Origin of the sequence: Arenibacter antarcticus (assembly GCF_041320605.1) — a bacterium.
Lineage (GTDB): Bacteria > Bacteroidota > Bacteroidia > Flavobacteriales > Flavobacteriaceae > Arenibacter > Arenibacter antarcticus.
This window is the reverse complement of the sequence record NZ_CP166679.1, coordinates 1,903,158-1,960,828: the sequence shown is the minus strand read 5'-3', so window position 1 is coordinate 1,960,828 and position 57,671 is coordinate 1,903,158. Positions and strand designations below refer to the sequence as shown.

46 protein-coding genes and 1 pseudogene (2 of these 47 cut by a window edge) are annotated in these 57,671 nt (G+C 38.3%); 9 read left to right on the top strand and 38 right to left on the bottom strand.

The annotated features are described in order from the left end of the window. On the top strand, positions 1 to 648 hold the 3' end of the coding sequence (locus KCTC52924_RS08010; RefSeq protein WP_251806203.1) for an ATP-binding protein. The gene continues 1,824 nt to the left of window position 1, outside the view; 648 of the gene's 2,472 nt are visible here — the last part of the coding sequence; its start codon lies beyond the left edge, outside the window; the stop codon is at positions 646 to 648. Here KCTC52924_RS08010 and KCTC52924_RS08005 read toward each other — a convergent pair. From KCTC52924_RS08005 to KCTC52924_RS07950, 12 genes are all read right to left on the bottom strand, one after another. After that, positions 623 to 1,981, bottom strand: a complete 1,359-nt coding sequence (locus KCTC52924_RS08005; RefSeq protein ID WP_251806202.1) for a sigma-54 dependent transcriptional regulator — start codon at positions 1,979 to 1,981, stop codon at positions 623 to 625. The genes KCTC52924_RS08010 and KCTC52924_RS08005 overlap by 26 nt on opposite strands. A gap of 156 nt (positions 1,982 to 2,137) precedes the next feature. Next, the gene (locus KCTC52924_RS08000) at positions 2,138 to 2,440 is read right to left on the bottom strand and encodes a hypothetical protein (RefSeq protein WP_251806201.1); all 303 of its coding nucleotides are present in this window, start codon (positions 2,438 to 2,440) and stop codon (positions 2,138 to 2,140) included. Between the two features lie 478 nt (positions 2,441 to 2,918). Next, complete coding sequence (locus KCTC52924_RS07995) at positions 2,919 to 3,221, bottom strand: hypothetical protein (protein WP_251806200.1); 303 nt, start codon at positions 3,219 to 3,221, stop codon at positions 2,919 to 2,921. Between the two features lie 450 nt (positions 3,222 to 3,671). Continuing rightward, positions 3,672 to 3,974, bottom strand: a complete 303-nt coding sequence (locus KCTC52924_RS07990; protein ID WP_370671530.1) for a hypothetical protein — start codon at positions 3,972 to 3,974, stop codon at positions 3,672 to 3,674. Between the two features lie 450 nt (positions 3,975 to 4,424). Continuing rightward, positions 4,425 to 4,727 (bottom strand): hypothetical protein, encoded by a 303-nt coding sequence (locus KCTC52924_RS07985; protein WP_251806199.1) that lies wholly within the window; start codon positions 4,725 to 4,727, stop codon positions 4,425 to 4,427. Positions 4,728 to 5,083: 356 nt separating this feature from the next. Then, positions 5,084 to 5,398 carry a hypothetical protein gene (locus KCTC52924_RS07980; RefSeq protein ID WP_251806198.1) on the bottom strand — a complete coding sequence of 105 codons (315 nt, stop codon included), beginning with the start codon at positions 5,396 to 5,398 and terminating at the stop codon, positions 5,084 to 5,086. A 197-nt stretch (positions 5,399 to 5,595) separates the two neighbouring features. Then, positions 5,596 to 5,808 carry a hypothetical protein gene (locus KCTC52924_RS07975; RefSeq protein WP_251806197.1) on the bottom strand — a complete coding sequence of 71 codons (213 nt, stop codon included), beginning with the start codon at positions 5,806 to 5,808 and terminating at the stop codon, positions 5,596 to 5,598. A 364-nt stretch (positions 5,809 to 6,172) separates the two neighbouring features. Beyond that, entirely contained in the window at positions 6,173 to 6,484 is a 312-nt protein-coding gene (locus KCTC52924_RS07970) for a hypothetical protein (RefSeq protein WP_251806196.1), read from the bottom strand. A gap of 215 nt (positions 6,485 to 6,699) precedes the next feature. Next, on the bottom strand, positions 6,700 to 8,238 hold the full coding sequence (locus tag KCTC52924_RS07965; RefSeq protein WP_251806195.1) for a DUF4301 family protein: 1,539 nt from the start codon (positions 8,236 to 8,238) through the stop codon (positions 6,700 to 6,702). Next, positions 8,238 to 8,801, bottom strand: a complete 564-nt coding sequence (locus KCTC52924_RS07960; protein ID WP_251806194.1) for an AAA family ATPase — start codon at positions 8,799 to 8,801, stop codon at positions 8,238 to 8,240. Before KCTC52924_RS07960 ends, KCTC52924_RS07965 begins: the two co-directional genes overlap by 1 nt. Further along, entirely contained in the window at positions 8,756 to 9,394 is a 639-nt protein-coding gene (gene pnuC / locus KCTC52924_RS07955; RefSeq protein WP_251806193.1) for a nicotinamide riboside transporter PnuC, read from the bottom strand. The genes KCTC52924_RS07960 and pnuC overlap by 46 nt, the downstream gene beginning before the upstream one ends. A 284-nt stretch (positions 9,395 to 9,678) precedes the next feature. Further along, positions 9,679 to 10,311, bottom strand: coding sequence for a 4'-phosphopantetheinyl transferase superfamily protein (locus KCTC52924_RS07950; RefSeq protein WP_251806192.1), 633 nt, complete (start codon positions 10,309 to 10,311; stop codon positions 9,679 to 9,681). A gap of 186 nt (positions 10,312 to 10,497) precedes the next feature. On the opposite strand from KCTC52924_RS07950, the gene ahcY reads away from it, so the two are divergent. Beyond that, complete coding sequence (gene ahcY, locus KCTC52924_RS07945) at positions 10,498 to 11,814, top strand: adenosylhomocysteinase (protein ID WP_251806191.1); 1,317 nt, start codon at positions 10,498 to 10,500, stop codon at positions 11,812 to 11,814. A gap of 653 nt (positions 11,815 to 12,467) precedes the next feature. Here ahcY and rpmA read toward each other — a convergent pair. The 3 genes from rpmA to KCTC52924_RS07930 form a co-directional block, all read right to left on the bottom strand. After that, positions 12,468 to 12,728: a 50S ribosomal protein L27 gene (gene rpmA / locus KCTC52924_RS07940; RefSeq protein WP_251806190.1), complete on the bottom strand. Its 261-nt coding sequence runs from the start codon at positions 12,726 to 12,728 to the stop codon at positions 12,468 to 12,470. Between the two features lie 24 nt (positions 12,729 to 12,752). After that, a complete protein-coding gene (gene rplU / locus KCTC52924_RS07935) occupies positions 12,753 to 13,271 on the bottom strand; it encodes a 50S ribosomal protein L21 (RefSeq protein ID WP_251806189.1) in 519 nt (172 codons plus the stop codon). Between the two features lie 102 nt (positions 13,272 to 13,373). After that, the gene (locus KCTC52924_RS07930; protein WP_251806188.1) at positions 13,374 to 13,829 is read right to left on the bottom strand and encodes a DUF4199 domain-containing protein; all 456 of its coding nucleotides are present in this window, start codon (positions 13,827 to 13,829) and stop codon (positions 13,374 to 13,376) included. A gap of 384 nt (positions 13,830 to 14,213) precedes the next feature. Here KCTC52924_RS07930 and KCTC52924_RS07925 point away from each other — a divergent pair, with 384 nt between their 5' ends. Next, positions 14,214 to 14,633 (top strand): hypothetical protein, encoded by a 420-nt coding sequence (locus tag KCTC52924_RS07925; protein ID WP_251806187.1) that lies wholly within the window; start codon positions 14,214 to 14,216, stop codon positions 14,631 to 14,633. A 133-nt stretch (positions 14,634 to 14,766) separates the two neighbouring features. Here KCTC52924_RS07925 and gldD read toward each other — a convergent pair whose 3' ends face one another. The 4 genes from gldD to mutY are packed head-to-tail and all read right to left on the bottom strand — an operon-like array spanning position 14,767 to position 18,190. Beyond that, positions 14,767 to 15,321 carry a gliding motility lipoprotein GldD gene (gene gldD / locus KCTC52924_RS07920; RefSeq protein ID WP_251806186.1) on the bottom strand — a complete coding sequence of 185 codons (555 nt, stop codon included), beginning with the start codon at positions 15,319 to 15,321 and terminating at the stop codon, positions 14,767 to 14,769. Then, on the bottom strand, positions 15,311 to 16,639 hold the full coding sequence (locus tag KCTC52924_RS07915) for a gliding motility-associated protein GldE (protein WP_370671529.1): 1,329 nt from the start codon (positions 16,637 to 16,639) through the stop codon (positions 15,311 to 15,313). Before KCTC52924_RS07915 ends, gldD begins: the two co-directional genes overlap by 11 nt. Before the next feature lie 24 nt (positions 16,640 to 16,663). Further along, complete coding sequence (locus KCTC52924_RS07910) at positions 16,664 to 17,128, bottom strand: single-stranded DNA-binding protein (protein WP_251806184.1); 465 nt, start codon at positions 17,126 to 17,128, stop codon at positions 16,664 to 16,666. A 24-nt stretch (positions 17,129 to 17,152) separates the two neighbouring features. Next, positions 17,153 to 18,190 (bottom strand): A/G-specific adenine glycosylase, encoded by a 1,038-nt coding sequence (gene mutY, locus KCTC52924_RS07905; protein WP_251806183.1) that lies wholly within the window; start codon positions 18,188 to 18,190, stop codon positions 17,153 to 17,155. A gap of 128 nt (positions 18,191 to 18,318) precedes the next feature. Here mutY and KCTC52924_RS07900 point away from each other — a divergent pair, with 128 nt between their 5' ends. Both KCTC52924_RS07900 and KCTC52924_RS07895 read left to right on the top strand, forming a co-directional pair. Next, positions 18,319 to 18,609 (top strand): HU family DNA-binding protein, encoded by a 291-nt coding sequence (locus tag KCTC52924_RS07900; protein WP_251806182.1) that lies wholly within the window; start codon positions 18,319 to 18,321, stop codon positions 18,607 to 18,609. Between the two features lie 274 nt (positions 18,610 to 18,883). Further along, complete coding sequence (locus tag KCTC52924_RS07895) at positions 18,884 to 20,431, top strand: ribonuclease E/G (protein ID WP_251806459.1); 1,548 nt, start codon at positions 18,884 to 18,886, stop codon at positions 20,429 to 20,431. 79 nt (positions 20,432 to 20,510) lie between these two features. Here the strand turns inward: KCTC52924_RS07895 and KCTC52924_RS07890 are convergent, their stop codons facing one another. After that, positions 20,511 to 21,449: a DUF1080 domain-containing protein gene (locus KCTC52924_RS07890; RefSeq protein WP_251806181.1), complete on the bottom strand. Its 939-nt coding sequence runs from the start codon at positions 21,447 to 21,449 to the stop codon at positions 20,511 to 20,513. Positions 21,450 to 21,727: 278 nt separating this feature from the next. Here KCTC52924_RS07890 and KCTC52924_RS07885 point away from each other — a divergent pair, with 278 nt between their 5' ends. After that, entirely contained in the window at positions 21,728 to 22,210 is a 483-nt protein-coding gene (locus tag KCTC52924_RS07885; protein ID WP_251806180.1) for a regulatory protein RecX, read from the top strand. 50 nt (positions 22,211 to 22,260) lie between these two features. Here KCTC52924_RS07885 and KCTC52924_RS07880 read toward each other — a convergent pair whose 3' ends face one another. The 6 genes and pseudogenes from KCTC52924_RS07880 to KCTC52924_RS07855 form a co-directional block, all read right to left on the bottom strand. Next, complete coding sequence (locus KCTC52924_RS07880; RefSeq protein WP_251806179.1) at positions 22,261 to 22,758, bottom strand: porin family protein; 498 nt, start codon at positions 22,756 to 22,758, stop codon at positions 22,261 to 22,263. 57 nt (positions 22,759 to 22,815) lie between these two features. After that, the gene (locus KCTC52924_RS07875) at positions 22,816 to 23,673 is read right to left on the bottom strand and encodes a cupin-like domain-containing protein (RefSeq protein WP_251806178.1); all 858 of its coding nucleotides are present in this window, start codon (positions 23,671 to 23,673) and stop codon (positions 22,816 to 22,818) included. Between the two features lie 75 nt (positions 23,674 to 23,748). Continuing rightward, a pseudogene (gene bioB, locus KCTC52924_RS07870) lies at positions 23,749 to 24,840 on the bottom strand (biotin synthase BioB); the annotation flags it as partial. 423 nt (positions 24,841 to 25,263) lie between these two features. Continuing rightward, a complete protein-coding gene (gene bioD / locus KCTC52924_RS07865) occupies positions 25,264 to 25,875 on the bottom strand; it encodes a dethiobiotin synthase (RefSeq protein ID WP_251806176.1) in 612 nt (203 codons plus the stop codon). Between the two features lies 1 nt (position 25,876). Beyond that, the gene (locus KCTC52924_RS07860) at positions 25,877 to 26,263 is read right to left on the bottom strand and encodes a DUF2007 domain-containing protein (protein WP_251806175.1); all 387 of its coding nucleotides are present in this window, start codon (positions 26,261 to 26,263) and stop codon (positions 25,877 to 25,879) included. A gap of 68 nt (positions 26,264 to 26,331) precedes the next feature. Next, a complete protein-coding gene (locus KCTC52924_RS07855) occupies positions 26,332 to 26,814 on the bottom strand; it encodes an aminotransferase class I/II-fold pyridoxal phosphate-dependent enzyme (RefSeq protein WP_251806174.1) in 483 nt (160 codons plus the stop codon). Between the two features lie 120 nt (positions 26,815 to 26,934). On the opposite strand from KCTC52924_RS07855, the gene KCTC52924_RS07850 reads away from it, so the two are divergent. From KCTC52924_RS07850 to KCTC52924_RS07840, 3 genes are all read left to right on the top strand, one after another. Continuing rightward, complete coding sequence (locus KCTC52924_RS07850) at positions 26,935 to 28,743, top strand: M61 family metallopeptidase (RefSeq protein ID WP_251806173.1); 1,809 nt, start codon at positions 26,935 to 26,937, stop codon at positions 28,741 to 28,743. 189 nt (positions 28,744 to 28,932) lie between these two features. Next, positions 28,933 to 30,432: a S10 family peptidase gene (locus KCTC52924_RS07845; protein WP_251806172.1), complete on the top strand. Its 1,500-nt coding sequence runs from the start codon at positions 28,933 to 28,935 to the stop codon at positions 30,430 to 30,432. 634 nt (positions 30,433 to 31,066) lie between these two features. Next, the gene (locus KCTC52924_RS07840) at positions 31,067 to 33,499 is read left to right on the top strand and encodes a hypothetical protein (RefSeq protein WP_370671528.1); all 2,433 of its coding nucleotides are present in this window, start codon (positions 31,067 to 31,069) and stop codon (positions 33,497 to 33,499) included. A 377-nt stretch (positions 33,500 to 33,876) separates the two neighbouring features. On the opposite strand, the gene KCTC52924_RS07835 is transcribed toward KCTC52924_RS07840, so the two are convergent. From KCTC52924_RS07835 to KCTC52924_RS07780, 12 genes are all read right to left on the bottom strand, one after another. Further along, positions 33,877 to 35,382, bottom strand: a complete 1,506-nt coding sequence (locus tag KCTC52924_RS07835; protein ID WP_251806170.1) for a calcineurin-like phosphoesterase family protein — start codon at positions 35,380 to 35,382, stop codon at positions 33,877 to 33,879. Between the two features lie 68 nt (positions 35,383 to 35,450). Next, complete coding sequence (locus tag KCTC52924_RS07830; protein WP_251806169.1) at positions 35,451 to 36,914, bottom strand: hypothetical protein; 1,464 nt, start codon at positions 36,912 to 36,914, stop codon at positions 35,451 to 35,453. 30 nt (positions 36,915 to 36,944) lie between these two features. Continuing rightward, positions 36,945 to 39,734, bottom strand: coding sequence for a pitrilysin family protein (locus KCTC52924_RS07825; protein WP_251806168.1), 2,790 nt, complete (start codon positions 39,732 to 39,734; stop codon positions 36,945 to 36,947). 4 nt (positions 39,735 to 39,738) lie between these two features. Further along, a complete protein-coding gene (locus KCTC52924_RS07820; RefSeq protein WP_251806167.1) occupies positions 39,739 to 40,200 on the bottom strand; it encodes a hypothetical protein in 462 nt (153 codons plus the stop codon). Positions 40,201 to 40,221: 21 nt separating this feature from the next. Further along, positions 40,222 to 41,655 (bottom strand): RagB/SusD family nutrient uptake outer membrane protein, encoded by a 1,434-nt coding sequence (locus KCTC52924_RS07815; protein WP_251806166.1) that lies wholly within the window; start codon positions 41,653 to 41,655, stop codon positions 40,222 to 40,224. An 11-nt stretch (positions 41,656 to 41,666) separates the two neighbouring features. Then, on the bottom strand, positions 41,667 to 44,996 hold the full coding sequence (locus tag KCTC52924_RS07810; RefSeq protein WP_370671527.1) for a SusC/RagA family TonB-linked outer membrane protein: 3,330 nt from the start codon (positions 44,994 to 44,996) through the stop codon (positions 41,667 to 41,669). Between the two features lie 70 nt (positions 44,997 to 45,066). Beyond that, on the bottom strand, positions 45,067 to 46,191 hold the full coding sequence (locus tag KCTC52924_RS07805) for a FecR family protein (protein ID WP_251806164.1): 1,125 nt from the start codon (positions 46,189 to 46,191) through the stop codon (positions 45,067 to 45,069). A 109-nt stretch (positions 46,192 to 46,300) separates the two neighbouring features. Beyond that, entirely contained in the window at positions 46,301 to 46,834 is a 534-nt protein-coding gene (locus KCTC52924_RS07800; protein ID WP_251806163.1) for an RNA polymerase sigma factor, read from the bottom strand. Positions 46,835 to 47,591: 757 nt separating this feature from the next. Beyond that, positions 47,592 to 48,809: a hypothetical protein gene (locus KCTC52924_RS07795; protein ID WP_251806162.1), complete on the bottom strand. Its 1,218-nt coding sequence runs from the start codon at positions 48,807 to 48,809 to the stop codon at positions 47,592 to 47,594. Positions 48,810 to 48,864: 55 nt separating this feature from the next. After that, positions 48,865 to 52,230, bottom strand: coding sequence for a fibronectin type III domain-containing protein (locus KCTC52924_RS07790; RefSeq protein ID WP_251806161.1), 3,366 nt, complete (start codon positions 52,228 to 52,230; stop codon positions 48,865 to 48,867). A gap of 107 nt (positions 52,231 to 52,337) precedes the next feature. After that, positions 52,338 to 57,362, bottom strand: coding sequence for a T9SS type A sorting domain-containing protein (locus KCTC52924_RS07785; protein ID WP_251806160.1), 5,025 nt, complete (start codon positions 57,360 to 57,362; stop codon positions 52,338 to 52,340). A 4-nt stretch (positions 57,363 to 57,366) separates the two neighbouring features. Then, positions 57,367 to 57,671: the 3' end of a hypothetical protein gene (locus KCTC52924_RS07780; RefSeq protein ID WP_251806159.1), read on the bottom strand. Its footprint extends 1,756 nt past the window's final position; 305 of the gene's 2,061 nt are visible here — the last part of the coding sequence; the start codon falls outside the window, past its right edge; it ends in the stop codon at positions 57,367 to 57,369.

The window sequence follows — 57,671 nt, the reverse complement described above, 5'->3', positions numbered from 1 at the left end:
TTGGACTATGATATGGTGCTGACAGATATCCAAATGCCAAATATTAGCGGGTTTGAGGTTTTAAAGAAACTGCAAAGCGAGAATTACCTTCACTACCACGAACAGCCCATAGTAGCAATGACGGGAAGGAAGGATTTGAAAAGACAAGAATACCTACAGTCCGGTTTTGCAGATATTTTACAAAAACCCTTCTCCAAAGATCGATTTACAGCAATGCTTGGCGGACTATTTCCTGCTAGGATTCCTAAAGTTCAAGAAATGAATTCGGAAGGAAAAATCTGTTCAGATTCTAACTTGTTCAGTTTAGAGGTTATCTCTTCATTTTTGGGCGATGACAGGGGTGGAATTGCAGAGGTTCTCCAGACCTTTATTTCAGACACCGGTACAAGTCTGGAAAAATTAAAAAATGCTATGGAAACTTCTGAAAATGGCGAAATAAATACCATTGCCCACCGAATGCTTCCCATGTTCCGGCAACTAAAAACCAAGGAGATAATCCCACTTCTAGAACAATTGGAAACTCTAAAACCCCAGGAATTAAATACCAAAGAACTACGGCTTACCTACAGTAGCCTAAAAAATAAAACTACCGTGGTGATTTTAGCGATAAAGGCTTATTTGGCTAAAGATCCAAATTATAGTGGTTAATCTTATTATAGAGGGTCTTCCTTGTAATCTGGAGTAATTTTGCCGCTTTAGACTTATTAAAATTGGACTGTTTTAAGGCCCTGACAATTTGATCCTTTTCATAATCTGCCTTAGAGAATTTTTCATCAGAAAAATCAATTTCCTTTGTTTTATGCACTTCCTTAGGTAAGGTTTCCTTTTCCACAAAATCCCCTGTAGTCAATAGCACTGCTCTTTTAATTACGTTCTGTAGCTCCCGGAGATTACCTGGCCAATGATATTTTCCAAAAATAGCAATTACTTCCTCTGAGAACCCCTGAATATCCTTTTCCAAGGACCTATTGGCCTTCTGCAAAAAATAGTCTGCAAATTGCATTAAATCTTCATAACGATCTACCAAAGCGGGTGTTTCTATGGAAAATTCATTTATTCTATGGAACAAATCCTCTCTAAAAGTTCCTTGCTCCACTGCCTCGGTAAGGTCTTCATTGGTAGCGGTAATAATCCTTACATCAACGGTTATCTCTTTGGTACTCCCTACCCTTTTTATCTTTCTTTCTTGAAGTGCCCGTAATAATTGAATTTGATTTTCATAGGAAAGATTGCCTATTTCGTCCAAAAACAGAGTGCCCTGGTGCGCCGCTTCAAAATGACCGATTTTATCTTCTATAGCCCCAGTAAAACTTCCTTTAATATGGCCAAAAAACTCGCTAGTGGCAATTTCTTTGGGGATAGCCCCACAATCCACTGCTACAAAGTTAAATTTATTGCGCTTGCTTTGGTCATGTATAGCCTTAGCAGTCACTTCTTTCCCTGTACCACTTTCTCCGGTAATTAGGACCGACATATTAGTTGGGGCAACCAATTTTATATATTCGTTTAATTTTCTTGATGCTTCGCTTAGGCCAGAAATTACCTGATCTTCAGAATCCGAACTTTCTACTGATCCAGACTTCTTCGTATGGTCTGTCTTACTATTAGATTTAGATACGGCTTCCTCATTGAGGGCGCTTTTAATCTGCATTAGGATTTCCTCTGGAGTAAATGGCTTGGAAATATAGTCGTAAGCTCCCTTCTTCATAGCGTCTACAGCAGATCCGACCTCTGCATACCCTGTCATAACGATCACCTGTATTTTAGCGTTAATCTCCTTAAAGTCGGTCAACAGTTGCACACCGTCATAATTTGGTAGTCTCAAATCCGTCAGCACTAGGTCAAAGGCAGATTTAGCAAACTTAATTTTGGCATCCTGCGCCGTAAAGCTAACCTCAACATCATATCCATTACGGGTTAAAAACTTTTGCAACATCTGACAAAAGGCGGCATCATCTTCAATGATAAGTATCTTGGACATAGTGATTTTCTTACTATTTACTAGAATTAGTAAAAATACCATAAGAATGTCAGTTGTGAATATAAATTATCATAAAAAAGAAAGGAGCCGCTAAACGCGACCCCTTTCTTACCAAACCAAACTTGATACAAAACAAATAACTCAAGTTATAATTTCTTATTTTTCTATCCAATTACCATCCTTATCGGCATAAAAGGTAGCGGATGTACCATCTTCCAAGGCCAGTTCCAATTTATATTGTTCTTCTTTATTCACATAAGCCTTATTGATAGTAGCAGATGGATAATTTGTAGCTACTGCATTGCTAACAGCCTCAGGCAATTCGCTGGTCTCCATAGCGGTAAAGTCGTCCTGGGCAACTACTACTTCCGTAGCTTCCTGGGTTACTTCTTCTCCCTCTTGGGCAAATGCGGTTAAACTTCCTAAAGATAATACGGCAACAAATAATAACTTTTTCATAGTGTTTATTTTAATAGTTAAACTTGTTATGTCTATTGAAAATATGATACCAAAATTTTTAAAACAGCTATAACAATCGCAATTTACTGATAATAAGGTAATTACATATATTTCCCGATTTATCTAGGTGTGTAATTTTGGGTAGATATATATTGTACTGTGTAGTATTTATACATCTCCCAGCTGCAACTGACAGCAACTTAATTGACAGCTATCGAAATAACTAAATATGATATTTAAAATCCATCTTAGAGAAAGATCAAAGTTGGACAACTGTTCTATGTATTTTGTAGTTCAATTTCAATTGACCCAAGAAATACGGCCATCGATCCTGATGCTTTAGGAAGATGCTTGTCACCTAATAATAACACGAGTTATGCTTAGCGTATATTTCTTTTAACCAAAAAAAGAGGCCGCTATACGCGACCCCTTTCTTACCAAACCAAACTTGATACAAAACAAATAGGTTAAGTTATTACTACAATTCTATCCAATTGCCATCTTTATCGGCATACAAAGTACCAACGGTACCGTCCTCTAAAGCGACTTCCAATTTATACTGTTCTTCTTTGTTTACAAAGGCCTTATTGATGGTAGCCGTTGTATAATTAGTGGCAACTGCATTACTAACAGCTTCCGGCAATTCGCTGGTCTCAATAGCGGTAAAGTTGTCCTGGGCAACTACCACTTCCGTAGCTTCCTGGGTTACTTCCTCTCCCTCTTGAGCAAATGCGGCTAAACTTCCTAAAGATAATACGGCAACAAATAATAACTTTTTCATAGTGTTCATTTTAATAGTTAAACTTGTTATGTCTATTGAAAATATGATACCAAGATTCTTAAAACGGCTACATTAAACATAGACCCCTAATAATGAATTAACTATAGGTATTCCTACAAAATAGCTAGGTGTGTAATTATGGGTAGGCATGTAGTCTACTGTGTACTAATGATACAACTATAGGGTACAACTCAGTTGGATACCTAAAAAGCCATCTCTGAGGTTCACCAAAGTTGGGCAACTGTACAAGGTATTATATAGTTCAATTTTAATTGGTTCATTAAATATCCCTATTAATCCTGATGCTTCAGGAAGATGCTTATTAACAAATAGCGATATGATCATCTATCCTTAGTGTATTAGTTTCCTACAAACAAAAAAGGGGCCGCTATACGCGACCCCATTCTTACCAAACCAAACTTGATACAAAACAAATAGGTTAAGTTATTACTACAATTCTATCCAATTGCCATCTTTATCGGCATACAAAGTACCAACGGTACCGTCCTCTAAAGCGACTTCCAATTTATACTGTTCTTCTTTGTTTACAAAGGCCTTATTGATGGTAGCCGTTGTATAATTAGTGGCAACTGCATTACTAACAGCTTCCGGCAATTCGCTGGTCTCAATAGCGGTAAAGTTGTCCTGGGCAACTATCACTTCCGTAGCTTCCTGGGTTACTTCCTCTCCCTCTTGAGCAAATGCGGTTAAACTTCCTAAAGATAATACGGCAACAAATAATAACTTTTTCATAGTGTTCATTTTAATAGTTAAACTTGTTATGTCTATTGAAAATATGATACCAAGATTCTTAAAACGGCTACATTAAACATAGACCCCTAATAATGAATTAACTATAGGTATTCCTACAAATTAGCTAGGTGTGTAATTATGGGTAGGCATGTAGTCTACTGTGTACTAATTATACACCTATAGGGTGCAACTCAGTAGGATACCTAAAAAGCCATCTCTGAGGTTGACCAAAGTTAGGCAACTGTACAAGGCATTATATAGTTCAATTTTAATTGGTTCATTAAATATCCCTATTAATCCTGATGCCTTAGGAAGATGCTTATTAACAAATAGCGATATGATGATCTATCCTTAGTGTATTAGTTTCCTACAAACAAAAAAGGGGCCGCTATACGCGACCCCATTCTTACCAAACCAAACTTGATACAAAACAAATAACTCGATTTGTTTTTACATTTCTATCCAATTGCCATCTTTATCGGCATACAAAGTACCAACGGTACCGTCCTCTAATGCGACTTCCAATTTATACTCTTCTTTTTTATTTACAAAGGCCTTAGAGATGGTAGCCGATGGATAATTAGTGGCAACTGCGTTGCTCACAGCTTCCGGCAATTCGCTGGTCTCAATAGCGGTAAAGTCGTCCTGGGCAACTACCACTTCCGTAGCTTCCTGAGTTACTTCTTCTCCCTCTTGGGCAAATGCGGTTAAACTTCCTAGAGATAATACGGCAACAAATAATATTTTTTTCATGATGTTTATTTTTAATGGTTAAACTTCTTATACCTAATGAAAATATGATACCAAGATTGTTAAAACGAACACACACCCCCTCAATCCCTTTAAAAACAGCGATTTACCAGATATACGCCAAGTTATTTAGATGAGTAATTTTGTGTAAGAAGATTAACTAGTGTGTAATAATTACCCAACCTATTGTGGTGATTTCTATTTAATACATCTTAAAGAAACAAAAAAGAATAACTTTAGGGGAAGATTGCAAAACATATGCCTACAAACAAATTTGGCCTTCGACCAAACAAAAAAGGGACTGAAAACCAGTCCCTTTTTAACAATCCCAACCCTATTAATAGTAAGGAATATCTATTTTATCTTTCAATCCAATTACCGTATTTATCGGCATATAGGAAGCCTGACTTACCATCTACTAGTACAATCTCCAATTTGTATTGTTCCGCCTTATTCGCAAAGGCATTTTTTATTATTGCAGTTGGATAGGAATTAGTAATCACTTTTTTTACGGCTTTAGGTATTGTATTAGAATCTATTGCTGCAAAATGGTCTACCGATATACTTACCTCTGCAACATCCGTGATCTTCATTATTGAGTCTGGCTTTTTATCCTGTGCACAGGAAGAAAGACTAATCAGCGATATTGCAATGCCTAAAAATAACTGTTTCATGATTTCCAATTTTATAGATTACTACCTATACTAATGGGAAAAGGATACCGAAATCTCAAATCTACACCTAACACACTGATTACCACACCTAAATACTATTATACGATAAAATCCAAACCGGGTAAACATGGGTATTTGAGAGGGAAATTGTGTTAAAATTACACACTTTAACACAACCATAGGTGTTATTAAATTATCTATTGGCCTTCTGTCGAATCCTGAATCTGACCGTTCTTATCCGTATAAATAACGTGAATAGCTCCATTTTCAAAAATCAATTCCAGCTTAAACCCTTCCTTGTCACCTTTAAATGCATGGACTAGGGTAAAAGTATTAAATTGCTCATAAAGCACTTCTATAATATGAGGAGGGAGCTCATAAGCAGATATAGGCTGATAATCATCTTCCATGTCCGGTTAAAATTGATTTATGTACGGGAGGAAAATTTGTTTTAGGAGAGATTGTTGTTTACTAAATTATGCATTATATCTAAATTACCCTTTAATAAAATTCAGAAAATTGATAGCATTTACAATAACTTATCCGGTCTATAAAAATTCTCACCACTTGAATAATTTTCAATTTCCTAGTGACAATTATGACCTAACACTATATTTTCGGAAACCAACTTCCTTACTTGAAAGGGGTTTAAACCCAAAATTCATCAATACGCTGGATAGTTAAAACCAATTTTGAAAATGTTCTTAGGTTTCCAAAAAATAAGGCCGCAATAATTGCGGCCCCTACTAATGTAACTATCTCAAATTTAGTTATTTACATATCAATCCAGTTGCCCTCTACATCTATATACAATTCTTCGGTAGAATCGTCAGCAAGGGTAACCTCTAGCTTATATTCACTTTCATCATTAATATAAGCGCTATCAATTTCGGCTCCAGGATAATCTTTTTCTAAGGCGGTTGTAACCGCTTCAGGAAGTTTATCTCTCTCTATTTCGGTAAAATCCTGCGCATGGATCATCTCCATAATTCCATCGTGAAAAATTGGCGGACTAGCCAAAACAGGGCTAAATGACCCTACGGCCAATGCAGTTGCGAAAACTAAATTTTTCATTTCTGATTTCATATCATTATATTTTATGGTGAATAACATCTTTTCTTCACACCAATGATAGCAAAACTGTGCCAATCAAGGTTACAAACCTATTATAAAATACAATTACCTTAGTATCAGAGAATTAATAAAGTTTCAATATATTTAAGCAGTGTTTAAAACTGTTTACTCATAAAAAAAGTGTGTAATAATTACACACTTTTTCGAAGTCTTAAAATTTATATGAGCTATTCCACCTGATGTGAAGGTTTCAATAGATCGTTAACGGTTTTTACCGGATTAAAAGTCTCTAAAGGGACTTCTACAAAAATAGTATTCCAAAACGCCATGGCCCCGTTCCATAGTCCAGGTAATTCCAATGCCTTTAGATCCTTACCTTCCTTGGTCTTTTGGGTAATAAAACCTTGTTGGGTATCTACATAATTCAATAAATTAAAGTTTTCACCCTTATAATTTCTCACTCCACAAACAAGGTCTACTGGATTAAAATGGGTTGCGTTCTTCATAATTCGTAATTGTTCCGGATTGCCAGTGTCTACTTGAGCAGATTCTATAATTTGCAATGAAATATGACCATGAACATCCTTTACCCAAAAGGGTCCTCCTCCAGGCTCACCCTCATTTTTCACCATGCCACAGATCCGAATGGGCCTATTGATCTTATCTTTTAGAATTTCAATTTGCTCCCCTATACTAAAACTGTAGTATTTATCTAGAAAATGCACATTGAGTTCCTCTTCTAAAAACTTTTTTATACTCGCTAGTTCTTCCGCCCTAAGATTATTTTTATCCAATAGTTCGGCATATTTAAAAGTTTTTTCCTGTAGTTCCAATAGCAATCCGCCAAGTATTTTCTTATTATCGGCTACTACTTTGGAATATCTGGGAACTACTACATTATCTATATTTTTAATAAAAATAACATCTGCATCAACATCGTTTAGGTTCTCTATCAATGCTCCGTGACCCCCTGGCCTAAACAAAAGTGATCCGTCTGTTTCGCGAAACGGTTTATTGTCCATATCTACCGCAATGGTATCTGTGGAAGATTTTTGAAAGGAATAGTTAACTGTGAAGGAAACCTTGGTTTCTGCCGCAACTCTTTCTCCTGCCTTCTTAAATTCTTGGTTGAACATTTCCCCATGCTGTTCCGAGATGGTAAAATGCAATTTTGCCTCATTATTTACCGATGAGTAGGCAGCAGCTTCCTTTAAATGCTCCTCAAAAGGAGTAGCACTACATTTCCCATAATGGTGAAATGGCAATAATCCCTTTGGGAAAAATCCATAATTTAATCCGTCTTCCAACAACATCTCTTGTACAAAGAGATACTTTTCCTCTTCCTTAGAACTTGTTTTTCCTTTTATTCTATTTTGAATAAGATCAAAAAAGGCGAAGTTTTGGTATCCCTCAAAAAAAGTTGCAACCTCTGTATCCCCTGTCCGCTTAATATAAGCATCCAAACGCTCCGTTTTTGGATCGTAAGCCTCTAGAAAATTAAACATAGCTTTGAACATTCGGGAGGCTGCACCAGAAGCAGGTACAAATTTCAATAATGAGATTCTGTCCCTTGCCCCATCAAAAATATTGATCAAACTTTTTTCGCGAGCCTCTGAAAATTTAGAAATCCCGTGGGAGACTATTGCCGCTTTTTCCAATCGGACAAACGGAATTCCCTCTTTAAATGTTTCTATTTGGCTCCTTACTTTTTCCTTGGAAACCCCTAAGTTTTCCAACTGAATTATATCCGCTTCAGATAATTCCATTATTTTTCTAATAGTTGGTTAATGTATTTCACGGCCGTCTCTAGCCGGGTTTTTTTATCACCCTTTAATATAACAAAATTCCTGTTATGCCGCTCCAAAGTTTCCTTGAAATACAAAAACATCTGTTCACGTTCGTTAGGCTTATCCCTAAGGTCGTCCTTTTCCCAAGGAATATCAATATAGGTGAGAAAATATAAATCGTAAGTATTCTTCAGAGCATATTTTTCTAAAATGGGATCACAATAGCCTAAATAATACGCCTCGGAATAGACCATAGTTTCCAAAAGGTCCGTATCACAGATCAAAACATCGGTAGCTTTTTGCGCCAGCTCATTTTCCAATTTCATTTGGCCCTCCGCAATAGGCAGCAAATCTTGGTGCTCACAAGTCTTTCTTTCGTTATTCCATTTATCTTGAAGATATTCCCGGGCATATTCTGGAACCCAAACCGAATTATAATATCTGGCCAATTGCTCGGACAAGGTGGTTTTTCCTGTTGATTCTGGACCAAACAAAACTACTTTAACAACATTCGAGGGCTTTTGTTTAAACTTTTCTTCCATGCTAGGTATCCTAAAACGGCTATAATAGTGAATAAAAAATATTGGAAAGAAGTAAATATAAGGCCTTTGTACCAATACAAGGGTATTGATATAATATCACCAATGATCCAGTAAATCCAATTTTCAAGTTTTTTGCGCGCCATTAACCACATGCCCACAAAGAAGATGGCCGTGGTAAACGTATCTACATAGGCGGTCCAATGATCCAATTTGTTAAAAACCAAATACACTATTACAACAAACACCACAGTACCTATAAAAAGTAAGGCAGACCAGCTATTCTCTTTTGGCGATGTTCTGGTAATTGGGATGAAATGTTCCTCATCTACCTTTCTTGTCCACACATACCAACCGTAGACACTCATGGCAAAATAATAGGCATTGATCATCATGTCTCCCAAAAGACCAAAAATAATCAGGATATAAACGAAAATTCCAGTGCTGATAATCCCGGTTGGAAACACCAGGATATTCTCCCGCATGGAATACCAAACACTTAAAAATCCAAAAAATACGCCCACCATCTCCAAGACTATCAAATGGGTTGAGGTATCCTGATATTGGGAAAATACCCAATCAATAATGGGTCCCATAGCTGCTTCGTTCAGTATTTATGATTTTCATATACATTAAGTCCTTCTCTAACAATTCACAAGATGCTCTAATTACCGTATGCAACTCTTTTATTAGTTGGTTATATTCACCACGCACCTAGTTCCCCTAATAGGTTTTTCAGGATTCTGCTCCTTAGGCCCAGATTGATTTGATGAAATTAATACATGCTCCATATTATTAACCTCTTAGGGAGTCAGCCTAAGCACTACTGTAATATACGTGCTATGAATTTAATTACGGAAAGGTTTAAAACTCATTACTACTAGTCCTTTACGGCATATACACAAGTATACCCTTCAAACTCTAAAAATTTAATAGCATAATTAGACGATTTACCCTTAAATAATATGGCCCCTGTAGTTTCCCATTCGGATAAAGAGAAATCGGTAATGTCTATATGGTGTAAAAAACTTAGTCCCGGATTATTATAAATTTTATAAAGCGACTCCTTGGCTCCCCAAACAATGGTTAGTTTTCTAATCAAAGCATCGTTATTGGCAACCGTCTTATATTCCTCCAAGGGAGTATATTTATTGGCAATTCTGAGAATTTTTTCGCGTTGCATCTCTATATCGATGCCAACTTCCACACTATCGGATAGTATTATCCCTGTAAACTCGTGGGAATGGGTAATGGAAATAAATCGTCCGTCCTTTAAATGGGGCTTTCCTACATCGTCATAAAAAAGATCATGATCCACATAGCCCTCAACTGCCAATAAGTGCCGAATACTCAAAAATCCCCTTCGGTGCAGTTCAGATTTCATCCCAGAAACCCTATTTTGACAATGAGGAGTAAGGACCACCCCCTTAGAGAGTTCCGCCTCGGTTTCCTCAACTTTCCAAATCAGGACCTTAACATGGGAATCTACTGTTATTGTTTTATAAAGAGGCATTGGGTTATTTAAGTTATTACTACCTTTGCTTGTGCAAAAAATCAGATAATTGTTCCTTTACGAATGTAAAAATAAAATTGGAGAAGAAATAGGGGAAACTAATTTATTCTTTATTTAAGATATTTATAACTTCCAACCTAACTTCGTAAGATTACCACAAGGGCGATTGACTAAAAAAAATAGAATATGAGTTCAAAAACTATTCCTTACGTACCCTATAAAGTAAAAGATATTGGCTTGGCCAATTGGGGAAGAAAAGAAATTGAATTGGCGGAAGCCGAAATGCCTGGACTAATGTCCCTACGAGAAGAGTACGGTAAAGAGCAGCCACTAAAAGGTGCCCGTATTGCAGGTTGTTTACATATGACCATCCAAACAGCCGTTCTTATAGAAACCTTGGTTGCTTTAGGAGCCGATGTTACTTGGAGTTCTTGTAATATTTTTTCTACTCAAGATCAAGCAGCAGCCGCAATAGCCGAAGCAGGAATTCCTGTTTATGCTTGGAAAGGTATGTCTGAAGAGGAATTTAATTGGGCCATAGAGCAGACCTTATTTTTCGGAGAAGACCGCAAACCCTTGAACATGATCTTGGATGATGGAGGTGACCTTACCAATATGGTCCTAGACAAGTACCCAGAAATGGCAGCAGGCATCAAAGGTCTTTCAGAAGAAACCACAACTGGTGTGCACAGACTATATGAGCGTGTAAAGAAAGGAACCTTGCCTATGCCCGCTATTAATGTTAACGATTCTGTTACAAAATCTAAGTTCGATAACAAATACGGATGTAGGGAAAGCGCTGTAGATGCCATTAGAAGGGCTACTGACACCATGCTTGCTGGAAAACGCGTAGTGGTTGCAGGATACGGTGATGTAGGGAAAGGTACTGCTGCATCCTTTAAAGGAGCAGGCTCTATTATAACCGTTACCGAAATAGATCCAATCTGCGCACTACAGGCCGCAATGGATGGTTTTGAAGTGAAAAAGATGGAGACCGTAATCGGAAATGCCGATATCGTTATCACCACCACTGGGAACAAGGACATTATTCAATCACAGCATTTTAAAGCGATGAAGGATAAGGTAATTGTTTGTAATATTGGACATTTCGACAATGAAATAGACATGACTTGGTTGAACAAAAATTACGGCCATACTAAGGATGAAATTAAACCTCAGGTAGACAAGTACACCATAGATGGTAAGGATGTAATTGTACTTGCTGAAGGCCGATTGGTTAATCTTGGTTGTGCTACCGGCCATCCAAGTTTTGTAATGAGCAATTCCTTCACAAACCAGACCTTAGCACAAATAGAACTTTGGAAGAATAGCGAAAATTACAAAAATGAGGTGTATATGCTTCCTAAGCATTTGGACGAAAAAGTTGCCGCCCTACATTTATCGCGTTTGGGAATTGAATTGGAGACCCTAAGACCAGAACAAGCCGAATATATCGGCGTAAGCGTTGAAGGTCCATTTAAACCAGAATATTACAGGTATTAACGCCCCGTAAGCAATAGATTAAAAAATCCCTTATATTAATTTAATATAAGGGATTTTACTTTAGCACCCATCCAGTTCCATCCCACCACACACACAACCGCCCCTTATCAATATCATTGTAACAGTACCGTGGCACCTCATTTTCTTCAGGAGAACAAGCCAAATAGCCTTAACTAGCTGCGCTAAGTCTCCCGACTTAGTGCCGAGAATGCTGAAATAAAAGCCTCTAGGGCCTAATTCAGAGGGGTCAGGAATATAGAATTCTTCCTATTTAAGCTCTCAAATCTATTTGCCTAAATCTATAATCCCACAACTTTCTAACTTGATCCGTTATTATATAATCAGGTATTCATGAACCTCCTTTGTCGGTTTCTTTGGACAAGCAAAGAAATCGGAGATTCACGAAAACCGATAAAAAACAATAAAAATCACCTTGAGTAAAATGAAAGAACAATCAAATAAAAACACTGTTAAAGGTATTTGTAATGTAAAATTTGTATTTACACATAACTTGCATTTTTTTTTACATAAACACAACAATTAGTCATGATCCATGAAAACGGCACACCTTATGTTAATTCTAAAATAAAAACCATAAAAAAACCCCTTCCAAAAGATGGAAAGGGTTTTTTGAAATTTTAAAGAAAAAGCAATTAGGCCTCAAAAGGCTCTATGGAAACATAAGATTTTCCGCCTGCTTTCTTTTGGAACTTAACAAGACCGTCTACTCTTGCATGCAAGGTATGATCTTTTCCTGCATATACATTTTGTCCAGGATTATGTCTTGTACCACGTTGTCTTACGATGATATTTCCCGCAATGGCAGGCTGACCACCAAATATCTTCACGCCTAAACGTTTCGATTCTGATTCCCTACCGTTTTTGGAACTACCAACACCTTTTTTGTGTGCCATGATATTTTGTTTTAATTCTAGTTATTAACTTAAAGCGGCAATTAATTCTGCTTTCTTCATTGAAGAGTAACCTTCAATTCCCTTAGCTTTTGCCATATCTCTCAATTCCGCAACCGTGTTTTTACCTAAATCATCGGTAGCCGGTGTTTCCACCTTCTTTGGAGCTTCAGCTTTTACTTCAGCATTTTTAACTGCTGGTTTGGCTTCTTTCTTCTCAGTCTTTTTGGCTCCAGAGGCAATAATTCCCTCAATTAGCACTTCCGTCAAATACTGACGGTGACCATTTTTTGTTTTGTAACCTTTACGTCTTTTCTTTTTAAAGACGATTACTTTATCACCTTTTAGGTGCTTAATGACTTTAGCCTCAACAGCGGCTCCGTCTATAGCGGGGGCGCCAATTGTGATGTCACTACCATCTTCCAACAAAAGAACGTTATCAAAGGTTACTTTGCTACCTTCTTCCTCTTGCAAACGGTGAACATACACTTTTTGGTCTTTCGCAACTTTAAATTGCTGCCCTGCTATCTCTACAATTGCGTACATAGCTTGTGTTTAAATTATAAATATAAGAACTAGCCTAACTCTATATTAGGCGGCTGCAAATATAGTTCTAAATACTTAATCTACAAGCCTTTTTTTAGATTTTTAAACCGATTTCCTATTTAAATTGTTGGACGACTTAAATAGTTGCATAAATGACAGGGTAAGTACAAGTGTAGTGGCAAACCCCATAATAGCAACGGTAAAGAAAACTATACCTTCGGAAGTGTTGTAGTCCCTAAACCAAACCTTGGAAAGCTCATCCAAAAAGCCAACGTTGATCTCAGTTGCATAGAAGGCAAAAAATATAGTGAATATTATGGTCGCAACAAATCCCGTTACAATTCCGGCAGCAAAACCTTTTCCATAATTAAACGAAACACCTGTTTCTATTCGATAATATTTTATGGCCTCATAAATACCAAAACCAGTGATTACCCCATTAAACAGACTATAAAACACATTGGTATGCAAATTAAAAAGGGATAAGATTAAAAAATAAGCAATTAATGAACCACTAGTGGCAATTCCAAACCTAATAGGTAGCGAAAACAGTTTCATAGATTATTTTTTTAGGTTATACATTTAAAGTACAGAATTTTACTGATTAATGCACGTAAATTAACAAGGAACTCATCTTAGATTTTACAAACTGTGTTTTTTAGCTTATCAAGCTACATGTAATTTATAGCCACTCCAAACAAAATTCCCCCTATTTTGTATATTTGACACCTAGAGTATAAATAAATCCCAATTGGCAATTGCACCCTTAAACACTATAATTTTTTAGTATGAAATGAGCATGACGCAAAATTGGATGCAAATACTAATAAAGAAATGTGAACCTGACTGCTGTAAGTAGATGTACATAGCTGTACTGGAGTTTATCTGCCTAAGGCAAGCGCAACCGAAGCATGACCGTTAAAAAACAATAAATAGTTATATATGAAAACAAGTAGATTAATAATTATCCTAATCGTTTTAACAATTTTACCTTTTTCCTGCAAGGAGAATAAACAGGAAACCTCACAAATGAAGGAAGTATTGGCTATACATGACGAGGTTATGCCTAAAATGGGTACTATAGGCAATTTGATTAGTGAATTGGATGAAAAAATTAATGAAAGCAACCCAGATAATCGCTATAGCAAGGCAAGACAAAACCTAAAAGACAGCCACAAATCCATGATGGATTGGATGAAACATTTTGGTGACCGATTTGATGGCGATGAAATAATGAAGGGAAAAACCCTTACCGAAGAAAAACAGATGTGGCTGAATGAAGAGGAAGCAAAAGTAAAAACGCTAAGGGATCAGATAAATACCAGTATTAAAACTGCCGAAGATCTCCTTAAAAGCAATTAAAAGAAGTCTATAATTCAATTTTAAAATCCAACACTTAGGGAAACAAACCTTGGCATAATATCTACAACTCTAATTTTAAGACGACACTATTGTACACTAGACGAGGGAATGCAACAGCTGCATTATTAATCCTTTAGTCTTTCCATTTCAAGGTTTCCATAATATTTCGGATATCGTTTTGCAAGTAAGCTGCGGCCGGTAAAATGGAATCATAATTGGGTTTGGCGTAGAAATACAAAGACCCAGTTACAAAATGTTGCGTGCTATCGGTTACATAGAACTGTGCCTGGGAAGCAGCATTTCCCTTTACTTCATAATACATACCATAAACCCTTCCCTCTTCATTTACAAAAGGTTGCTCTAAAATATTATCAGCCTTTGCCGCATGCTCATAGCTTAATCTTTGGGCATCGGTAAGCAATTTGTCTAGATTTCCATTTACATTTTTATAGGTAATAAAAATAGAGCCGTGCATTAAGGGGTAGTCCAAAGTAAAGGAATTGCCCTTCTTGGACCTTATCTTGGCCATGGCATTGTGCTCCATGGTAAAATAATCGGTCGTAAGAGACATGAGCTCCGCTCTGGGATACTCTAACCGCAATAGCGCCTTAGGCTTCGGCATAATATCTCCTTGGCATGACGCTAGAAGGAAGTAGCCAAAAAAAATAACTATTATACTATACTTCATTAGGCAAGGTTACTTTTATCTGTTTCAATCGTTTTTTATCCAAGCTCTCTACAATAAATTTATAATCCTTAAACTTCACCACCTCTCCCCTTTTAGGGAAGTTTCCGGCAATCTCTAGGATAAATCCGGCAATGGTTTCTGATTCGCCTTTATTATTTTCAAAATCATCTTCATCCTTAATCTTAACTACCTTGTAAAAATCACGAAGGGTTGTTTTTCCATCAAATACGAAATTAAAATCGTCCAACTTAGAAAAAATAAGATCCTCATCATCAAACTCATCACTTATATCCCCAACGATCTCTTCTATAATATCCTCCAAGGTAACAATCCCGGAAGTCCCACCATATTCATCGACTACAATGGCCAAATGGTTCTTTTTAGTCTGGAACTCCAACAACAGGTCATCCAACTTTTTATTTTCCGGAACAAAATAGGGCTCCCTAATCAAAGACATCCAATTAAAAGTCTTGCGATCTATATAGGGCAACAAATCCTTAACGTAAAGCACCCCTAAAACATTATCCATGTTTTCCGAAAAAACCGGAATTCTAGAGTAACCATTCCTTTTTATCTCTACCAATACCTCTGGATACTTCAAATCGCCGTTCAAGGCGAAAATATCTATCCTTGGGCGCATCACCTGTTTTGTATCGGTATTACCAAAAGAAACAATCCCCTCCAATAACTTCTGCTCTTCCTTGGTGGTATCGCCTTCCGAGGTAAGTTCCAGTGCCTGCGACAAATGATCTACACTAAGGCTCGATTTCTGTTTTCCTAATTTTTGATACATTAGAATGGTGGTCGATCGCATTGGCAAACTCAATGGAGAGAATAAAAAATCCAATACCTTTAAAGGAATAGCCATTAAAAAAGCAAAAATCAACTTATTCCTATTGGCATAAACCTTGGGCAATATTTCTCCGAACATCAATATTAGAAAGGTAACCACTACCACTTCCAGCACAAAGCGGATCTGAACAAGGCCAAAAATGGAGTAATCTAGGTTCTTAAAAAGAGTATTCCCAATCTTATTAAACAACAACACCACTCCAATATTTATGGCGTTGTTGGCAATTAAAATCGTAGCCAACAGTTTCTTAGGTCGATCTAAAAGTTGTACTATTATTTTGCTTTTGGTGGTTTTTTTATCATCAATCTCCTTAACATCTGTAGGGGATAGTCCAAAGAAAGCAACCTCCGCACCCGAAATTAGGGCAGAACAACATAAAAGAAGAATAAGAATTATACTTTTTATGGCAATAGCAGTATCGATTGCCATAAAATTCAACAATAAACTATGGGGGTCAGGGTCCACTAATAGGTTTTTATTTTAATTTTTCTAGAAAGGTAAATCATCTTCCTTTTCAGGCTCATTAACTCCTAACGATTCATTAGGGCTATTTGTTGTGGACGATGGTCCTTGCTGTTGATTTTGTTGGCTAGCTTGGCTGTTGGAAGCGCTCTCCTTTTTGGTGCTCAAAAAGGTGAATTCCTGAACGTGAACCTCGGTAGAATACCGTGTAGTCCCATCCTCGCCCTGCCATTGACGATTTTTTAATCTGCCCTCTACATATATTTTATCCCCTTTAGAGAGGTATTTTTCGCATATTTCGGCAGCCTTGTTCCGTACTACAATATTATGCCAATCCGTATTGGTAATTCTTTCACCGGTCTGTTTATTGGTATAGGTTTCATTGGTTGCTAAAGGGAATCTACCTATACAATTTCCACCTTCAAAATAGTGCATTTTAATCTCGTCCCCTAAATGCCCAATTAGCATTACCTTATTTAATGTTCCGCTCATAAATTTAATGTTAGGTCAAAAGTACTAAATTTTAAATGCTTCTATAAAATCCGCTATTAAAACTGGAACAGGATATTTATGGAGATCGGTGATTTTTATCCCATTCTTCAATTTATTCTCGGCAAGGACGATCCAAAACCGGGTATGCAAGTGTTGGTGCGACAATTTATGGACCAATTGTTTCTCATTGTACAAATATACCTCAGAAGGCTCTTCTAAGGCTATCACATCACTTAAATTTTTGACCACCTCCTTTACCTCAATTTCACTTTCCGTTTCCAAAAGCGGGAATTCATAAAGGTTTCGCCATATTCCAGGCCCTTTTCGCTGTTGCAACAAGGTACTATTATTTTCATCTACCAGTACCAAATAATTAAAATATCGTTTTCGTATTTTGTTCTTCTTAATTTTTACCGGCAAGATGCTTACCGCATCCCTAGCCAAGGCTACACAACCTACATTTAACGGGCAACCAATACAATCTGGATTTTTGGGAGTACACTGCAAGGCACCGAATTCCATTAACCCTTGGTTATAGTCCCTGATGTTAGAAACATCCATCACCTTGATTGCAAGCTCCTTAAAAAAAGCAATACCCTCAGAACTATTTATCGGCAAATCTACCCCGAAGTAACGCGCCAACACCCGAAAAACGTTTCCGTCTACCACTGCTTCCGGCTTGTCAAAACAAATAGAGGCCATTGCGCTAGCCGTATAATCCCCAATTCCTTTTAGCTTCACCAATTCCTTGTAGGTATCTGGGAACACGCCACTGTACTCTGCCGCGATAAACTTAGCGGTGGCATGTAGGTTTCTAGCCCTGGAATAATACCCTAGACCCTGCCATAACTTTAAAACCTCATCCTCTTTTGCAGCAGCAAGGTCCTCCACGGTGGGAAAAGCCTTAACAAATGTTAAATAATAGGGAATTCCCTGCGCTACCCGGGTCTGCTGTAACATAATTTCGGATAGCCATATTAGGTAAGGTTCACGTGTCTTTCGCCATGGAAGCGGTCTCTTATGCACTCCGTACCACTGCAAAATAATTCTAGAAAAACTCATTTAGTAAGGTCTGATTTACAAATGTAATAGTTTACCATCTTAAAATTAAGTTCTTTAGCATTGAAAGATATAATTTAATTCATATATTTGCGTCCCGAAAAAAACACATAGAAATATATTTACTTAAAATGACGAAAGCGGAAATTGTAACGAGAATCTCAGAAAAGCTGGGCATTGAAAAAGGTGATGTACAAGCGACTGTAGAATCCTTTATGGAAGAAGTAAAAAACTCCTTAGAGGGTGGTGACAACGTATACCTAAGAGGATTTGGTAGTTTTATAATTAAAACAAGAGCCGAAAAAACTGGTAGAAATATATCAAAAAACACTACCATTAAAATACCAGCACACAATATCCCTGCTTTTAAACCAGCAAAGGTTTTTGTAGAAGGTGTTAAAAGTAATGTACAAGTTAAATAAAATAATATTAACCTAAAAATAGACCTTTATGCCCAGCGGTAAGAAAAGAAAAAGACATAAGGTAGCTACCCACAAGCGCAAAAAGCGCAGGAGAGCTAACCGACACAAGAAAAAGTAGTTTTTACAACTACTTTTTCTTTTTTTACGTTCCTTGACATAGAAATTCTCAAAAGAATTTCGACGGGTTTATACAACCTGTACAAATTATTGTTTAATCATTTGTTCCATGTTGACCTTCGGGCTCGACTTACGGGATGAATATAAATTAATTCAGGTGAATAGAGAATTAATCGTAAGATCTAGTTCCAATGCCGTTGATTTTGCCTTGCTAAAAGATGGAAAACTCACTGAATTACACAAAGAAGAGGACAGTAACGATTTTGCCGTTGGCGATATAATGATCGCCAAAGTCAGAAAACCTGTTACTGGATTAAATGCGGCATTTGTAAATGTCGGGTATGAGAAGGACGCCTTTCTACATTACCACGACCTTGGTCCGCAACTGGCTTCTATGTTGAAATTCATTAAAAAAGTTAGCACAGGAAAACTTACAGACTACTCTTTGGACAATTTTCAGTTCGAAGAAGATATTGACAAAAATGGTAGCATCAGCGATGCTATCAAGGCCAATCAATCCTTACTAGTACAAATAGTAAAGGAACCTATTTCCACAAAAGGACCAAGAATAAGCTCAGAACTTTCCATAGCTGGCCGTTATTTGGTCATGGTCCCTTTTTCCGACCGCGTATCGGTTTCTCAAAAAATAGAGAGTAAAGAAGAAAAAGACAGGTTAAAAAGGCTGGTCAGAAGCATTAAACCTAAAGGGTTTGGCGTTATTATCCGGACAGTAGCAGAAGGCAAAAAAGTAGCAGAATTGGATAAAGATTTGCAGAATTTACTGATCAAATGGTCAGTGATGTGCAACAAAATTCAGAAAGCACCGCATCCATCCAAAGTTTTGGTAGAGCTCAACAGGGCATCTTCCATTCTAAGGGATGTTTTTAACGATTCCTTTACGGGAATCCATGTGGATGACGAAACGCTTTATGAACAGGTAAAAGATTATGTGCATGAAATTGCACCAGAGAAAGAATCTATTGTAAAGTTGTATAGTTCTACTGTTCCCATATTTGAAAAATTTGGGATAGAAAGACAGATCAAAACTTCTTTTGGGCGCACCGCCACTATGAGTAAAGGTGCCTATCTGATTATTGAACATACGGAAGCATTGCACGTTATCGATGTAAATAGCGGCAACCGTTCCAATAAAGCCAAAAATCAGGAAGATACCGCCCTCGAGGTCAATTTATTGGCCGCTTCGGAGATTGCCAGACAATTGAGACTCCGCGATATGGGAGGAATTATCGTGGTAGACTTTATAGATATGGGCAAAGGCGAACACAGAAGACGCCTTTTTGAACATCTTAGAGATGAGATGAAGGACGATAGGGCCAAACACAAAATACTGCCTCCCAGTAAGTTTGGACTGATACAAATTACAAGACAACGGGTAAGGCCCGAAATGAACATTAAGACGAGTGAGGTGAACCCCAATGGCACTGGGCCAGAGGTAGAAGCACCCATAGTCTTACTAGACAAGATAAATGTAGATCTGGAAAAACTCCTAAAAGGACCGGCAAAGGACAATGGAATTAGCTTAAATATCCATCCTTTTATTGCCGCTTATTTAACTAAGGGATTTCCATCCATCCGCACCAAGTGGTTCTTGGAGCACAAAAAATGGATTAAAATTCAGCCTAGAGATGCTTATACGTATCTTGAATACCGTTTTAAGAATAAAGACGGCAAAACCATATATTAAAAAAAGCGACTTCCATAATGGAGTCGCTTTTTTTGTTTGTATTAATGTGGACTTTTTCCTAGAGGCCCTATAGGTAGATTTATTCTACTCTAGGCGTAACCACAATATTTCTAAATTCTATTGGACCGTGATCGCCTTGGAACAAAAATGGACCCGGTTCCCCTTCCCTACTATCCAAAGCTCCCCCTGTAATCCCTGGAATAATCTGATCATTGATCACTGTTACACCATTGGCAACCACTGTTACCCGTCTTCCAATCAATGTAATATCGTACTCTTGCCATTCCCCCGCAGCCTTGGCCACAACCTCGGTAGGTGTTAGAAAGCCATACACTCCACTAAATTCAATATCGGAAGGCTCCGCACCCTTACTATCCGTTATTTGCACCTCATAGCGTCCACGAAGATATACCCCACTATTACTTCCCTCAGGATAGCGAAATTCTATATGCAATTTAAAATCATTGAACTTTTCATCGGACACCAAATTAGATCCTGATTTTGGGCTTTTCAACACCCCAGATTCCACGATCCATTGATTTTCTCCCATGGCATTCCATCCCTTTAGATCCTTCCCATTAAATAATTTCTGTGGCTTGCCCCACCTTGGGTTCTCGGTATATTCTAATTTTGGTGCCCTAACAGCTTCCCATTGGTAAGTTTTACCGTTGGTATAAAGCATGGTCCCATTAAGAACATCACCATCCAATACACCCTGAAACTTCATATCACTGTCCCCATCTTCCCATTGTGGGGGTATGGAAAAGCTAAATTGTCCATCCTTTATTTTTACTTCTGAAATAGGACGCGCACTACCCATGGCATACACAAATCTACCTACCAAAGTACGCGATCCCGAATGGCGGATCTCCAACCAAGAGGGAAGCTCTTTGCCATCCTGAGAAATCACTAAATTCCATCTCCCCTCAATAGGGTTAATCATTTGCGCATAGGAGAATGTAGAAATAGCTAGCAGCATATTTAAGGCTACCAAACATAATTTTGATCTATTGTTCATTTGAAAAGGCTTGTTTTTTGTGAAATGTAAATATAATAACAATATTAGATACTTAAACTAGCGTCTATTCAAAACCTCCAAATTCATCATACATATATTCTCAAATAATTTCATATTTTCTCAACTTACTCTGTCGATAGGAACAGCACATCTTACATACTTACAACCAATGCCGCCTATGTTTGCATTATCAGCTCCATAATCCTCCGTATATTTACAGCCTATCCGAAGAATGTAAATGCAGAACTAAATAAAATACCAAGACACAGATTATTTTCATGACACAACTCTATAAATCATATTCCGTTACCGAAGCCACCAAAAAACTAGAGAGTTATTGCGTATATCAGGATCGGTGCCATAAGGAAGTAATTACAAAGCTCAGGGAAATGCGGATGATTCCAGAAGCCATAGATCAAATTATGGGACAACTCATCCAAAATAATTACCTCAACGAGGAGCGTTTTGCCAAAAGCTTTGCTCGTGGAAAATTCAATATCAAAAAATGGGGCAGAAATAGGATCGTAAACGAGTTAAAGCAACGTGATATTTCCAAATTCAATATTAAAATTGCTTTGGAAGAAATTGATAACGGAGAGTACTACAAGACATTTAATGCATTAGCCAAAAAACGCCTGACCGAAATAAAGGAGAAAGACGTACAAAAAAGAAGAAAAAAATTGGCAGACTACCTCTTTTACAGGGGATGGGAAAGCAATATGGTATATGAAAAAATTGGAGAACTTATCCCCTTCAAATAACAAATTACCATACCCCTTACCATAAGGCAAGGGGATATGGCAACTAAATTTTAATTAAGATTAAAGGATGCACCAATACTGAAAACAAACTGATTGTGCAATTCTTCCGCGTCGGTCAGACTTCCTGTCTTATACTTAGCCAAAGGCGTTCCAATTTCACTGAAAATTCCAAAACCATCGGAGAAGAAGTATCTGACACCCAAATGTGCCCCAAAGTTCTTAAGACCCAAATCCAATCCCGGATAAACATCAACATTATCCCCCATTTTGAGAACACTTCCCAAATTGGCATTGAACCTTGCTTTTAGATCAATTCTGTGATCAAAATCGGCATTAATTATATTTGGAACATCTAAAGCATAGGAAGAGGAAACTCCAATGGAGAAATTTTCCCCCAAACCGTAATCATAACTAACAACGATACCCGTAGCATTATCCTGAAAATTGGCCCCGATCTGCATTTTCTGATCACCTGAGCCTTCAAAAGCCTGCGCATTAACGGATGCTGCCGCCAAAACAAATACAATTGCAACTAATAAATTTTTCATTCTAGGTATATTTTAATTTATAGCGTGCAAAGTTATCCCATTTCACTAAATAAACCCCTAATTCAACTGCTTATTTGTTCTGATAATGGCTTGCTCATTTTTCCAATCTATCCAATCCTGCCCTTTTAATTTACGCATAAAACCATCGTAATGCCTCATAATCAATACGTTGTAAAATGCCTTTCCCAAGTTCTTGGGTTTCCTGGCTATAGCACGTAAACTCAGGGAAAATCCTGGAGTAAGATACCTCATATAATGCCAGTATCCTTCGGGCATATACAATACCTCCCCGTGCTTTAAGTGACTTTTATATCCAGTGGCATTCTTTAAGGCAGGCCATTTGGCGAGGTCGGGATTGGCAAAATCTATACTCTCATGGGTAATTAATGAATGGGGAACTTTGTACAAAAATTGATTCTCCGACTGGGGAAATAGGGTAACTTCTTTTTCACCCACAAAATGAAAATGAAAAATATTGGCCAGATCAATATCGTAATGCATAAAGGTATAGGAATCTTTCCCTCCAAAGAAAAGCATTGGTAGCCCTCTCATTAATTTAAGTCCAAAATCGGGATAGGCAAAATCTTTTTGTAGCTTCGGTACTTCTTTTAATATGTTCCAGAGAAAAATACGATACTTGGTAGGCTCCTTTTGTAAAAGATCCAGATAATCGGACATTTTCATGGTGGTATGTGGCTGGTTAAAACCATCTTTATGATGTACCGGCCTATTGTCATATAAGGGCACCGTTTTATCACCGGCAACCTTACGCATATAATCAAAATCCCATTTGGAATAGGCAGGCCAATCCTTTATACAATTCTCTATCACCACCGGAATCTGTGGTTTAAAGAAGTCGTTAATAAAGGCTTCCTTACTAATATTTGCTACCCTTGGTATTTCTTTTAAGTTCAATACGGCATGGTTATATTCTGTACAAAAGTAAAGAAACCATCTGCAAAATTTATCCTAAAGCTAAATTTAGCTAACTCAGTCGATAAGTTTGGCTTTTTGTTTGGCCGCCTCATTACGCTCAATGGTATGCCCAGGCCTCGTCCATCTTGGTTTTTCTCCCAAAGGCTGGTACACAGAATCCTCTGCTTCCACTGTTTTTGGCTGTGAAACCTTGGTAAAGGGCTTTTGTGGGTTAAGCCCTAAAAGCTGAAACATGGCCATATCTTCATTAACATCGGGATTAGGGGTCGTTAATAACTTATCCCCGGCAAAAATAGAATTCGCTCCCGCAAAGAAACACATTGCCTGTCCTTCCCTACTCATTTGAGTACGTCCAGCAGACAAACGCACTTGGGTTTCGGGCATAATAATACGGGAGGTGGCAACCATACGCACCATATCCCAAATAGGTATTGGGGGCAGATCTGCCATAGGTGTTCCTTCCACGGCCACCAAAGCATTAATAGGCACCGATTCTGGCTGTGGATCCAAAGTAGATAAAGCTACCAACATCCCAGCTCTGTCTTCCAAAGCCTCACCCATTCCAATAATTCCACCACTACAGACCGTCACATTACTCTTAAGGACATTTTCAATAGTATCCAATCTGTCTTTAAAAGCCCTAGTAGAGATCACATCTTTATAATAGTCCTCCGAAGTATCCAAATTATGATTGTAAGCGTATAATCCGGCCTCCGCCAAACGATGGGCCTGATTTTCAGTGATCATCCCCAAGGTACAGCAGACCTCCATATCCAATTTATTAATGGTGCGTACCATTTCTAACACCTGGTCAAATTCTGGGCCATCCTTAACATTCCTCCATGCAGCTCCCATACATACCCTAGAGCTCCCTGCCTCTTTAGCGCGCAGTGCCTGAGCTTTAACTTGGGAAACACCCATAAGGTCGTTGCCCTCCACTTTGGTGTGGTAGCGGGCCGCCTGTGGACAATAACCACAATCTTCGGGACAACCACCGGTTTTAATGGACACTAAGGTAGACACCTGAACCGTATTGGGATCATGATGCCGTCTGTGTACTGTGGCCGCCTCGTAGAGCAGCTCCATAAACGGTTTGTTGTATATATTCAGGATTTCCTGTTTGGTCCAATTGTGCCTTACTTCGCTCGTAGTTAGTTTTTTGTTGGGCTTCCCCCAACTACCTTAACCAACACTCATCCGAGGTTTAGACCTACAAGGTCGCCAAGACGTTGCAGGTACTCCTCGCAGATGTTAAGGTAGTCGGGGTCGGGCTTTCCGCTGTATCTTTTTCATTCCCTCCCTTGGGTTCGGAAATTAAAAAAGGATGACGCTGCAATGCCTAAGCCATCATCCATTAAAGGGTCAAAAATAACTTCTAATCATTAGAAAAGGTAAAAGTCCATTCTCTTTTTCTATTATAGGCTCCTTAGAAATCTTTGAATTTAGAATACAATTGAAAAGATGAGGAATAATGACCAAAAATTAAGTCTGGATGGTATTTTATTTTTTAAGGAGCACGATCCAATGCCTAAATCTTTTTTAAAGGTTTTAATCGTGACCAAAAAGGGACTACAAAGTCAAAAGTGCTTCCCTAAATTCGTCTGCATATTTTTTTATGATCTCCTTATCAAAGTATTCCTCCTCCACGATCCTGCCAATTACGGGAACCTTAGTTCTTTTAATGATTACATCCTCGGTATGGGGATCTGGATTTCCATTGAATATTACCGCTACGTCATATCCCTTTATAATCAGCCACTGAATGGTTAACAAGGAATGGTTAATACTACCCAAATAATGCTTACACACCACAATTACCTTGTAGTTAGGCATAATGATATCTAACATGGTATCTGAATCATTCAAAGGCACCAATACCCCACCGGCCCCTTCGATCACCAAATGATTTTCCGTAACGGGTTCCAATATTTTGTTGGGATCAATATAAACACCTTCCATCTTAGCCGCGGCATGCGGACTCAATGGAGCCTTTAAGGAATAGCTATTTTTATGGATTACGGTTTTTTGGTTCGATATAAGTTTTGTAATGGCATCACTATCTTTATCCGCCCCAGTCTGTACTGGCTTCCAATAATCCGCCTCCAAAGCTTCGACTATTATGGCAGAAGCTATGGTCTTGCCCACATTTGTAGATATTCCGGTAACAAAAAATTGTTTCATTTTATTGAGGATTGGTTATAAATTCACAATTTAAACATTTATACTTTCTTTTTTCAAAAAAGGGAAAAAGTTTATAAAACAGCCCCTTCCTGTTGTAATAACCTTCCATTCTCTGAGCTTTGCAATTGGGGCAAGTCCGTAAGTTTCCAAAGTCATCAACGGCATAGGCCCTTATATCATTATATATATCCACGGCCCTTTCCTTATCGGTGTAATACACCTGCAGCTTCACTCCCCCTATGGCATTGCTGATCATGGGGTCGGAATTAAGAGTGTTTTCATCTCTCAAAAATACGCGTATCCCGTCAGATTCTAACCGCCCTCTCAGGATCTGGACATCAGCCACATATTCAAAAGTAGCCAGAGTAAAAAATTCCGTGTGTTTCATTTTTAACCGTTTACAACAAATTAGACAATGAACTTAATACTTCATCGATCTCCTTTTTAGCATTAAAACTATGTAGGCAAAATCGCAATCGCTCTTTCCTCTAATCGCTTTAGTTTACGCTCTAGATCGTTAAGATCGTTGTGCCTAAATTTGATGCTTTTGGCAAGCCCCATATTAATTCCATCCCTTATACTAGCATGGCATAGTTCATCGTATAGCACAATATCGTTCCGCTGGGGAACAGCACTAAAGAAACCGATATTGGCATCATAGCCCAAATTACATACCAAGGCTGCCTTGGACAGAAAAAAATTGGCCATTACAGATTCCAACTGAGTATGAAACTCAGAAGTACCAGTCAGTAACCTAGATCCTATGGCGCCATTAGCCCTAATATCTTTGTCTTCCAAAAGCTGAGTGGCGCTTTTAAATATACTCTCATTTTTGGCAAAACCCAAATAATCATTAGAAGAAAAATCAATCAAATTCTTGGGCATTGGCAACTTACGAAAGGCATTATTTTCTTGTCTTTCGGTTAGTTTGGTCATCATTTTTATAGGGAATTCCACCATAGTACAAATGTAGCATTTCCTCTTTTTAATAGTATATTCGCAAGCATGAAGTTAATGAACAATATCGCTTATAAAAGCTATAAAAAAAAGTATCCTCTTATGAAAAATATTTTTTTTGGTATTTTGACCCTTATCCTTACCGCAAACCTACAGGCACAAGCCATAAAATACCAGATTTCTTTTGAGAATGCAGTACACCACGAGGCAGAGATAAAAGCAACATTTACCAATGTGGGGCCCGGTATTTTTTCGGTGCGGATGGGACGCTCCTCCCCCGGCCGTTATGCGATTCACGAATTTGCCAAAAACGTCTATAATCTTAAGGCTACGGATGCCACGGGAAAGAACTTAAAAATCCACAGACCCAACCCCTATCAATGGGACATTAGCGACCATAATGGGGAAGTGAATGTAAGCTACACCCTTTATGCGGATAGGGGCGATGGCACTTATGCCCAAGTAGATGAGACCCATGCCCATTTGAATATCCCCGCAACCTTTATCTATTCTCCAACATTGACTGACCGCGAGATTATGGTAGCGATTGATTTGCGGAACGACCTCAACTGGAAAGTGGCCACACAATTGGAACAATTATCGGAAACCCAGTTTAGGGCTCCCGATTTCCAATATTTTATGGATAGCCCTATAGAAATTAGTGATTATTCCCTTCGTCAATTTGAGGTAGAACAAAATGGTAAGTCCCAAACAATTGAGTTTGTATTGCACCATAACGGAACGGAATCAGAACTGGACACTTATTTTGAACAGGTAAAAAAAATAGTGCTGGCACAAAAAGACGTTTTTGGGGAACTGCCTAATTTCGATTTTGGCAAATACACCTTTTTAGCCTGCTACATCCCCAATGTCTCAGGCGACGGGATGGAACACCGAAACTCTACCATTCTTACCGATAGGGAAGGTTTAGCAGAAGGTGGTATGCGAAATAATATTGGTACGGTTTCGCATGAATTTTTCCATGCTTGGAATGTAGAACGGATCCGACCCCAATCTTTAGAGCCTTTTAATTATGCTGAAGCCAATATGAGCGGGGAACTTTGGTTTGCAGAAGGCTTTACCAGCTATTACACCAATTTAATACTGAGCAGAGCAGGAATTATTACTCCCGAAGAATACATAGAAGGACTGACAGGTACTTTTAATTATGTTTGGAATTCTCCGGGTCGCCAATTTTTTAATCCTATAGAAATGAGTTATCAGGCGCCATTTGTAGATGCCGCCACTTCCGTAGATCCTGTAAATAGGGACAATACATTTATCTCCTATTATTCCTATGGCAGCGTTCTGGGATTGGCGTTGGACCTATCCCTAAGGGAAAACAAACTAAATCTTGATGATTATATGAAATTAGTCTGGGAAACCTTTGGTAAAAGTGAGACCCCCTATACCATAGCAGCCCTACACCAAACTCTGGTACAGTATGCAGGAAAGGAGTTTGGCGACCATTTTTTTGATTATTATATCTACAAGAGTGAAATGCCCAATTACGGAAACCTATTACAATCTGTAGGTGTAGTTTTAAAACAAGCTACTAATCAGCCCTATTTTGGTGCTAGCGTAGCCATCAACCAATTTGGAGCGGGCATTGTACAGCGCAATACCCAAATAGGGAGTCCGGCATATAAGGCCGGTCTAGAAAGGGGAGACGTAATAATGGCCGTTAATAATACACCATTGGCCCCAAATCAGAATTTTAGCGATTTTATTTCCCAATACAAAGTTGGGGACACCCTAAAAGTTGCCTATACTCGTTTTAGTATTCCAAAATCTACCACGGTGATCCTAACGGAAAACCCCGGCTACACCATTCAATTACTGGAAAAAGAAGGTGCTAAACCTAGTAAGAAGGTATTGCGAAATAGAAAAGGGTGGTTAAAAGTCGAATAATATCCTCCCTTTAGATTTATCGCATAAAGATTGTATTAAATCTTGATCTATACTATGTGATAAATATATAATTACTAAGGATAAAAATGCACCATTCCAAAACCAAATCATCCCATACATTTCAAAACTCCCTTGAAGCCGGGAACATTATAAAAGATGAGTATCTTTAAGGCATCAAAACAGATCATAATGAATAGAATTTACCCGATCGTATTAGTTTGCAGTCTTTTTGCTTTCTCATTACACGCGCAACAGCATAACATCAGTATGGATACTACGGTAACCACAACTGGGCAGGTTACTATAAAGGGAGTACCCGTAAAATATAAGACCACTACTGGAAAACAACCGGTGTGGAACGATAAAGGCGAAATAATTGCAGGCCTCCACTATACTTTTTATGAGCGGGCGGGCATTACAGACAGGTCAAAAAGACCCCTAGTCATTTCCTTTAATGGCGGCCCTGGCTCAGCATCGGTCTGGATGCACATTGCCTATACGGGCCCTAAAATCCTAGCCATAGATGATGAAGGGTATCCGCTACAACCTTATGGAGTTAAGGACAATCCCCATTCCATTTTGGATGTAGCCGATATTGTATATGTAAACCCAGTGAACACAGGATATTCCAGAGCTATAAGCACCATGGATAAGGAGGAATTGGCAAAAACCTTTTTTGGGGTAAAACAAGACATCCAATATTTAGCCAGTTGGATTGATACCTTTGTTACCCGTGAAAACCGATGGGCCTCCCCAAAATATTTAATCGGGGAGAGTTATGGCACCCCCAGGGTATCTGGACTGTCTTTAGAACTACAGAACTCGCATTGGATGTACCTTAACGGTGTTATCCTAGTATCACCAACAGAATTAGGCATAGAGCGGGGCACTGCCATTGAAGCCGCTAATCTGCTTCCCTATTATGCCGCTACGGCATGGTTTTACAAAAAACTCCCATCGGACCTTCAGGGAAAAGACCTGACAGATATGTTGCCAGAAGTAGAGGAATATACCGTTAACGAACTGATTCCCGCAATGGCCAAGGGAGGCTTTCTTCCACAAGCTGAAAAACAGAAAATAGCTACCCAGATCGCCAGATATACGGGATTGTCCGAAAAAGTGATTTTGGAGCATAATTTAAGGATTCCCAAAGGTTTTTTCTGGAAGGAATTGCTGCGCGATGAAGGCTTCACCATAGGAAGGCTCGACTCCAGATACCTTGGTTTGGACAAAAGCGATGCGGGCGAACGTCCTGATTATTCAGCCGAGCTTACCAGCTGGTTGCATTCCTTTACCCCAGCCATTAATTATTACATGAAAAATCACCTTAACTACACTACTGATTTAAAGTATAATATGTTTGGACCCGTTCATCCATGGGACAGGAGCAACAATACCACCGGAGAGGATTTACGACAGGCCATGGCACAAAACCCCTATTTAAAAATCATGGTACAGGCGGGTTATTACGATGGGGGTACGGATTACTTTAACTCCAAGTACAACCTATGGCAAATGGATCCAAGCGGTAAATTAAAGGATCGCATGAGTTGGAAGGGGTATCGCAGTGGCCATATGATGTACTTAAGAAACGAGGATCTTGCTACTTCCAATGAGCATATTCGGGAGTTTATTAAGGATGCTACCCCCAAGGAAGGCCAGCCTGCCCAATATATCCGAAAAAAATAGTAAAACGGCAGCATTAACATAGGACCTTTATTAGGCCAGCCCATCGAAGAAAATATAAAACCACCCAGTTTAGGAAATCTAAACTGGGTGGTTTTTTAATGCTAAATAACATTTTACTTCTAGATAGGGAAGTGGAATATAATGTTTTGTGAACTTGTTGATTTGAAGCATCAAAAATAAAATCGATGTGAGGATCGCTAAAAGATTTTGGCCGATTATTACTTGGTAGCGCGAGCCTTCCTATGTCGGTAGACAGGCGTCACACTCATACCTAAATGGAGTAAGAGAAATATTGAATTAAAAAATTAGCAGCTAATAATTGAACAACAAAAACCCTGCGACGGAATTACTCAGAATGAAAGTTGATCGTCATATTATAATTAAAAATAAAAAAATAAGTCTGCACCCCAGCCCGAATTAAAATCCCTCTCAGCTTTTAATACTCATTACCTACGTACTTTTTCAAGGTCAACCGCAAAAAACCATGTGCTTTTAGCACGAATTGCCTTATAATGAGAAGTTTAAATACTACAATCCACCAAGACAGTTCGTCGAAAAAATTAGGATATTAAGAAATTTTTAACTTTTTTTAAGACTTAAGGACACGGTATTGTTTAAACTCATTGCCCCCTTTATGCTCTTCTTTACGCTAGGTTTTTCCCAAAGCATCAATTTTGACGAATTGGATAAGGAAAAATGGTTGCGATATAATGGTGGGATTGCCACAAATGCGGTCTATTACGACGGTACAGCCAACCGACAGGACCTTACTTATTACCTCACAGGCAACCTCAATTTTAATGTGGCCGGACTTTATAATATTCCATTATCGTTTACCTATTCCAATCAAAATTTTGATTTTCCCAATCCCTTTAACTTCAATAGGCTAAGCCTACACCCTTCATACAAATGGGCTACTGCCCATATTGGAGATGTAAGTATGAGCTTCTCCCCTTACACCTTAAGCGGACATCAGTTTACAGGGGGTGGATTTGAACTGAACCCCGAGGGGAAGTTTCAAATCAGCGCTATGTATGGAAGGTTCCTAAAGGCTACAGAGTACAATGCGGAGGAACCTAGGGCAATAACCGCCTACAAACGTATGGGATACGGGGTGAAAGTCGCTTATGATTTCGATTTCATGAAACTGGGACTCATCCTTTTTAAAGCTACCGACGAGGAAAGCTCCATAGTGAATCCCTTTCCTATGGAATTGGGACTATCTCCAAAAGAAAATACCGTGCTCTCCTTCGAGTCCGAATTCCGAGTATTGGACAAAGCCCAAATCCAGATAGAATATGCAATTTCCGGAGTTACCGAGGATATCCGCCTCCACGATGCTCCAGCATCCAAGGGCATACTTTCCTTTGTATTAAAGGAAAACATCACCACCAATTATTACAACGCTCTAAACGCTACTTTTAGTTATCCTGCCGGCAATGGCACCTTGGGAGTTGGCTATGAACGTATAGATCCTGAATACAAGACCCTTGGCGCCTATTATTTCAATAATGACTTGGAAAACATTACAATGAATGCCAGTCAGACCTTATTTAACAATAAAATTAACCTCAGTGTAAATGCGGGATTGCAAAAAGATAATTTGGATAATGCTAAGACATCGGATCAACAACGTATTGTAAGTGCCATCAACCTAAATTATACGGCATCAGAACGATTAGGCATTAATGCAGCGTATTCCAATTTTCAATCTTATACCAATATCCGTGATCAGTTCGATTATATCAACCAGGTTGGGGAGTTCGATAATGTTGATACCTTAAACTACCGGCAGATCTCTCAGAACGCCAACCTTGGTTTTAACTATATCGTAAAAAAGACGGAGAACAAGCAACATAGCGCCAACCTAAATTTAGTCTATCAAAACTCAAATAACCAGCAAGAAGGTCAGACTATAGAAGGCGGCAGCAATGCCTTTTATAACGGTTCGGCAGCCTATACCTTGGGATATTTAGAGCAGGCCATGACGGTTACTTTGGCGGCTAACACCTCATACAACACTATTGGCGTAACCGACAACAGTCTTACTCTTGGTCCTACTCTAGCCGTGGGAAAACAATATTTTGACAAAAAATTGCGCGCCAATCTATCTACTTCCTACAATACTTCCTTAGCCAATGGAGAACAACAGAACAATGTCTATAATATTAGATTGGGTAGCAATTACTCCCTACTAAAGAAACATAACCTCAGCCTTAATTTTATGGCGCTTTTTCGGGAGACGGACTTAAATAACTCTCGTGATTTTACCATTACCTTCGGTTACAGTTATTTGTTTGATAATTTTAAGTTGGAGTTCCATCCTGGAAACCGAAATGCCCGAAGCCACAGTTCAAGATCTAAGGAAAGCATCCTTAATTTCCGCTACAGAAATGTCTCCTATAGCGGTACCATACCAGAAATTAACAGGCAATTGACCCTCGTTTTCCAAAGTCCGCAATTTACCAATATACCGCAATACAAAAAAGATGAACTAGGTATGTTATTGGCACTTGTAAAAGAGCAGCGAAAAGGTGGGGAGTATAAAGAAAAGGCGATAGTATTTTTAAAAACCCTGTACGATTATGGCGAATTTGAAGCTTTGCTTAATACCTCTATTTTTAATGTGATATCCGAGATTAAATTAGACATGCGAAAAATTGATTTTAAGCTTGAAATTCTTTTTGTGGAGACCAAGATAAAACTAGATGAACATCCTCTTACCAAAACCCCAGACAACCCAATACCTACCGAAGCAGAACGAAATGATTTTACCCAATTGATGGCAGATCATGAAGAAAGGAGTAAAAAATTATTTGGACATCGATGGATGGAAAATGAATTTGCCCAATTCAATTCCATACAGGTAGTTAAAAAACCCTATGGAAATTTAAAGGGATTTATAGATCGCATAGCCACAAGGGCATATCGCCTGTACGAGAAAAACCGGGATTTAGATGAGTTGGAGTATTTTTTGGAAAACGAAATAATAGATTATTACTATAAAAAATCAATTGGCACAGTTAGTCCAGATGCCTTGGAGCTGAGATATATAAATAAAAATTAATATCCCAATAAATAACTCTAGTTTGATTGGTTTTATTCTTTGTATTTCCGAATTAATTGTAGCATATGGAATTGTTATTAAAGATCACGATTTTTGGAATAATCTGTCTTTAATTATTCACATTACCGTGTACTTACTCATTTTTGGTCTTAGCTGGATAACCAACAACTCTGCTCCGCAAAGTCTCCCGACTTCGCGGAAATCTAATTTTGTCCACATCACCAAAATAACCGCTCCGCAAAGTCTCCCGACTTCGCGGAAATCTAACTTTGTCCACATCACCAAAATATCCTTGCTAATAAAGACGGGCTCGCCACATACTACTTACCATGTTTTCTCCCTTGCCATTAGTCTTCATGACATTTTACAATGAATACTTATTTTTTCCATATCCATATACTCTGATGGAAGTCCTTTAACTTTGGATCTTGTACTAAAATCTCAACTTTATAGATACCAGGTACTGTGTTTTTTGGCAGTTTTCCCTTCCAAAGGTGTCTTGAGTGTTTTTTCAAATATGGTGAGCTTTTACTTTGGCCGTCGGGGCTTTTTTGGTCTTTTTGTGAACGTCTGATATAGGCAACAAATGGATCCATCTCAGTTACCTTTTCTAAATATTGGATAGGGGCCTGTTGAAATTTCATTGCAACGGAGGTACGATCCGAACCAGAAAATATATTTACATAAAATTCATTGGACTCGGACAGGAAAGAGGAGGGTTCCCCATTGTATTCCCCGGCCCAAACACTAAGTTGTTGCTCTTTAGGAAGACCTACTCCTTTATATTTAATGGTGTAACTCTCTTTATCAAAGTCTATTTCAAAATAACCTCTTGGCGTGCCACAGTTCATTAATGCTAAAGGTATTCCCTCCCAACTTTTTTGCCCCGTCCACCAATAGCCAGAAACCGCTCCTGCCGTAAGTTCGTGGATGGTATTACCGGCTGGTGTTTTTATGTAATTTTGGAAAACAGTATGGGTGTGTCCTGTTAAGAATAAAACCTTGTGGTACTCATTTAATATGTTTAACACCTCGTCTTTATTTTTCATCCCAACAAAAGGTATGTGCTGATTAATGACAATTGGATGATCTTTGGGAACTTTTTGAACCAGAGACTCCAAAAAACGCAATTGTTCCTTTCCATATATACCCTCATAACCATATTTTCCAATGGGATATATGCTGTTCAATGATATAAACAATACCTTATTTCTGAAAAAAGCATAGGTATTAGGACCAAAATTTATATTATATAAATTAGATTGCTCGGTCCTTTCGGCATTAAAATTCCTATCGTGATTTCCATATACCGTCCAAGCTTGATTATCCGCTTCTTGAATAATTCTATTCAAGGGTTTAAAAAGATTAGGGCTATCATTTACCAAATCACCTAGATAAATACTAAAGTCGTAATCGTTCCTATTTGTCAGCTCTTTTAATATGGAGTTGCTTGCCTGTAATAATTCCGTGGTATCACCTACTTGTATGTCCCCAATTGCCAAGAATTTGAATTTTCTTTTGATTTCTTGTTTAATAAGTCCAAAATCATAAGAAATTTCTTTTGTCCAGCTATCTGGCATAATATGCCACCAATTGTTTTTATTGGTATATGTGTATTTAGAAGGTATAATAGGAAATATTGTTTGGCCCTTTTTGGCCCTAATTCTATAATTTCCCTTTTTATCAGTTTGTACTATAGTATCCCCATTGGAAACCCATACTTTTTTTAGCCCTTGCTCCTTTGAATCCAAAATGTTGTTTTGATTTCTATCCAAAAAAACCTTTCCCTGCACCATTTGGGGTTCATCTTGGGCGAAAACACCTTCTATTAGAAGTAGGGGCCCGAGGATAAGGACTATTAAAATTCTAAGCTGTGTTGCCATAATGTACCGAAAACTATAAAAGCGGAGATAAACTCCGCTTTTATTATAAGTTAAATTAATAAGTTATATTATTGATTGTCTGGAGAAGCATATTTATGTAAATATAATTGGTCTCCCACCAAATATGCTGCATAGGCAATGCCATCGGGAGCTACGACGATATTTAATTCATCTGCCTCTACATTTTCAAAAGTCACTGCAGCGCCCCAATTGTTAACATCATTGTCATAGGCTACAAATACAGGTGTACTCGTCTCGTTTTTATAAAATAACATTGCGGTACCATAATTATCTACGGCTATATCAAAATCACGCAACTCTGTGGTAACTATCATATCTCCGAATGTGCTCCAAGTGCTAGATTCCTTCGAGTATTTTTTCACTTTTAACTGGAAGTCGGTGGCTGTCCCTGTATTTTCGACGTACGCTAAATATACATTTCCATTTTGATCTACATCCATTACTAGGTTGTGAAAATAGACAGTATGGTCTTCTCCATCTCTCATTTTATCGGCTAGCACTTCCCATGTACCATTTGCGTATTTATATACGGATATAAATTGGTTATCCCCAAAATCCATAACGGCCAAATAGACTTCGTTGTTAACCGATTTGGAAGTTATGATCCTAGTTGCTCCTGATCTACCGGTTATGGGTAAGTCTGACCAGCTGCCACTGGTGGAAGTTTTTAAGAACACATTTCTCCTATCTTCATGACGAGAAACATCATTTTGGTAGAAACCATAAAGGGTATTGTCAGCGTCAATGGCCAATGTGTTTCCGCCTACTTTAACTCCTGAAAATGGAGCCCCACCTACATAAGCCCATGAATTAGCTTCATAAGACATTATTGAAGCCTGTTTGTCAGCATCATAATCTTGGAAGATAACATATGGCGTTCCTTCTTTATTAAAATTCAATTCTACACTATTAGCTCTAGGTGAAAAATCCTTAGCGCCAATTCTGGTCCAATCCTCACCTTTGTATCCAATTAAGTTGAGTTTTCTTTCTTCGCTAGATTCCCTAGATCCGATATAGGCCACGTAGGGGTCTGACGTCTTTAGGTCTATTGCCAAAGATATTTCTCTCATGGAATCATCTAGGTAAGCTCCGATTTTACTCCATACCGAACTGGCCATTTTCCCTACTGTTACCGTGTATATTTTATTTGTAGTTTTCTCAGAAACCAAAAACTCTACAGATCCGGTGTAATCATTAGCGGTAGTCCCACTTATTTGCGCTACTCCTCCTACTTTTACAATATCGTTTTCCGTAGTTGTGAAACGCGCCACCAAATTGGTTAAATCGGTTTCCTTGGGTAGGTTAATTGTTATTGCTTCGTTAGTTACCTCAACTTCATAGTCGTTAAACAATACTTCTGGATTGTCTTCCTTATAAAATCCGAAGGTAGTTATTGAAACCTCTGCTGGTGTTTCTGGTTCGGGCTCCGTGGTAACGTCATCTGAGCTGCAACTTATAAAAATAAATAAGCTCAAGGCTACTAGGGACCAATTCTTTAAAATAGTTTTCATAATAATTAATTAATAGTTAATAAAAATTTGTTATGGTTTTGGATTCAAGATTGCTTTTATTTCTGGTGTTACTATAAAATACTTTTTAGCTTTCTTTTTTAAGCTTTTAGGGGTTACACTTTGCACCATATCCTCATAGTTGTTGGTGAAATTCCACTTGCGATATCCGTTAAAGTAATAATCTCTTACGGCCTTTGTCCAATAGGAATTACTTTGACTTTTTAACTTGTGGTTTTTTATTAAGTTGTTTTTCACCTTCATCAAATCTTGGTCAAACTCGATATCGCCATTAACAATACCTTCTATTATTTGCCTAATTTCGAAGGTGATGAGGTCCACATCTTTTGGGTTACAGACCAAACTGATGGTTTGTCTACTTAAAGGAACAGGATGTTTAGTACTACTTATTGCGACCCCTACACCGTATACTACCCCAAGCTCTTCCCTTAACCTTTTAGTGAGTTTTAATTTTAGAATGGACTCTAAAAGATCGTTCTCGACTTGTAGTTTAGGAATGTTTCTCTGAAGCTTGTCCTGTTGAAAAACAAGGGATACTATAGATTTGGGTGACTCTCCAGTATTTTTTACCAAAGACGTCTTTTTCTTAAGTATAGGTTTAGGTTTGTACGTATACGAGTTGCTAATGTTGCCTTTTGGTAAGCCTCCGAAATAGGTCTTTATCAATGGTAAAATAGCTGGCAATTCTTGATCCGTTAATACGGTTATAACATAATTATCCGCTACCCCAAAAAAACTGTTATAAATGGGCTCGATAGACTCTATGGTTAGGTTTTGTTGTATTTTTTGAACGGTCTGAGGTTTAGTAGTATAATCCTTTCCCCTGATCAAATACTTTAATTCCTCAAAAAATGCATCTTTAGAAGTAGTTTCTTTATTTTCCAAAGATTTCAGCATACGATCCTTAACTTGATCAAAAAGGGTAGTATCTACCTTTGGGTGAACGGATTTTAAATAAAATAATTCAAATAGAGCAGTAGCATCATTACTGTTTGCACTTCCAGAAAAGCCAGACCTAGTTTTATCTATCAGCAACTGTACCTTTGCACTATTTCCCGTTAAATAGTCGCTTAACGCTTCTCTTGAGAAATCTCCATACCCACTAATGGACACAATAGGAGATGCGTACATGGCATTTACATAATTGGTAGAATCCAACGCATAATATCCTCCTTGCTTAAAACCTGATATTATTATTTTGTCTTCAGCAGAATCTATTTTCTTATAAATAACAAGGGCGCCATTGTCTAAATAAATTTCTTTAGCCCCTATTTCTGACAATTCCTTAATTTTCACAACCTCACCAGAATTAGGAGTAATGTTGAGCAGATCATCGGGGACAACAACCGTATTTTTATAGGGAGAAACGCTAATACTATCTCGATTATGGATATGTGAAAACAAGACAGGGGTTTCGGGTAAATTCTCGGCCAGTTTGTTGCTAGTGGTCAAAAGATATCTAAAACTACCCAGATCATTTGTTTTTTTCAACTCCCCTAGTAAGGTCAATGAATCTATCTTGCTAAAATTGTCCTCTATCATGGCCAATTCAGATTGTAGGGAAATGATTTTATTTCCATAGAAAAAGTCTTGGTTTATTTGATCCATAATCCCTGAGGCAGACGGAACACGTTCCCTCTTTACCTTTCCTTGGAAAGAGTGTAGCATTTTTGTTTTTACCTTTTCTATTTCTGATGGGGTAAATCCATATTCCATTATTTGTTTGTAATGCTGATTAAATTGATCTATACCCGCTAGAACAAACTCAGGCTTTAGGGTTGTGGAGGCGTAAAAGGCTCCTTTTACTGGTAGGAAATTTCCAACGCTAATACTTGCATCTTTATAAACGGGATCATTAAAGGACAAAGAGGAGAACCTTTGAGAGGTCAGTTGATTTAACAAACTTCGGGTTAAATAGTGGGTATACGCTTCTTTGTTATCTACATTTTTTAAAGGGTCTCTAAGCTGAATTAGATTTAATTCTGTTTTCTTCACCCATTCGTCACTGTAAACGATTAGGCTGTCTTTTTTATAATTTTCTATATTGTAAATTTCTACCTTTGGAAAGGATGCGGGTATATTTCCAAACCTCGCAATAATTTCCGCTTCTATTTCCGCCGCGTTTACGTCACCTGTAACGGCTACTGCCATTAAAGAAGGGTCATACCATTTTTGATAAAAATTTCGCAATTCCTCTAGTTTAAAGTTTTTTAGGCTTGTTGTATCGCCTATCACTTTTCTCTTAGAGAATCTAGAGTCGTTTAAAAGAGTATTTAGAAAAACCTCCCCATTTTTAGCTTGTGGAGATTGCTTTGACAGCCACTCAGATAATACAACTCCTCTTTCCTTTTCTACCTCGGTACTATCTAATAACATCCCGTTTACCCAATCTGACATAATTAAAAGTGTAGAATCTATCACTGATTTATTATGGGTAGGTATTTTTAATTTATAAACAGTTTCTAGGAACGAGGTATGTGCGTTTAAATCATGTCCAAATTTGGAGCCGTTCGATTCCAAAAAATCTATCAATTTATTGGCTTCAAAATGTTTAATGCCATTAAATGCCATATGCTCTAAAAAATGCGCTAAACCACGCTGCTTTTTGGTTTCTTGGGCAGACCCCACTTTAACCAATAGCCTGAAATGGCCTTCGCCCTTTACCTTGTCGGTAGGATATATATAATAGGTGAGACCATTGGGAAGTGACTTTTTCACTAATACACTATCCTGTACGAGTATTTGGGAAAAACTGTTGGTCGTAAATAGTAGTAATAGGAACCCGAGGTGAATTTTTTTCAATGTGTTAATTATTTACTTTTTTAAACATTAATTTACTTTGATTATGACTTGGTCCAGGCAAGCCTGTAGAGATGGATAAGTTATTGGAGTCTAACTTAATTGTTAGCGTGTTATCCATTGTGGGGTCTACTGAACGTTCCAACCATTGTATCTGTATTGGTCTTTGATAAATGCCCGTAGGGAAGTGCAACGGATTTTCTGTTGTAAGAATCTTATAATCTACCCCTTCTGTTAGACCATCCCCTTTAATTAAAGAGTAATCTACGTACAGGTCTTCCGTAAGTGGTTTAGAGCTTAAGTAAACATAATAAGACACCACATCCTTTCTATTGGACCTAATATTCAGATTCTCTTGTTTGTTAAAATTTATATGGACAAAGGGTTCGTCATAAGTGCTAATCTCATCCTTGCCACAGGCACTCATTATTAGGAAAGATAATAACAGAAGAATTAAATATTTATTCATCTTTTTCTATTTTTTCACCTATTACTCTTGGTAACCAGTGTTTTGGATTATATTTTTATTTGCGTTCAGTTCTGTTTGTGGGATTGGAAGTACAAACCTATAATTTGGATATTGGACTTCTTTTATACTCGAAGTGGAAGCATTATCCCTTACCATATCCTGTTTTGTTCTGGTTAAGTCAAATAATCTATGGCCTTCAAAACAAAACTCCTTTGCTTTTTCGTCCCAAATCATTTCCCGTAAGGCGGAGACCTCATTTTCCAGAATTTGTATTTCCGAAACTTCTTTCTGTTGTGCCCTTGCTTGTATGGCCTTTAAATCGGTTTTGGCCAAGTCTGTCTTGTCCATATTAACATTAGCTTCGGCCCTGATCAGGTACAATTCTGAAACCCTAAAAATTAAAATATCATGTTGCAGTTCCCCTTCTGAGATTCCTGGTTTATAATATTTTAATGTAGGGGCTGTTTGGTCTCCTGGAGCTTGCTGTATTAATTGCAATCTAAGGTCTTCTGGATTTTCATTCAATAGGTTTACCAGTTTAACATCCGCAAAACCAGTAGGGTTGCTTAAGTTGTAAAATGTTCCAATTGTAGATTTTTTTAACTTTCCGCTTAACCTAAATATAGTTTCATCGGAGGTAGCTATAGTATTAAACATATTTAAATAGTCCTGCCCTTTGGACAGCGCTATTTCATTAATTACAAGGGTTGCATAACTAGCTGCATCGGACCAATTTTCCATATATAGGGATACCCTAGATAGCAAACTATGAACGGCCAATTTTGAAGCATAGTAATTGGACCCGTTCCCGGTTCCGTTCCCAGTATCAAATAAAGTGGCTGATTCCTTTAAGTCTGTTATTATCTGTGCATAGGTTTCTGCTACGGTATTCCTACCAGTTATAGTGTTTGGTCCAGGAGTTTTTAACAAAACAGGAATTCCAGGATGCGATGCATCTGGTGTAAAATTATATGGCTGTGCATACACTTTTACCAGATCAAAGTGAATTAGTGCTCTCAAGAAAAGGGCTTCTGCTCTTATCCCGGCAAGCTCGTTAACATTTTGGGGGAATTTTTCTAGAAGGGAAGGATAGTATTCTATGATATTGTTTACATTGGCCAATGCTTCATATGCATCCCTCCAAATACGACCTACAGGAGTAATTTCATCCTCAGGGGTTGCATTATAATTGTATTCGGACACCATTTTAGTATCCTCGCCAACAATATTCAACCTTAACATATCCCCTGTCACATCGGGATACAGTACATACCCAAAGTCGTAGTAGGAATAAACCGAACTATATGCCCCTGGAATGGCAGCCCTTACCCCATTCATATCAGTGAAAAATACAGGTATTGAAGATTTTCCAACCTCTTCTACCTCTAAAAAGCTATCACAGCTAGTTAAAGCAAATGCGCAAATTGTTGTTATAAATAATTGTCTGAATTTCATACTATTAAAATTTAGAAAGTGGCGTTAAGCCCTAGGGATATTGTTTGTTCCATTGGATATCCGCTCATATTGTTTTTATATGAATTCCTATCCGCTTTGTCATAAGGGGTCCATACTATTAAATTGTCGCCAATTAATGTAAATTGAACTGCCTTGAAGCCTAGGGATTGGGCTATATCATTATTCAGGGAGTATCCCAAAGAGATGTTCTGCAACTTAATATTGGTTTTACTATATAAGAACCTTGTAGAATTCATTACGGATTGGGTGCTTATTCCCCAAAGCGGTTTAGGCGACAGCGCCAAATCTCCTTGTTCCTGCCACCGGTCCAATTGGTTAACAGATTGATTTTCGCTCATTATATTTAATCCATCTGAGGTTACATTTCTACCAAACGAGCTAAATGCATAACCCCCTATCGTATAATTTGTCATTATACGTAGATCAAAGTTTTTATAATCAATATTATTTATTACACTGCCAAATAGGTCTGGAGTGGATTTTTTATTAGCTACTCTGTTAGCAACACTGTATTCCTTCGTTATATTTCCTTGTGTATCGTACCACATTGGGTATCCATCCCTTGGGTCTACACCCGCCCATTCTACCAAATAATAGGTGTTGATGTTCTTCCCTTCTTCCCATCGGATATTTCCTAAATTTTTCGGAATACTGTTGTATAATTTTAATAGCTTATTTCGGTTATGCGAGGCCATTACAGTGGTTCTCCACTTAAAATTATCGGACAAGATATTTACGGATTGCAAGGTAACCTCTATACCTTTATTCTCTATTTCCCCAACATTTCTATAAACCCTAGTATTTCCAGTAGTCCTAGACACATCCAGATTGCTCAGTAGATTCACGGTTTTATTTCTGTAAACCTCAGGGGAAATATCGAGGCGGTTATTAAACAATGCCAATCTTAATCCTATATTGGTCATATAAGTTGTTTCCCAGCTTAAATTTGGATTGGGACCCTTTGACATTCCCGCTCCCTGGATCCCATTGTACTGATACGAATCATTTATAGCGTAGACCCCATAGGATTCTTGACGGCCGATTCGTGAATTTCCATTGCTACCAAAGCTCCCTTTAAGGCTAAGCGTATTAATTAAGTTGCTGTTAAAAAAATCTTCTTCATGAATATTCCATGAAGCGCCAACAGAGGCAAAGTCTGCCCATTTTACGTCTTTTCCAAAATTGGAATTCCCATCCTTTCTAACATTGAGAACAAGGTTGTAACGATTGTCATAAGTATAAGATACTTGCCCAAGATAAGATGCACTTTTTGTTGTACTCTCGCTACCGCCTCCTGTGGTATAGGACGCACTGCTTACGGTTCTTAAATTATCATTGGCAAAACCAGAACCATAAGAACCAACAAAGGTGTTTTTACGGGAAACAACCTCTATACCTGCAACGGCACTTATAGCATGTGCATTAAATTTTTTACTATAATTTAGTCTATTAATAACATGCCAATTGATAAAATTAGCATGAGCCCAATTAGCATACCCAGTGGCATCACCATTAATGTTCTTGCCAGACCAGTTGTACATGGATTTGTATCGCTTCTCTACACTGCTCTGGTAATCCGTACCTACCTGTGCAGTATAGGATAGATCGTTGGTTACATCATACGATAATTTAAGATTTCCCTGTAGGGCAAAGGTGTTTTGATTGTTGTCATTCTGCTCCCTTTCTGCCAAACTGTTGAAAAACTTGTTTTCCACCCATTTTGGGGTTCCATCAGGCAATCTGCCATTAATTATTTTATAGGTCATCCGGTAACTACCGTCTTCATTATAAGGAGAAATAATGGGTAAATATTCATAATAGTCATCTCCGGGGGTAAACAGAGTGTTCGTATTAAACGATCCTGCCAAGGACACATCTATCTTCAGCCGATCGGTTAAATTTATCGTATTTCGAGACCTTAAGGAAATTCTCTGTTGTTCATTTCCTTTTAATGTTTTCTCGTCGTTGAAGTAAGAACCAGATATATAATAGGTAGCTTTTTCTGTGCCACCAGATGCAGATACATTTAATTGGGAAGTAAGTCCCGTACCAAAAAACTGATCGTACCAATCGGTGTTTGTTGTAGAGTAGTTATTATTTTCGCTGTCAGTAAAAGGAAAAAGAGATTCCTGATTTCCTGCATTGATAAATGCTTCCTTTGCCAGGGTTAAATATTGCTGACTGTTCAACATTTTAAATTTGGTCCCCTTATTTATATGTGAAGCACTAGAACGCATGGACACATTAAACTGTGGCTTACTAATCGCCCCCTGCTTAGTCGTTATCAAAATAACACCGTTAGCACCATCGGCACCGTATAACGAAGTGGCCGATGCATCCTTTAATACGGTTATAGACTTTATATCATCTGGGTTAATATAGGATAAAGGACTAACGCTGGTCTGCATGCCGTAGATTAAATTTGTTTTATCCCCTGTAAACATTGGCGTTCCATCTATAATCCATAACGGCTCATTTGAAGCTGCCAGGGAGGCCTCACCTCTAATGGTAACAGAATGCCTCGGTCTAGCACTAGAAGCATTATCGCTCTGTGGCATATACTCCAAACCTGGGACCAAGCCTTCCAACATTTTATCGATACGCTGTTGGGGCAGGTTTTCGATGTCCTTTGTTGTAACTTGGAATACACTGGACACCAAATTGGATCTTTTTTGTTCAGTACCATAATTACTGGTTACTACCACTTCTTCCAATGCCTGCACGTCATCCACCAATGTTATGGAGAGCTCTCCCGAGCTATCTACAGTTATTTCATTTTTTAAAAATCCCATACTACTGACCACCAATACACTACCACTAGGTATATCATCCATGTAAAAATGTCCATCAAAATCGGCGGTTACCCATCTCTTTGTATTATTTTTCAATTGTATAGTTGCGCCTCCAATTGGCATCCCTGAGGCATCTACCACTGAGCCGGACACACTTATAAGGGCTTGTATAAAATCAGTTAACTTTTGTGCTGAGGATACCTCTTTGTTTTTAAACAAAACAATCTGTCTGTCTATTACCTTAAATTGCACGTTAGTATCTTTTAGCAGCAACCTCAATACTTCCTCAATTCCCTTATCTATAACCTCAATATCTCTTTTTATGCTTAAATCCCGGGTGTTTAATCCGGTCTGTATGAATACGAAATTGGATTTCGCTTCTATATCTTTTATTATTTCCCCTAGGGTTTCATTTTTAGCTTTTATGGTTATCCCAGAAGGTTGGGAGTAATGCTCCGCAGCTTGTAAAGGAGCGTAAAAGGAAAATACGAACAAAAGTATAACGCTAAGTGTTCTACGTACTATCATTTTAAAAGGGGTCAAGCTGCATTTTTTTTTAGGCTGGGTATTTCTCATTCGTGTTAATTATTTCTAAATACTAGTTATGCTTAATTGTAAATGACCTGTCCGTCAAAGTTGAGAGGGTCTCTATAACATTGGAGACATTGTTGGATAAATATATTTTCCCCGTACAAGTCTGTCCGGATAGTTTTTTGGATTCCTCTGAAAACGTAATATTATAGTATCTGGATAATTCCAATAATACTTTTTCCATGGGAGTGTCATTAAATATTAGATAACCATTCTTCCAAGAAATGTACCTATCTACATCTACCCTCTCCTTAATTAAATTTTGCGTTGTGAGCTGTAGGGATTCACCGGGGGCCATTCTTGTTTTCCTTCCATCTTTAGTTTCTATACCAACACTACCTTCTACTAGCACAACCCTGTCATCAGAAGTAAAAGAATCTGAATATGCATTTACATTAAATGTTGTTCCGAATACATCTACCTTAAATTTAGGAGTCTTCACGGTAAATGGTTTTGATTTATTTTCTGCTACCTCTATGTAAATTTCACCTTCCAGTAGTATAGTTCTATGGTTGTCGGAAAAATTTGTTGGGAATTTTAATTTGGAGCCAGAATTTATCCACACCTTAGAACCATCGGAAAGAACTAATTCAGATCGTTTTCCATAGGGCACAATCAATGTATTTAAGGCAGCGGAGCCAGTCTTGAAGTTTTCTCCTTCCTCGTTAATAATTCCGTCTTCACTAATTTTAAAAACTGTATTGGTGTCAAAAGAATACTGATTATCACCGGAGATGAGTCGTACATTTTCCTGATTGGGAATATAGTCAACAATGATATTGGTAGGTTCTGTTGGTGAGCTGTACGGATAATAATATAAACCAATTGATACTAGGATGGCCAAAGTAGCCGCAATTGCATATTTTGTTTTTTTACCAAAATATTTTCGGATGCTTTTTGGTTTTTTGGTGTTCGTCTTTAAAAGTCTTTGGTATATGGCCTCCTTTTCATTGGCTGTAAGGAACTCTTCCTTAAAATAAGTCTTTCGAAACTCTAATTTCGCTTGGGAGAAGTTTGCTTTATCCCCAGGGTTCCTCTTTAAATGCTCCTCCCAGTATTTTGCGCCAGCAGAATCCTTGGTAAGCATCCAAACTATAAAATGTTTATTCGTTAAGAATTCTTTGATTTTCATTATAAGATATAGCTTAATCTTTTGGGTATTTTCTACAAGGAAAACACTCGGCTCAATACAATGACACGCCAAGGCTGCCTATATCACCTTTTTAAAAGTTAAAAAAAAGTTAAAGGTTTTTATGTTGTAACGCGAGGAATAAGAAATATTGGTTGTCTGAAGCTCTCAATTGTTTTAAGGCCTTTAATATTAAATTACGACAGGAGGGTACACTTATATCCATAATTTCGGCGATTTGCTGGTAGTCGTAATCTTGGGTATACCTTAGGTAGATGATCTCTCTTTGCTTTGGGGTCAGTTCATTTAGTGTATTTTCAATTTTAGATTTTATTTGATCTTTAAACTCATCTTCAATCAACATATCTTCTACATTCACCTGTAGCTCAAAGGGGAATGTCTCGTTATTAGTATCCAATAAAACCACTTTTTTACTTCTCCTAAACTCGTTGAACAGTTCATTTCGCAAGCTTTTATGCAAGTAAGATTTGGGATTTACTAGCCCTTCTTCCTTGTTGTTAAGTATAATTCTATGGAACACATTATGGATGGCATCCATAACCTGTTCTTTTAGGAACCCCAAACGGATTCCATAGGAAAATAAATCGTCCACATGCGCATTATATATATTTCCTATTTTATCCATAAAGATCCAACCCACTTTTTAATCCAAGAAACATCCCTATTCCTAGACAAAATCAATTTCAAAACAATATTACTAAAAATTAATCTTATTGCATGTGGTCCTAGATATTCAATTTACCCGTAAAGCCTACTGCAGTAGGCTCTACGGAGTGTGTTGAACTTATTTAATTTACTCATTTTAAGTGCTGTGAACTTTAGTTTTTTTGTGCTTATTTATTGTATAGGAGACCTTGTGAAGAGGTTAGTTATTTAGGTAGCCAAAACCTATTGTATTATCCGTTCGGATATCACCCTTATGCAACGTCTATCAGTGGCAGGCAGGACTCTTAATTTTGAGGCTATCATTTTAATAGCTTTCCTAATTTAAAATCGAATTTGGTTTAAAACATTCTTCACATGGATTTATCCAAGCTGAAACTGTAATGAAATGTGCTTTGTCTTGCACAGCTATGATATTGCCTTCTTTAAAATTTTTGTTCAGATTAACTTCTCGAATTGGTAATTTCCGCAAAGTCGGGAGACTTTGTGGAGCGGAAAACATGGTAAGTTATATGGGCAGAGCCCGTCTTTATTAGCATGGATATTTTGGTGATGTTGACAAAGGTAGCTTTCCGCAAAGTCGGGAGACTTTTCGGAGCGGAAAGCATGGTAAGTTATATGGGCAGAGCCCGTCTTTATTAGCATGGATATTTTGGTGATGTTGACAAAGGTAGCTTTCCGCAAAGTCGGGAGACTTTGCGGAGCGGGGCGGGAGCCTTTTAATTATCAAAATATCTAATAAGATCTGCACTATTTTGTTCGAAGTAATCCACAACCAAGTCAAGGTTAATTCCACCATCTTCTTTGCCAAAGGAGTTGATGATTTCTTGAAGTGTAGCGTCTTGCTGCTCATTATTAAAGAGAGATATAAATACATCCGACTTAATCTTTCCCAAAAAGTTAACCCAAGCCTTAAATTTATCAGAGGTATTTATCGTGAAGTTCCCATTATCATTATCAATTAAGACTGCTTTGGTGTCTTGATCTAAGTATTTAATGATATAATAAGTTGTTCCCCCTGAAATAAACTCTAATTTATGTATTAGGTCAATGGGGGTGTCTGTTAATAGTACAGCTTCGGGCTGATTTTCATAGGCATTTTGGCCATTTTCATCATTACTAACCCCTTTGTCCTTGTTGGAATATTCCGAGAATATAGCTTGATCTAGAACAAATGGATGTAGAATTTTGTGGGTAGAAGTTTCCGCCACGGAGGACGTTGTGGCGTTTAAGTACTCATATCCTTCTATTAGCAGCCTTTTATCCATTATCTTCTCTTTGATAGCAGTATCTGCATTTAATTCAGAATAAATTTGGCCCATCACAAACATATCAAAATACCCGTTGCGATGTGTTGTTGTAATGATGTTTTCAATATTATCATCATCACTTTCCCCAATAAATAGTTGTTTTAAGACAGATGATTCTAAATTGGTAAGTACGGTGAATACATCTTCCTGGTTTAATAGAGTATTTATATACCATCGATTATTGGAAAACTCTGCAGACATCATCCCGATAATGGGAAATGGCACTTTATCCATAATAAATGAATATTTTATATAGGCCATCTTCCTATTTTCATACCCAAATTGATACGCTGTTTCTAGTTGGATGTAATTTTTTTCTACATCTGTATTCTTTACGCCCTCAAAATGTGCTTCATCGCGTGAGGTAGTCGCGTTTTCATCTAAGTAATCACTCAAAGCCCACTCCATATTGGATGCTGACAAAAATGACTGTAAAAGGCCTTGTAGATTGGAATAGTCAATATCATTTTGATCGTTAACCTGATTGATGCGCAAGGGTGGGTCATATACACCAAAATCAACATCAATTGGAATACTGTATTCTACGACCACACCAAGGTTATCATTTTGCACATTGCTCTGATAGGTGTATATTAAAACAGCTAGGAGTAAGAATCTGATTTTCATATTTGGTTTGTTTTAAGGGTTTTAAAAAGAATTTAGCACAGAAATGTATTGTTTTTTATTCATTTATATTATTGATTGGCTTCATCAATTGAACTTTTTTATAATATGGCTTTGTCTCTAGCTTTTTAGACATTACCACTATATACATGGAGGCTTTAAAATCCATCCAAACTCCCTCTCTAAGAAAGTGATAGTCAAAATCATCTCCATGCCAGCCAATACTCACGAGCTCTGCTTTTGCTAGGCCTGAAGCCTTTGCTTCAAATGATAGCCATTCACTACCTTCAAAAGCACTTAGTTCCCCTTCTACACCAAAGGCTGCGTTTAAGGCTAGGGATGCAGGATTTATTTTTTCGTCTACAAATTGCCATTTTTCACTCCCTACAGTTTTCTTTTCTGTGGTTTCTGCAATCAGCGAACCAGTTGCATCTGCCTTGGCTACTATATTAATTTCAGCGGTTAATACGTCTGTTATTTTCTTGGCTGCCCATTCAGGGATAGGTAATTTTTTGAAGGGTATGCCCCATGTCCATATCGTTGTCTCCCCTTTTAGTCCAGCTTTGAAGCCACCTCTAATCTTCTTTTCTGTATAATAAAACCGACTATTTGGTTCTTCTTTATTTTCCTTTGTTACTTCGAAAGGTATAATATTAAAGTACCAGGAGATTTTTCCTTCGTTAAAAGCTCTTTTATCCTTAGCCTTTTTTATAAATGGTATTTTATCAAAGAACTTGGCGGCGCTCTCGGTCATTTTAGTTGCTTCTAGCGCTTTTTTTATCACCGGGTTTGAACTGGATTTAACAGTAAATCCAAACTTTTGAAAATCGGGGTCAACCCATACTATATCTATACTTTTTTCTTTTCCTATTGGGTAACCTGCCCTAACGGTGGTATTTGTTTCTTTATCGTTTACTTCAATATCTCTTTGGATATTTAGCTTAGCATTATTTTTTGGATGTAAATCCGATTTGCCATAGTACCATTGAAGACTTAAATCATCGATATTATTTTCAGGTATTTTAATATCTGTTGTTATATTATAAGCAATAGTTTTAATTTTTGATGAATCTAAGAGAGCTGGATCAGCTATAAAATATAACTTTTGGCCTGATTTAGCAATTCTTCTTTTGCTGTGTTTAGCATAAAGTTCCTTTAATGTGAACTTTTCTTTTATAACCCTAATGGCAACCCTCACTTTATTGGATTCTCCATCTGGATAGTTGCTTGCAGGGGACCAATATCTTGCCTTCAAGATCATCCTTCCATATTCGAATATGTCTAGATCTATTCCAACTCCATCACCTACCCAATTAACGGGTATGCTATCATTCATGTTGGTATGTGTGCTCCATACTATTTTGGCATCTTCGGGGATATTTAAGGCTTGGAAAATTTGATTGTTTAAATTTTTATTATATCTGATGTCAATAAAGTCTCCGTCCTTATATCTATTACTATTATAACTTATGAGGGCTTCATTTAAATCCGTTTTTATTGGATTGTCAGAAGCTTCTGGTATAGTATTGGATGTGGATAAATCTTCCTCATTTGAACCTAAATTGTTGTTAGTTTCTATATCAGGTAAAGCGGAATTGTCTTGTCCTGGTAATATGGTTTCTACTTGTTTGTTGATAGTACTAGTTCCACCCTCGAAATTGGAATTGGGGCCACTGTCATTAACTACTTCCTCCTCCATTTTATTCTCAGCATCATCAGATTCCTCTCCAAATACATCCCTTAAAATATTATCTACTGTATCCCCTAAATCGGCCACCGCATCGTAGGCATCGATAACTACGTCAATGGCCACATCCACATCTAAAATATTCTTCATATCAGGATCGTACTTGGTAACCACCATGCCCTCTACCAATTGGTTATCGGTATTGATCAGCACATTAGTGAACTCTACCGCTACCTTTATACTGTTGAGGTAGGGAATGGTGACATAGCCCTTGCCCGAGAATCGGCCGTTCTCGCCATTCACTTCCGTAAGGGTAATAGGAAAATCGCCAGCTGTAAATTGCTCCCCGGTGGTAATATTGGACAGGGGCTCCTTGTTGGTCAGGCTAAAATTGGGCACAATACCACACTCATACACGCTGGCCTGATTATCCACTATAAAAGTGGTGAACTGCTTTACCATGCTCCAATCGCTATCGCTGACCGCACATTTTTTCTGTAATTGATACTCGTAAATGGTGCCTGCCTTTAGGTCCCAGAGAGTGAGCAGATTGGTGGTGGTCTTACTTGTGAACCAAGCGTTGGATTTCCCTTTTTTACGGTAGCGAACGGTATATTCCGGGATTTCGGTGGAAAGGTCCTCCCAATAAATAGTGGCGTTGGTACTGCCCTTTACTTCGTGACTTATGCCCATGGGAAGCACGCAGTTTCCTGCATACGAAAAAGAGAAGATCTCGCTATGGCCCTGGTTCTTAAAAAGCCCGATCTCCTCGGCTCCCTGTTTTGCATTGGCCCGTACCCGCCACGCATACCTTTTCCCGGATAACAACAAGGGGTCTGCCGGTCCGTAAATGTAGGTAGTCCCGGTGGTTGTGGTCTGGAAAACAGGGGGTGAGCTTAAAAATGCTGCCTGTGGGTCTATTACGTTGTCCCAGATTTCTACTAGGCTTAGTTTATATTCCACATTGGTGACATTAATACTCCTAGGGGTCCACTGAAATATAATATTCTGGGGATTGGTCTCGGTCACATTGCTCCCGTTCCCCGGTGCAACCAGGAAGGGCGGTTCGTTATGGAAGATAACACTTACGGCGCAACTTTTTTGTGAGAGCTGTTTACCGGTTGTAGCATCGAACACTTCAAAACAAAATTGATAGGCCCCTTCAGGAATAGCCCTCCCATAAACGTTGGGCGAAATGCCCGTAATATTCTCGAATTTAAAATAGGGCGCCAGATCTACATTGGTAAGCATTAATGGGCTCCCACCTTCCAGAAATAGGGGCCTTGCACCCATTACCATATCGTTGCTGCGGAAATTGATGCCATTTCCCTGAAAGTAGGTCCGCAGTCGCACTTCCCTAATGGCAATCTGAAAATCATTCAGAATAAGCTGCACCCGTAGGGGACTATTCACGGTACTGGCATCGGCATATTCTGTGAGATAGATCGGTGGCGGAGGAGTGGCTTGGGGAATTACCTGTACGGGAAAGGATTGGGCAAAAGACAAGAAACATGTGACAAAGAATAGTAGACTACAAAGTCGTTTCATTATAGTAAAACAATTCCAAAACGCACCGTTATTCCCTTCTCTGGTAGATTTAATAATAGGATAGGGGGCCGACTTCCCGACTAACAAAAATTTAGATAGATAGAAGGTTGCTACATTACCTTTATAAAAGAAATACAGTCCTCTAATAAAGGTGGCTAACAAAACGAAATAAAGAACGACTTCTTTCATATTATATCTATTTTGATTTATAATAAACCCGACTTAATTATTCTAAACCAGATTGCAGCCTAGGGTAAACCGTAACGAATTTAAATACTCACTTATAAACATTCATCTTATTTTAAAATTACCTTCCTTAACGAATTTCCAAATGGTGTTTCTAATACCACTGCGTACACTCCTGCTGGTAAGCCAGAAATATCAAATGGAATACTATAAGAAGCACTGCCCCTCTCTTTTTCAGTAGCCATAAGGGCATTATTGGCAAAGTTAAAGACCTTAATGCTGATGTTGCCCCTTTCAGAAAGTGTTATATCAGCTGTAAACTTTCCATTGGTAGGGTTGGGATAGATTATAAAATCTTCTAACTGCTTTCTAGGATCATTTTTGATATTTACAATGTCTTTGTTTTCATTGGCTACCACAAGGACTTTCTTAAATCGCTGTGCCGTGCAATCCCCAATTTGTATAATGATACCTACCTCATATTCCCCGGCTTCTTTGAAGATAAGTTCTGCCACATCGGAAGTTGTCTTTACAAGGGTTGCCCCATCGGGAATTATCCATTCTAATGATTCGGGAAAGGGAAAGCTTAGATCTATCACTACTAGGGATTCGCCTGCAAAAACTTGACTAGACATTGCAAACTCGGCGTTGATTTCCTCATCGTTTACCCCTACTAGAACGCTACCCGTTGCTCTACATCCATTCTGGGAAGTAATAGTAACGGTATACCTACCACTTTCCTTTATAGTTACCTTAGGAACAGTGCTTGTAAACCCAGTGTCGGAAGTCCATGAATAACTGACGGTGACATCTTCTACCCCAGCATCCAAGACCAATTCTTGTCCACCACATAATGTTCTAGTTTCTCCTAAGTCCACCTCTAAGGGTAACGGCTCCTCTAGCATATAGGTTCTGGTTAGCGGCGCCTCACCAAAACCGGTTATAGTAACCGAATAACTACCAGCTGTTAAGTTCTCAATAGCGTTGGTGGTTACTCCCGTATTCCAATTGTAGGTGAAGTTTCCATTACCTTGATTGACTAAAACCGAAAGGCTACCATTAGAATCACCTGAACAACTAGGTTGAACAATGGTTTCTTCCACAATATCCGGTTGAGTAACCTCATAATTTTCAATGATACTACAACCATTGGCATCGATTACGGAAACTCGATAAGTGCCAGAGGATAGGTTCGAAATTGATTCTTGATTGCCAAGATTTGCATTATCCGATAGACGGATCCAGTTGATATTATAGGGTGCTAATCCTCCTGCGATATTTACAGCAATACTACCGTCATTACCCATATAATCTGAAACGTTGGTTATGGAAGCATTTGTAACCTGAATGCTATTGGGAGCATTGTTGACTGTTATCGTAATTTCAGTTAAACATGCATTGGCATCCATAACCTCCAATGTGTATTCACCTGCTGCTACCTTGCTTAAGTTTCTGTCGATATCGCCATTGCTCCAGATATAGGAATAAGGGGCGGTACCTCCCGAGACCGAAACATGAATTGCTCCTGTAATCTCTCCACTACATAAAATATTAATTACCTCATCTACCTGAATCGTTAAAGCATCGGGTTGGGTGATGGTAAGTGGCGATGTATTTACGGTATTAGCACTGGCATCCGTGATCTGTAAAAAATAAGTTCCAGCGGTTAGTCCACCAATTATTCCAGTGTCCTCGGATTGTGCAATGGTATTGCCATTTACTATTTCAAACCACTTATAAGTATAAGGAGCTGTGCCATCTTGAACATGGGCAGTTATTTCAGCAAAATTATCGCCATTACATTCCAATAAAACGGTTTGGGTAATAGTAGCCACAAGCATTCCGGGGTCTACTGGGTCATCAACACTAAAATTGACAATTAAATTACAGTCGCCAGGGGCGGAAACGGTTACCTGATAGTCGCCTGCTACTAGACCGGCTACATCTTTGGAAACAGCACCATTAATCCCTTGGCCTGTCCATTGATACCTGTAGTCCGATGCATCATCAATAAATGCTAATACAATAGCGCCATCGGCTCCCCCTACAGTGGTTGGGTGGGTAAGAGCAGTATTTGTTTGATCAAGAACTGGAGCCCCAGCCAGTGTTATTTCCACTATTTCACTAAACTCACAACCTCGGGCGTCGCGTATCGTAACGATATAGGCTCTAGGGGAGAGATTGGTGAATTCGGGGTCTGATTGATAGTTATTAAAGGCGTCGTTGATGTGGTATTCATAGCCTGAACCTGTGGAAAAAGGGGTTCCTCCTGATAGGTTCCCAATGGTAACGGTTCCCGAATTTGGATTTTTGCAATTAACCGCTGTGGTCGTGATAGTCGCGGTTATAGGGGATGCTTGTGTTACTATAACATCTTGATCGCTATCTACTTCATTCCCACTGTCATCTTCTATAATGTTTAGGGAGTATGTGCCTGGGGACAATCCCTCAAGCGATGCCGTGCCGTCTTGGTTTGTAACAGAAGCCACTACTGTTCCATTTGGAGAACCATCATTTAGAATCCAATTAAAAGTGAGTGCTCCAGTTCCCTGTGCAGTGGCCGTTAGGGTTCCGTTATCCAGTCCGCTACAAGTATCTCTACCTGTGAAACTTAAGATTGCTAAGGGACCTGGTTCCATAATTATAATACTAATGGTGTTATCACAACCATTGGCATCAGTCACGGTAGCGGTGTAATCACCTGCTCCCAATTCATTAATGAAGTTGGGGGTTGATAGATCGGAATCTGAATAGGAAATTCCATTTTTCTCCCAAGAAATATTGTATGGGTCGCTGGGAGCAGAAAATGGAGTTCCCCCACTAATGTCCAGCGATATTGATCCCTCATTACCACCGTTGGTGGGCACATCTGTTTTAGAAGTGTTTACCTCTAATGTTGGGGCCGCTTCCACAATGATATCTTCAAGAGTATCGGATTCGCATCCATCCTGATTACGTATAGTAACCCGATATCTTCCAGGAGTCAAGTCGGGGATGGTATTGTCTGTTAATGGAATCCAATCTGTTTCATTTGGGAAAAATTCCAGGGTGTACTGGTAAGATGCGCCTCCGGAAACGGTTAGGGTTATAGTTCCTTCATTAGAAGTATCGCATTGAGTGGCATTTGGAATGGCGTTGCTAATAGTGACTGTTGTGGGATTATAGATCTCAACCAAGGTAGTTGATGTATACACATCATTATTAAAATCTGCCTCGGAAATCCTACCATTTGATACCCTAAGCATATGTGTTCCAGGAGTAGAAATAGTAGTTGCAACAATGTCTGGCCCACTACCGGTTTGGGAAGGAGAGGCTACTCCGTTAATAGTCCATTGGTAACGATAATTATCATTGAAATCGGATATTGGAACGCTTATGGAAGCATAACTTCCTTCGCAGCCCATTTGAGTTGCCACGGGAGTTCCTAATGCGGGGACGGAGTCTGTTCCGACTACTAAATCTGGTGATTCCTGAGAGCATTCGTTTTCATCAGTAACTATAATACGGTAGGTCCCCGCGGACAAATTACTATAGGAAACTCTATACCTTTGGGGAATAATAACTTGATTTGAGCGAGAACTTATTGAGTCATATGCACTTGTATTGGTATTAAATCGGGTTAGAATATAGGTGTATATTGGAGTACCACCATAAAATTCTACCCGCACGCTCCCATCCGATGCCTCTGCAGTTGATGCGTTACCCGCGATGAGATTGGAAAAAATGACAGGTGGTACGATTGCCTCAACGGCAAATTGATATTCCTCTCCCTCACAACTATTCTCATCGACATTATATACTCCCCTTACCTGTACTGAATTTGAATTAGCAGTGGCTTCAATTTCCAGCACATTGTTTGGTGCATCTACAGATTTCCAGCTTGTGCCGTAATCCTGACTAAATTGGTATGAATAGCTACCCCCAGGATGAAGATTATCACCTCCCGTTGCAGTATTATTTAAGTTGAAGATGGCGGGGTTGCCGCAAGAGGTATCGGTAAAAAAGTTAGGGGCAGAAGTATCCAAAGTTATTTGGGTGGGTTGGTATATAATAAATGGACTTGAAATTACTCCACCTTTTACCTTTGCTTCACCATTTATATATTTCACCTCCTGATACACTACAAAATATTCTTGCTGATTAGCTTCATCTGGCGGGGCATTAGCGTTCGTGTTAATGCCTTCAAGTCCACTATAGGTGCCGGAGTAAGAGCCATCAACATCATTAGGCGTCAGATAACCTGCCTCATTAGGGTTAAATCGTATTTCAGCATAAGCTTGAGCAGGCATTATGCTATCCATTGGATTAATAACCAAATCATCTGGGTCCCCTTGAAAAATAAAATATCGCATTTCCCATCCGTCCTTTTGATCTACATTAGTTTCAAAGGTTAGCGTTACACTGCCGTCATTGGCATTATAACATGTTGCGTCCGTGGTTGTAATCGGTTCATTATCTATAAGTTCTGGGGAGCAGTTACTCCAAACATATGTTGCAACATCCGTATAATAATCATTTAGGCTATTGTGGAGTCTAAAAGTTATAACCTTATCTATTAAATTAAGTTGATCATTTGGATCAGGGTACAAGTCTTCCAAACTGATATTTTGACTTTGAAAATTACCTAATAAAACTTGTTCATCATATCCAGCTGCAGAATAGAGCCAAGTATAAGCTTCTTCGGGATGGCCTAAACTTGCCTGAAGCCTAATTTTTTCTACATAACATTTAGCATCTTGGGGTACGATTAAAGTTATTTTTTCCAAAATCAAAATACTACCACTCAATGAAAATCCTTGTCCATAAATGTTAAAATTTGATTTGCCATTTAGGCCTAAGAATACTGATCCGTTGTCTAAGCCAATAAAAGTATCGAAGTCTAAGCGGGCGTCCCAATTGAGACTGGTGCTTGTTGTTATGCCAGATAATATGTCACCAAAAGTAAAAGAAGTAGGAGGAAGATTAGGTGATTGAAAATATTCATTAATGTTGATTACAGCTCCTACTCCAATTTGAGCAAATCCATTATAAGGACTCGTGCCACCAACATAACGGTACTCTACATAGACATCATTTTCTTGACTAAACGCGATGTTTGAAAGAATAAATAGAATTAAAAACACACACTTTTTCATAACCCTAATATTTTAAATTTATCTCTTTAATTAAAGAAGTCAGACCCCCTTTTAGAACCAGTTGTAGTCCGTAGGTATAGTCCGTATTTATCTCTAGATCAGTATCGTTAAATCCCTTGGAGTCGCCGTTCAAAGTTTTGTATAGTTTTAATTGGTGTTCGTTTATACCCCGATACAGACGGAATTCTATAACATTACTAGCTTTTACCTTCCAAGAAAGGTTTATAAACCGCAATTCCCGGTTTACGTTGCCTTGGAATTTTATATCATCTTCATGTATTGTTTTTCCATTCCAAACGACGCTGACAG

What these genes read in the sequence shown, in the direction of transcription:
- KCTC52924_RS08005 (WP_251806202.1), bottom strand. Translation starts at nt 1,981, where the DNA reads ATGTCCAAGATACTTATCATTGAAGATGATGCCGCCTTTTGTCAGATG.
- KCTC52924_RS08000 (WP_251806201.1), bottom strand. Translation starts at nt 2,440, where the DNA reads ATGAAAAAGTTATTATTTGTTGCCGTATTATCTTTAGGAAGTTTAACC.
- KCTC52924_RS07995 (WP_251806200.1), bottom strand. Translation starts at nt 3,221, where the DNA reads ATGAAAAAGTTATTATTTGTTGCCGTATTATCTTTAGGAAGTTTAGCC.
- KCTC52924_RS07990 (WP_370671530.1), bottom strand. Translation starts at nt 3,974, where the DNA reads ATGAAAAAGTTATTATTTGTTGCCGTATTATCTTTAGGAAGTTTAACC.
- KCTC52924_RS07985 (WP_251806199.1), bottom strand. Translation starts at nt 4,727, where the DNA reads ATGAAAAAAATATTATTTGTTGCCGTATTATCTCTAGGAAGTTTAACC.
- KCTC52924_RS07980 (WP_251806198.1), bottom strand. Translation starts at nt 5,398, where the DNA reads ATGAAACAGTTATTTTTAGGCATTGCAATATCGCTGATTAGTCTTTCT.
- KCTC52924_RS07975 (WP_251806197.1), bottom strand. Translation starts at nt 5,808, where the DNA reads ATGGAAGATGATTATCAGCCTATATCTGCTTATGAGCTCCCTCCTCAT.
- KCTC52924_RS07970 (WP_251806196.1), bottom strand. Translation starts at nt 6,484, where the DNA reads ATGAAATCAGAAATGAAAAATTTAGTTTTCGCAACTGCATTGGCCGTA.
- KCTC52924_RS07965 (WP_251806195.1), bottom strand. Translation starts at nt 8,238, where the DNA reads ATGGAATTATCTGAAGCGGATATAATTCAGTTGGAAAACTTAGGGGTT.
- KCTC52924_RS07960 (WP_251806194.1), bottom strand. Translation starts at nt 8,801, where the DNA reads ATGGAAGAAAAGTTTAAACAAAAGCCCTCGAATGTTGTTAAAGTAGTT.
- pnuC (WP_251806193.1), bottom strand. Translation starts at nt 9,394, where the DNA reads ATGGGACCCATTATTGATTGGGTATTTTCCCAATATCAGGATACCTCA.
- KCTC52924_RS07950 (WP_251806192.1), bottom strand. Translation starts at nt 10,311, where the DNA reads ATGCCTCTTTATAAAACAATAACAGTAGATTCCCATGTTAAGGTCCTG.
- ahcY (WP_251806191.1), top strand. Translation starts at nt 10,498, where the DNA reads ATGAGTTCAAAAACTATTCCTTACGTACCCTATAAAGTAAAAGATATT.
- rpmA (WP_251806190.1), bottom strand. Translation starts at nt 12,728, where the DNA reads ATGGCACACAAAAAAGGTGTTGGTAGTTCCAAAAACGGTAGGGAATCA.
- rplU (WP_251806189.1), bottom strand. Translation starts at nt 13,271, where the DNA reads ATGTACGCAATTGTAGAGATAGCAGGGCAGCAATTTAAAGTTGCGAAA.
- KCTC52924_RS07930 (WP_251806188.1), bottom strand. Translation starts at nt 13,829, where the DNA reads ATGAAACTGTTTTCGCTACCTATTAGGTTTGGAATTGCCACTAGTGGT.
- KCTC52924_RS07925 (WP_251806187.1), top strand. Translation starts at nt 14,214, where the DNA reads ATGAAAACAAGTAGATTAATAATTATCCTAATCGTTTTAACAATTTTA.
- gldD (WP_251806186.1), bottom strand. Translation starts at nt 15,321, where the DNA reads ATGAAGTATAGTATAATAGTTATTTTTTTTGGCTACTTCCTTCTAGCG.
- KCTC52924_RS07910 (WP_251806184.1), bottom strand. Translation starts at nt 17,128, where the DNA reads ATGAGCGGAACATTAAATAAGGTAATGCTAATTGGGCATTTAGGGGAC.
- mutY (WP_251806183.1), bottom strand. Translation starts at nt 18,190, where the DNA reads ATGAGTTTTTCTAGAATTATTTTGCAGTGGTACGGAGTGCATAAGAGA.
- KCTC52924_RS07900 (WP_251806182.1), top strand. Translation starts at nt 18,319, where the DNA reads ATGACGAAAGCGGAAATTGTAACGAGAATCTCAGAAAAGCTGGGCATT.
- KCTC52924_RS07890 (WP_251806181.1), bottom strand. Translation starts at nt 21,449, where the DNA reads ATGAACAATAGATCAAAATTATGTTTGGTAGCCTTAAATATGCTGCTA.
- KCTC52924_RS07885 (WP_251806180.1), top strand. Translation starts at nt 21,728, where the DNA reads ATGACACAACTCTATAAATCATATTCCGTTACCGAAGCCACCAAAAAA.
- KCTC52924_RS07880 (WP_251806179.1), bottom strand. Translation starts at nt 22,758, where the DNA reads ATGAAAAATTTATTAGTTGCAATTGTATTTGTTTTGGCGGCAGCATCC.
- bioD (WP_251806176.1), bottom strand. Translation starts at nt 25,875, where the DNA reads ATGAAACAATTTTTTGTTACCGGAATATCTACAAATGTGGGCAAGACC.
- KCTC52924_RS07860 (WP_251806175.1), bottom strand. Translation starts at nt 26,263, where the DNA reads ATGAAACACACGGAATTTTTTACTCTGGCTACTTTTGAATATGTGGCT.
- KCTC52924_RS07855 (WP_251806174.1), bottom strand. Translation starts at nt 26,814, where the DNA reads ATGATGACCAAACTAACCGAAAGACAAGAAAATAATGCCTTTCGTAAG.
- KCTC52924_RS07850 (WP_251806173.1), top strand. Translation starts at nt 26,935, where the DNA reads ATGAAAAATATTTTTTTTGGTATTTTGACCCTTATCCTTACCGCAAAC.
- KCTC52924_RS07845 (WP_251806172.1), top strand. Translation starts at nt 28,933, where the DNA reads ATGAATAGAATTTACCCGATCGTATTAGTTTGCAGTCTTTTTGCTTTC.
- KCTC52924_RS07840 (WP_370671528.1), top strand. Translation starts at nt 31,067, where the DNA reads ATGCTCTTCTTTACGCTAGGTTTTTCCCAAAGCATCAATTTTGACGAA.
- KCTC52924_RS07835 (WP_251806170.1), bottom strand. Translation starts at nt 35,382, where the DNA reads ATGGCAACACAGCTTAGAATTTTAATAGTCCTTATCCTCGGGCCCCTA.
- KCTC52924_RS07830 (WP_251806169.1), bottom strand. Translation starts at nt 36,914, where the DNA reads ATGAAAACTATTTTAAAGAATTGGTCCCTAGTAGCCTTGAGCTTATTT.
- KCTC52924_RS07820 (WP_251806167.1), bottom strand. Translation starts at nt 40,200, where the DNA reads ATGAATAAATATTTAATTCTTCTGTTATTATCTTTCCTAATAATGAGT.
- KCTC52924_RS07815 (WP_251806166.1), bottom strand. Translation starts at nt 41,655, where the DNA reads ATGAAATTCAGACAATTATTTATAACAACAATTTGCGCATTTGCTTTA.
- KCTC52924_RS07810 (WP_370671527.1), bottom strand. Translation starts at nt 44,996, where the DNA reads ATGATAGTACGTAGAACACTTAGCGTTATACTTTTGTTCGTATTTTCC.
- KCTC52924_RS07805 (WP_251806164.1), bottom strand. Translation starts at nt 46,191, where the DNA reads ATGAAAATCAAAGAATTCTTAACGAATAAACATTTTATAGTTTGGATG.
- KCTC52924_RS07800 (WP_251806163.1), bottom strand. Translation starts at nt 46,834, where the DNA reads ATGGATAAAATAGGAAATATATATAATGCGCATGTGGACGATTTATTT.
- KCTC52924_RS07795 (WP_251806162.1), bottom strand. Translation starts at nt 48,809, where the DNA reads ATGAAAATCAGATTCTTACTCCTAGCTGTTTTAATATACACCTATCAG.
- KCTC52924_RS07790 (WP_251806161.1), bottom strand. Translation starts at nt 52,230, where the DNA reads ATGAAAGAAGTCGTTCTTTATTTCGTTTTGTTAGCCACCTTTATTAGA.
- KCTC52924_RS07785 (WP_251806160.1), bottom strand. Translation starts at nt 57,362, where the DNA reads ATGAAAAAGTGTGTGTTTTTAATTCTATTTATTCTTTCAAACATCGCG.